The 57,671-nt window shown below is 37.9% G+C and carries 53 protein-coding genes and 1 pseudogene; 6 read left to right on the plus strand and 48 right to left on the minus strand.

Annotation, left to right across the window (positions count from 1 at the left end; genetic code table 11):
• Positions 1-80: 80 nt before the first annotated feature.
• From MKL32_RS03570 to MKL32_RS03615, 10 genes and pseudogenes are all read right to left on the minus strand, one after another.
• Entirely contained in the window at positions 81-773 is a 693-nt protein-coding gene (locus MKL32_RS03570; protein ID WP_227545350.1) for an Abi family protein, read from the minus strand.
• Positions 774-800: 27 nt separating this feature from the next.
• Positions 801-1,388 (minus strand): hypothetical protein, encoded by a 588-nt coding sequence (locus MKL32_RS03575; protein ID WP_017397379.1) that lies wholly within the window; start codon positions 1,386-1,388, stop codon positions 801-803.
• A 68-nt stretch (positions 1,389-1,456) separates the two neighbouring features.
• Positions 1,457-7,549: an SdrD B-like domain-containing protein gene (locus MKL32_RS03580; RefSeq protein WP_270900186.1), complete on the minus strand. Its 6,093-nt coding sequence runs from the start codon at positions 7,547-7,549 to the stop codon at positions 1,457-1,459.
• 130 nt (positions 7,550-7,679) lie between these two features.
• The gene (locus MKL32_RS03585) at positions 7,680-10,379 is read right to left on the minus strand and encodes a beta strand repeat-containing protein (RefSeq protein ID WP_270900187.1); all 2,700 of its coding nucleotides are present in this window, start codon (positions 10,377-10,379) and stop codon (positions 7,680-7,682) included.
• Positions 10,380-10,418: 39 nt separating this feature from the next.
• Positions 10,419-10,913, minus strand: coding sequence for a hypothetical protein (locus tag MKL32_RS03590; protein ID WP_270900188.1), 495 nt, complete (start codon positions 10,911-10,913; stop codon positions 10,419-10,421).
• Between the two features lie 226 nt (positions 10,914-11,139).
• Positions 11,140-15,165: a beta strand repeat-containing protein gene (locus tag MKL32_RS03595; RefSeq protein WP_270900189.1), complete on the minus strand. Its 4,026-nt coding sequence runs from the start codon at positions 15,163-15,165 to the stop codon at positions 11,140-11,142.
• Positions 15,152-17,839 carry a hypothetical protein gene (locus tag MKL32_RS03600; protein WP_270900190.1) on the minus strand — a complete coding sequence of 896 codons (2,688 nt, stop codon included), beginning with the start codon at positions 17,837-17,839 and terminating at the stop codon, positions 15,152-15,154. The genes MKL32_RS03595 and MKL32_RS03600 overlap by 14 nt, the downstream gene beginning before the upstream one ends.
• A 19-nt stretch (positions 17,840-17,858) precedes the next feature.
• Positions 17,859-20,519 carry a COG1470 family protein gene (locus MKL32_RS03605; protein ID WP_212387112.1) on the minus strand — a complete coding sequence of 887 codons (2,661 nt, stop codon included), beginning with the start codon at positions 20,517-20,519 and terminating at the stop codon, positions 17,859-17,861.
• 174 nt (positions 20,520-20,693) lie between these two features.
• Positions 20,694-20,865, minus strand: a pseudogene (locus MKL32_RS03610) (transposase); the annotation flags it as partial.
• A gap of 260 nt (positions 20,866-21,125) precedes the next feature.
• Positions 21,126-21,407, minus strand: a complete 282-nt coding sequence (locus tag MKL32_RS03615; RefSeq protein ID WP_227556757.1) for a transposase family protein — start codon at positions 21,405-21,407, stop codon at positions 21,126-21,128.
• Positions 21,408-22,203: 796 nt separating this feature from the next.
• On the opposite strand from MKL32_RS03615, the gene MKL32_RS03620 reads away from it, so the two are divergent.
• The 4 genes from MKL32_RS03620 to MKL32_RS03635 are packed head-to-tail and all read left to right on the plus strand — an operon-like array spanning position 22,204 to position 24,845.
• Entirely contained in the window at positions 22,204-22,689 is a 486-nt protein-coding gene (locus tag MKL32_RS03620; RefSeq protein WP_270900191.1) for a LexA family protein, read from the plus strand.
• Entirely contained in the window at positions 22,689-23,987 is a 1,299-nt protein-coding gene (locus tag MKL32_RS03625) for a Y-family DNA polymerase (protein ID WP_270900192.1), read from the plus strand. The genes MKL32_RS03620 and MKL32_RS03625 overlap by 1 nt, the downstream gene beginning before the upstream one ends.
• 44 nt (positions 23,988-24,031) lie before the next feature.
• Positions 24,032-24,574 (plus strand): transcriptional regulator, encoded by a 543-nt coding sequence (locus tag MKL32_RS03630; protein WP_270900193.1) that lies wholly within the window; start codon positions 24,032-24,034, stop codon positions 24,572-24,574.
• 55 nt (positions 24,575-24,629) lie between these two features.
• Entirely contained in the window at positions 24,630-24,845 is a 216-nt protein-coding gene (locus MKL32_RS03635; RefSeq protein WP_270900248.1) for a hypothetical protein, read from the plus strand.
• A 39-nt stretch (positions 24,846-24,884) separates the two neighbouring features.
• Here MKL32_RS03635 and MKL32_RS03640 read toward each other — a convergent pair whose 3' ends face one another.
• Entirely contained in the window at positions 24,885-25,139 is a 255-nt protein-coding gene (locus MKL32_RS03640; protein ID WP_270900194.1) for a hypothetical protein, read from the minus strand.
• A gap of 206 nt (positions 25,140-25,345) precedes the next feature.
• On the opposite strand from MKL32_RS03640, the gene MKL32_RS03645 reads away from it, so the two are divergent.
• Positions 25,346-25,579: a hypothetical protein gene (locus tag MKL32_RS03645; RefSeq protein WP_125299818.1), complete on the plus strand. Its 234-nt coding sequence runs from the start codon at positions 25,346-25,348 to the stop codon at positions 25,577-25,579.
• A 262-nt stretch (positions 25,580-25,841) separates the two neighbouring features.
• Here the strand turns inward: MKL32_RS03645 and MKL32_RS03650 are convergent, their stop codons facing one another.
• From MKL32_RS03650 to MKL32_RS03820, 35 genes are all read right to left on the minus strand, one after another.
• Complete coding sequence (locus MKL32_RS03650; RefSeq protein WP_270900195.1) at positions 25,842-26,384, minus strand: glycoside hydrolase family 108 protein; 543 nt, start codon at positions 26,382-26,384, stop codon at positions 25,842-25,844.
• 59 nt (positions 26,385-26,443) lie between these two features.
• Positions 26,444-26,818, minus strand: a complete 375-nt coding sequence (locus MKL32_RS03655) for a hypothetical protein (RefSeq protein WP_125299816.1) — start codon at positions 26,816-26,818, stop codon at positions 26,444-26,446.
• Between the two features lie 61 nt (positions 26,819-26,879).
• Positions 26,880-27,110: a hypothetical protein gene (locus MKL32_RS03660; RefSeq protein ID WP_270900196.1), complete on the minus strand. Its 231-nt coding sequence runs from the start codon at positions 27,108-27,110 to the stop codon at positions 26,880-26,882.
• On the minus strand, positions 27,103-29,004 hold the full coding sequence (locus tag MKL32_RS03665) for a hypothetical protein (RefSeq protein ID WP_270900197.1): 1,902 nt from the start codon (positions 29,002-29,004) through the stop codon (positions 27,103-27,105). Before MKL32_RS03665 ends, MKL32_RS03660 begins: the two co-directional genes overlap by 8 nt.
• Positions 29,001-29,888, minus strand: a complete 888-nt coding sequence (locus tag MKL32_RS03670) for a LamG domain-containing protein (protein WP_270900198.1) — start codon at positions 29,886-29,888, stop codon at positions 29,001-29,003. The genes MKL32_RS03665 and MKL32_RS03670 overlap by 4 nt, the downstream gene beginning before the upstream one ends.
• A 3-nt stretch (positions 29,889-29,891) precedes the next feature.
• Complete coding sequence (locus MKL32_RS03675; protein ID WP_270900199.1) at positions 29,892-30,287, minus strand: hypothetical protein; 396 nt, start codon at positions 30,285-30,287, stop codon at positions 29,892-29,894.
• Positions 30,284-30,553, minus strand: coding sequence for a hypothetical protein (locus MKL32_RS03680; protein ID WP_270900200.1), 270 nt, complete (start codon positions 30,551-30,553; stop codon positions 30,284-30,286). Before MKL32_RS03680 ends, MKL32_RS03675 begins: the two co-directional genes overlap by 4 nt.
• Positions 30,550-31,803 (minus strand): hypothetical protein, encoded by a 1,254-nt coding sequence (locus MKL32_RS03685; RefSeq protein WP_270900201.1) that lies wholly within the window; start codon positions 31,801-31,803, stop codon positions 30,550-30,552. Before MKL32_RS03685 ends, MKL32_RS03680 begins: the two co-directional genes overlap by 4 nt.
• A gap of 52 nt (positions 31,804-31,855) precedes the next feature.
• The gene (locus MKL32_RS03690; protein WP_270900202.1) at positions 31,856-33,469 is read right to left on the minus strand and encodes a hypothetical protein; all 1,614 of its coding nucleotides are present in this window, start codon (positions 33,467-33,469) and stop codon (positions 31,856-31,858) included.
• A 2-nt stretch (positions 33,470-33,471) separates the two neighbouring features.
• A complete protein-coding gene (locus tag MKL32_RS03695; protein ID WP_270900203.1) occupies positions 33,472-35,445 on the minus strand; it encodes a hypothetical protein in 1,974 nt (657 codons plus the stop codon).
• Entirely contained in the window at positions 35,435-35,854 is a 420-nt protein-coding gene (locus MKL32_RS03700; RefSeq protein ID WP_270900204.1) for a hypothetical protein, read from the minus strand. Before MKL32_RS03700 ends, MKL32_RS03695 begins: the two co-directional genes overlap by 11 nt.
• On the minus strand, positions 35,854-39,795 hold the full coding sequence (locus MKL32_RS03705; protein WP_270900205.1) for a tape measure protein: 3,942 nt from the start codon (positions 39,793-39,795) through the stop codon (positions 35,854-35,856). Before MKL32_RS03705 ends, MKL32_RS03700 begins: the two co-directional genes overlap by 1 nt.
• Positions 39,796-39,922: 127 nt before the next feature.
• On the minus strand, positions 39,923-40,411 hold the full coding sequence (locus MKL32_RS03710) for a Pmp3 family protein (protein WP_270900206.1): 489 nt from the start codon (positions 40,409-40,411) through the stop codon (positions 39,923-39,925).
• A 95-nt stretch (positions 40,412-40,506) separates the two neighbouring features.
• Positions 40,507-41,178, minus strand: coding sequence for a hypothetical protein (locus tag MKL32_RS03715; RefSeq protein ID WP_204378846.1), 672 nt, complete (start codon positions 41,176-41,178; stop codon positions 40,507-40,509).
• 49 nt (positions 41,179-41,227) lie between these two features.
• Positions 41,228-41,551, minus strand: coding sequence for a hypothetical protein (locus tag MKL32_RS03720; RefSeq protein ID WP_270900207.1), 324 nt, complete (start codon positions 41,549-41,551; stop codon positions 41,228-41,230).
• A 110-nt stretch (positions 41,552-41,661) separates the two neighbouring features.
• Positions 41,662-42,402, minus strand: a complete 741-nt coding sequence (locus MKL32_RS03725) for a KilA-N domain-containing protein (RefSeq protein ID WP_270900208.1) — start codon at positions 42,400-42,402, stop codon at positions 41,662-41,664.
• Positions 42,402-42,629 carry a helix-turn-helix transcriptional regulator gene (locus MKL32_RS03730; RefSeq protein WP_270900209.1) on the minus strand — a complete coding sequence of 76 codons (228 nt, stop codon included), beginning with the start codon at positions 42,627-42,629 and terminating at the stop codon, positions 42,402-42,404. Before MKL32_RS03730 ends, MKL32_RS03725 begins: the two co-directional genes overlap by 1 nt.
• An 861-nt stretch (positions 42,630-43,490) precedes the next feature.
• Positions 43,491-44,045: a hypothetical protein gene (locus MKL32_RS03735; RefSeq protein ID WP_270900210.1), complete on the minus strand. Its 555-nt coding sequence runs from the start codon at positions 44,043-44,045 to the stop codon at positions 43,491-43,493.
• Positions 44,046-44,111: 66 nt separating this feature from the next.
• Positions 44,112-44,864 (minus strand): hypothetical protein, encoded by a 753-nt coding sequence (locus MKL32_RS03740; protein WP_270900211.1) that lies wholly within the window; start codon positions 44,862-44,864, stop codon positions 44,112-44,114.
• The gene (locus tag MKL32_RS03745; RefSeq protein ID WP_270900212.1) at positions 44,857-45,060 is read right to left on the minus strand and encodes a hypothetical protein; all 204 of its coding nucleotides are present in this window, start codon (positions 45,058-45,060) and stop codon (positions 44,857-44,859) included. Before MKL32_RS03745 ends, MKL32_RS03740 begins: the two co-directional genes overlap by 8 nt.
• Positions 45,061-45,072: 12 nt before the next feature.
• On the minus strand, positions 45,073-45,492 hold the full coding sequence (locus MKL32_RS03750) for a phage tail terminator protein (protein ID WP_130575111.1): 420 nt from the start codon (positions 45,490-45,492) through the stop codon (positions 45,073-45,075).
• A complete protein-coding gene (locus tag MKL32_RS03755; protein WP_004953786.1) occupies positions 45,485-45,961 on the minus strand; it encodes a phage virion morphogenesis protein in 477 nt (158 codons plus the stop codon). Before MKL32_RS03755 ends, MKL32_RS03750 begins: the two co-directional genes overlap by 8 nt.
• Positions 45,962-45,968: 7 nt before the next feature.
• Positions 45,969-46,409 (minus strand): gp436 family protein, encoded by a 441-nt coding sequence (locus MKL32_RS03760; RefSeq protein ID WP_270900213.1) that lies wholly within the window; start codon positions 46,407-46,409, stop codon positions 45,969-45,971.
• 7 nt (positions 46,410-46,416) lie between these two features.
• Positions 46,417-46,788 (minus strand): hypothetical protein, encoded by a 372-nt coding sequence (locus MKL32_RS03765; protein WP_270900214.1) that lies wholly within the window; start codon positions 46,786-46,788, stop codon positions 46,417-46,419.
• Between the two features lie 11 nt (positions 46,789-46,799).
• The gene (locus MKL32_RS03770) at positions 46,800-47,876 is read right to left on the minus strand and encodes a major capsid protein (RefSeq protein ID WP_004953776.1); all 1,077 of its coding nucleotides are present in this window, start codon (positions 47,874-47,876) and stop codon (positions 46,800-46,802) included.
• 5 nt (positions 47,877-47,881) lie between these two features.
• The gene (locus MKL32_RS03775; RefSeq protein ID WP_151769292.1) at positions 47,882-48,256 is read right to left on the minus strand and encodes a hypothetical protein; all 375 of its coding nucleotides are present in this window, start codon (positions 48,254-48,256) and stop codon (positions 47,882-47,884) included.
• Positions 48,257-48,259: 3 nt separating this feature from the next.
• Positions 48,260-49,231: a hypothetical protein gene (locus MKL32_RS03780; protein ID WP_270900215.1), complete on the minus strand. Its 972-nt coding sequence runs from the start codon at positions 49,229-49,231 to the stop codon at positions 48,260-48,262.
• A gap of 55 nt (positions 49,232-49,286) precedes the next feature.
• Positions 49,287-50,492, minus strand: coding sequence for a phage head morphogenesis protein (locus MKL32_RS03785; RefSeq protein ID WP_270900216.1), 1,206 nt, complete (start codon positions 50,490-50,492; stop codon positions 49,287-49,289).
• Between the two features lie 35 nt (positions 50,493-50,527).
• Positions 50,528-51,127, minus strand: a complete 600-nt coding sequence (locus tag MKL32_RS03790; RefSeq protein WP_270900217.1) for a hypothetical protein — start codon at positions 51,125-51,127, stop codon at positions 50,528-50,530.
• A gap of 70 nt (positions 51,128-51,197) precedes the next feature.
• Complete coding sequence (locus MKL32_RS03795; protein ID WP_270900218.1) at positions 51,198-52,676, minus strand: phage portal protein family protein; 1,479 nt, start codon at positions 52,674-52,676, stop codon at positions 51,198-51,200.
• A 3-nt stretch (positions 52,677-52,679) separates the two neighbouring features.
• On the minus strand, positions 52,680-54,239 hold the full coding sequence (terL, locus tag MKL32_RS03800; protein WP_270900219.1) for a phage terminase large subunit: 1,560 nt from the start codon (positions 54,237-54,239) through the stop codon (positions 52,680-52,682).
• Positions 54,217-54,693 (minus strand): DUF2280 domain-containing protein, encoded by a 477-nt coding sequence (locus tag MKL32_RS03805; protein WP_270900220.1) that lies wholly within the window; start codon positions 54,691-54,693, stop codon positions 54,217-54,219. Before MKL32_RS03805 ends, terL begins: the two co-directional genes overlap by 23 nt.
• Before the next feature lie 58 nt (positions 54,694-54,751).
• A complete protein-coding gene (locus tag MKL32_RS03810; RefSeq protein ID WP_270900221.1) occupies positions 54,752-55,393 on the minus strand; it encodes a putative metallopeptidase in 642 nt (213 codons plus the stop codon).
• A complete protein-coding gene (locus tag MKL32_RS03815; protein WP_270900222.1) occupies positions 55,362-55,796 on the minus strand; it encodes a hypothetical protein in 435 nt (144 codons plus the stop codon). The genes MKL32_RS03810 and MKL32_RS03815 overlap by 32 nt, the downstream gene beginning before the upstream one ends.
• Positions 55,797-55,837: 41 nt before the next feature.
• Positions 55,838-56,047: a hypothetical protein gene (locus MKL32_RS03820; protein ID WP_270900223.1), complete on the minus strand. Its 210-nt coding sequence runs from the start codon at positions 56,045-56,047 to the stop codon at positions 55,838-55,840.
• A gap of 354 nt (positions 56,048-56,401) precedes the next feature.
• On the opposite strand from MKL32_RS03820, the gene MKL32_RS03825 reads away from it, so the two are divergent.
• The gene (locus MKL32_RS03825) at positions 56,402-56,578 is read left to right on the plus strand and encodes a hypothetical protein (RefSeq protein WP_234857198.1); all 177 of its coding nucleotides are present in this window, start codon (positions 56,402-56,404) and stop codon (positions 56,576-56,578) included.
• Between the two features lie 242 nt (positions 56,579-56,820).
• On the opposite strand, the gene MKL32_RS03830 is transcribed toward MKL32_RS03825, so the two are convergent.
• Both MKL32_RS03830 and MKL32_RS03835 read right to left on the minus strand, forming a co-directional pair.
• Positions 56,821-57,051 (minus strand): hypothetical protein, encoded by a 231-nt coding sequence (locus MKL32_RS03830; RefSeq protein WP_270900224.1) that lies wholly within the window; start codon positions 57,049-57,051, stop codon positions 56,821-56,823.
• 165 nt (positions 57,052-57,216) lie between these two features.
• Positions 57,217-57,534, minus strand: a complete 318-nt coding sequence (locus MKL32_RS03835; protein WP_270900225.1) for a hypothetical protein — start codon at positions 57,532-57,534, stop codon at positions 57,217-57,219.
• Between the last annotated feature and the right edge of the window lie 137 nt (positions 57,535-57,671).

The following is a 57,671-nucleotide window of genomic DNA, read 5'->3' on the forward strand; positions in this document are numbered from 1 at the left end:
GTCAGTAAATTTAGATGTTTTCATGCAGAATCTCCTGCTCGTATCTTAAGAGAAAATTCTACTTTTAGATCCTATTATTTTTAGGGGGGATTACCCTTCAAGAACAAAAATAATATACATATATAATTATAGAGCTGATGATGTGCTTTCAGAGGAGCGTTCTTCCCCTTTTTAGGAGGAAAGGCAAATGTTCTATTAAATAAGCGGCCCTGATGAGCACAGACATTTCGTAAATATGTAAGAGCATGTAACCATGACTCTAATATTTCTGGTGACAAGTCAAACTGTTTTGCAATTTGTTTACGATCTTTACTATGAACTAGATGTTGAAATAACCTAGACCATGTTCCCAAAGGTAAAACTTCCGCAATCATCCAACATGGCGGGTATTCTGGCGTATCATATTCTTGATAATAATGATGTATAAATGTTTCTCTTAGCTTTTCCTTTTCACTACCAGCATCTGCTTTTTTCGAAGTAAATTGCTTAATTCTACTAAGAAAATCCCGATGCTTGAATTGATCAGAACATTGAAACAATGTTTCATTTAAAAACCAATGAGAGCTATTGTACTTAATTGATAATTCATGATTTATAACATTTCTTACTTCCACTTCAATACGGTCTATCGCTGCTAAAATAAGACTACGTAGTTCAGAGTCAATTAAACTAATGTCTATTAAAGTATCAAACTCAACATTGGAATGAAAAGTCTGTAACCTTTTACTGTTGTCACTTGAATTTAGCTCAATTAGGGTAGCATTGTCTTTCAAACCTTTGTGCAACAAAGCCAATAGCTATTAAAAGATTACAGACTTACACGCAGACGCTTTGAGATTTGATTGATCAATTAAACTTTGAGCAGATAAAAATAATTCTCTTGAGTGTCGCCATCCAAGTTCACAATGTTCTGCTGCTGCCCAAACCAATATTACTTCCGCTTGAGCGATCTCAGCCTGAGCACATGAAAAACTTTCATTTTGTTTTAATAATTCAGCATTTGCCCAAAGATCTCTGCGCATGACACTTGATTCAGAAAGAATAGCAGTTGTCAGCGTAAATTTTTCAATTTGTCCTTGTTCTAGTGCCTCAATAATATATTTTGCTTGTTGAAGTGCTTCAGTTCTCGCAGAACTTGGACTCTTTTCACTTCCTTCGTGAGCAGCGTAACTTAACCATGTTAAGGCTTTTATCGCTTGATAATATGCAATATTTTCAGATGGTTTTAAATAAGGTATCAGACGTGTTTGTAATGCCGCAACTTGCTTATCTTTAGGATTATAAGGCTTCTGTTGATTGACATCTTGTACCAAAGAACTAGATTGCTCTCCAACAATAATTTGCTCAGATGCAGACTCAGCAAATACAGAAGTGCTTACTGCAAGCAAACTAGCAGAAACCCCTATATAAAAATAAGAACACATTTTATATAAATTATTGTGAAGATATTTCATGTTTATGGTTCTCTCGAAGCATTTATTCCAGCGTTATTACCAGCAAATAGATTCTCATCGAATTTGAATCTAAAACGAACATAAGCGCCCTGAATTGTTGTATCACTATCTACTAGATCATCATCTTTATAACCTGAGAAGTTATAGCCACCTGACAACCATAGATTTGCTGCAACGAGATACCCAACCTCACCACCCACGAGAACTCGACGCCCTGAACTCATATCAGACCATAATACACCTGTATGTATTCCTGCATCCCATCTTTCATTGATGTCATATATAGCTCTTGCACTAAACATGTGTGTCATACCTGTAGACTCTAAACCAGAGAATGTAGCCTGCACATTCTTCAACGCATATTGACCCGACAAGGTAAAATCACGTGTTGGATGATAATTTAAATGGTTCGAGAAAATATAAACATGTTTAAGATACGGATTGTTTAAATCAGTTTTATTATCATCATAACGATATTCAACTTTAGCTAGTGCATCAAAACGATTGTGTTCTGTATCACGATAAGCCAATCCTAATTGGAAGCGATCCACTAAACGATCACCGCTACTATCATTTTTGCTATCTGTTAGGCTAACAACATTTTTTGCCAATAATGTCACATCATCCGAATATTTATAAGCAACGCCTAAATTGTTCAATATCGTATCTGATTGATCTGTCCAACGTGCTTCAATGCGAGCAACAGCTTTCCAGTTAGGGTTCTTTAAATATTCAATACCTAAAGATGCTGCTGTGCTATCAGAATTTGAGTTATTGGCATTTGATAATGATTTAGTTTGCTCAAAACTCGTATTGGCATAAAAACCTTTTTCAAGTTCCCATCGATTACGTAAACCAATTGCTGCCTCAGCCTCTCTCGCACTAATACCATCCCGAACACGATATTCACTGAAGGCTGTTCCATTATTGTTATATTTACTATCAAGACCGAATACTGTTACATTGCGGCGTTGATTACTATTCAGATCATAAAGACCACCAATGCTTGAAACTAATTCGTGACGACCATAAGCACGGAGTTTGGAATTAATTTGATAATTTGCGCCCAACGCGAAAATACGACGACCCGCTTCAGAAATGTCTTGTTCATATTCAGCAAAGACATTCGAACCTTGCCAAGGTAGTTGACTGATTAATTTAGAGCGAACTGTGACACCATGATATGGTGCAACTTGTGTTGTATTCAGTGTTGCTGAATTAGATGACTCATCATAATACTTTAAACCAAGTTCTACAGCCAAAATACGGTTAATTGCCCGTTCAATACTTGCTGATACACCTTGATTTACGCCACTTAACTGATCTTCTGTGCGAATCGCTTCAAGCTTAGCTAAGCCGATTTTATTTAATTGTACACGTCCCTTAATGCCACTCTCTTTACGACCAGCAGTAATAGGTGCCGCTGTATTATAAAATTCTCTATCAGCTTGGTTATGATAAACTTTCATTTCCAAGTCTTTATAAGAATAGTTTAATTCAACTCGTGCAGCATCACCCGATAACTTACCAGTTACATCTGGTTTCACATTTCCTGACGTCGATGAATTTAAGTCATCATTAATATTCTCTGAACGAGCAAACTCAGCAATGAATTTACCTTTATCATTGGCAAATTTAACGACAGTATTCACACTTGCTAACTGATCTTGAGTTAGTGGGTTATTACTCTTCACATAAGAACCACCCACTTTAACTTTATCGGTGACTTTTACAGAACCAGACACACCACCAACCGTATATTCTTCACCACCTTGATCAGATTCAACTGTAATTCGTAAATATACTGGGTTTAAGTCAGCATCAACACTTGGAACTGGATCTTTCAAATAAATACTATTACTGAAAGTATCAATCTCATAATCAGTAAAACGAGTCAAACTTGTACGTGCAATAATTAAACCCGAATTATTACGATCACGCGTAATAACTTCTACTTTTTCACTGTTTTCACGCACGTCTTGCGCATTAACACCATTACCTAAACTATAAGGACCTGAAATGCCCATAGCACGTTGTTCATTCACAACTTGTTGTGTATTTGTCTGTGCAGCAAACGCAGTAACTTTATATTTATCAGCTTCTACTGTACTACGAACACCTGTCAATGAACGGTTATATTGACCTAAAGATAAGCCGTCATCATTTTCAGTACGTGTTACGTAGTCACCATACATTGCATATGAACGTCCTTTATCGACACGAACATACAATTTACTAGTAGATTGAGCATCAAAGCCTTTGGCAGCAGAGTCACCATAAACTGGGTAATATTCATCTGGACGAATATCACGGAATAATCTTTGGTTTTTATCTTTATCTGAATCATATGCAAGTGTAAGCAGGTATTCACCTTTTACCTTACCTTTCAAAAATAATGCAGCACGACCCGTTATATTGCGCTTACCGTCTTTTGAAGCTGAAATCTCATTTAATTCTTCTTCAAAACCATCATTTGAATTAATACCACTCAATTCTTTAGGGTCAAACTTTTTGAAATTAAAAGAACCTTCAACCATACCTACAGCGATAATCGGTCTTAAATCAGGTAAGAAACGAATAGGTGTGCTTGAGTGGAAGATACCACTTTCAACTGATAATGTTCCTTCACCGGCTTCAATTGGCGCTTGAATTGGAACAAGTAAAGTTCCACCTTCAACGAATACTTGAATACCTGACTGTTTTGGATCTAAGTCTACTAAGTCAATCTTACCGATTGAACTATCTAATGTGATAGGTGTACGGTTTGATACAAGCGTACCATGTCGATCGACAATTTTTAAATTAACATAAAAACGATCGCGTCCATTTGCCTGTGGAATCGTTTTACTCGGCTCAAGTTGCAACTTATCTAACTGATCAGGTGCAATAACATTAATACGTTTAATGTCTCGAGTATTGCCCATCATATCTACTTGACGTACTTCTATCGTGTTGTGACCCGTACTTAAATCAACACCAATAAAGTCTAAACCTGCAACCTGCATGTTCGGCAATACAGCACGTTTACCAATGCGTTTTTCAGGAACACGCGTTCCATTTACCCAAAGCTCAAGCTGAGTGCCTGCTGCACCTTTAACTTGAATGGAGGTCTGAGGATAAGGCAATACTTGCCCATCTTTAAGATTTAAAATTTCTAGTTGATTATTCACAGCTGTTTCTAAAGCTGCTTCAAGATTAATCATTTTGGCAGAATTAACAGTATCTACAGACTCTTCATTTGGCATAGCAAGAGTTGAAGAACTTGGTAAAGCGCTAGATGCTTGAACACCAGACTTTTCGGGTTCAAATTGTATTTGCTTGATTTCTTTAATTTGTTCTTTTGAAAAATCAAGATTACAATTCGCCTGAACTCCAACGGCTGAAATACAGCCACTCGATGGCTGTCCACGAACATCCGTAACTTTAGAAAAAATTGGATCAATCGTTAAATCAGAACGTAATATTTGCTCTAAATTTGTATTCTCTTGTTCAATGCGTTTTTTACGCTCTAGCACCCGTTCAATTAAAGATTCTGAACATTGACCAACACCTTCAGCTATCGCAAAATCGGCACGATGCAATTCACCACGTTTTAAATCGACAAAACGGCTATTTGGATCACCTGCTTGGCGATTATTTATTAATACTAATTCAGAACCAATCGGTAGAGTTGTACGATCAACTTTTAAAACATGCGTTTTTGCACTAATTCCATAAAAATCATACTTACCTTCGCTATCAGTAATAACATAACTACCATCTTCAAGATAAATACGAACACCGGGAACACCTATTTCACCAGCATCTTGGACGCTATTCCGATTACAGTCGGTGAAGATTTTACCAACAATAAAACCGTCAGAAATCATCATACCAGGCGTAACTTCTACTTTTGCTGATGCTTCATTAGACTCAACACCTTTCGCATCTTTGGCACGAACACGGTTAATACCATCACCATTGAGAGCATTTGGTCCAATATAAACGCGATACTGTACTTTAACTTCTTTATTTGGAGTGAGTGTACCTAGTCCAAGTGTCAAATAAGGTCCCTTACCACCTAATGGATCTTCTACCTTTTTACCATCAACACGCATTGAGCCTTGAACATAAATAAAGCCTCGAGGAAGTGTATCTGTAATCGAAACATTTGTTGAATCTGCCGTTCCACGATTTGCAACATTCACCGTATATTCTTCGAATTCACCAATTTCAGCAGTTTTATTTGAAGCAACTTTTTTTACAAATAAAGATGAATTCGTATTATCCACTTCAGGGTCAATTGGAATATCAATATTGAGTGCAGGGTCACCATTATTTAATGTGAACTGTCCAGCATAAGACCACTTTAAATCAACTGCTTTATCTGCTGGGAAACTTGAATATACCTTGCGATCACTAATAAAAGTATAACGTTTGTCACCCGGAATAGTGTTTGTGTCTACAATAAAACTATATGTACCTGCTTTCACCAGTGGATAGATAAATTCACCAGCACTATTAGTCACTTGTTTTGCAGGAATAGAAATCTTATCACCTGTTTGAGGATCAATTTCAAATGCTACATTATCACCAATTGGTTGACCATTTTGATCCAATAAAGTAACTGTAGCACCGGCTACAGGTAAACCCGTTTTAGCATCAAATACTGTACCATACGGATCGATTAACACACTTGTATTAATGTCGGTAATTGTTACTGTAGATTGGCCTTGCGCATCCAAACAGTCAGTTAAACTAATATCAACTTTATCACGTTTAAGTGTCTGCAAAACTGCATCATATCGAATGCCTTTATCTGAAAGAGTTGTTGGTAATGTATAGTGGAATACACCTGTATTTGGTCCAGTTTCAATACCAACAACTTCTTCTAAATCATCTGTTTTTGTAGATTTAATTCTAATTTTCACACGATCTGGAATATAACGATCAGCATTACAACTTGCATTTTTAGCTTCTATATTCAGTGGCTTATTTACACTACCAGTTGCCAAAATATTCTTAAAATCACTTGAATTATTTGTAATATCTGCTGAGCCGCTAACTAAAGTAGATGCAACGTTTGATAACACATCTTTCTGACTATCAGTGACAGCATACGAAACTTTATAAGTATTTTTTACTGTGGTTTTTGCAATATTGCGGTTCATACTAACAACAAGATCAACTTGCTCAGATGTATTTGCAGCAATTTGTGGAAAACCGACAACAAGCTGGTTGATCTGTGCAACATCACTTGGAGCAATAGTGCTATAACTATTATTGGCAAGCTTGTATAAAATTTTTGCTTGAGTATTTTTTACTAAAGCAGATTTAAATGTTGTATTAGGTGGTAAATCATCAACCAACAAAACCATTTTTTGTGTTTGACCATCCACCATGACATCAGTTGGTCTAGCTGGCTGCTTACCTTCGTTGCTAATATTGAGCGTGTAATTTAAGTCATAATTTGCACTTGCAGAAGGCTCAAAAGTTTTTTGTTGTACTTCTTTAGTTGCAACTAATTTTGCACCATAGCTAATTGCACTATCTGTAGCGATTGCAATTGCTGTTGTATCTTCAACAACTGTTGCTTTAATTGGTAAATTAAATTGCTGACCTTCTGTTAAATTTGAACTTGTGGTAGCAACAACCCATAAATTGACACTTTGACCAATCTGTAAAGCTACATTAGTCGTTAATTGTTGATCATTCGTATCAAATTGACCATCTTTGTTGGTATCTATGTAGATTTTAATATTGTTTAATTCATTAATTGTTAATGCTTCTAGCTGAACATTAACAGGAGCATTACTATTATTCGATAAAGTATTGGCCCATATTACTCGCACACTAGGTTCAACATCGAGTACTGGTGGTGTAGTTAAAGTAATCGCATACAAAGCTGAAACATTAACATCGACTGTGTTAGAAACTGATTGTTGTTCTTTACCATTTGCTGCTGTAAAAGTTGCGTAGGCAACGTTTTGGATTGTACTACCAACTTTAGGAATATTTGCGGCGTGACCATACTGCGCAGACAGTATCGATACTGTCAACGTTGATAACATGAAAGACATGTTTCTACTTGCACGAATTTGCTTCTGTTGTAGCACAGCGCTCGACCCTTCAACTAAATAGTCTAAATAAAAAACTTTAAGAATTATTGTTGTGGACACCTGCTTTGCGCAAATGCCCACATCTTTAATCAATTCATTTTGAGCAATCGAAATTGCTTAATGAATATTAATTATTTACTTTGATTACAAACTCTAATACCGCACTTGTATTAGGTACAAGAGGTGTTTTCTCAGCAGCGATAGTACCTGTCGAACCATCAGTTAATGCAGCAGTTGAAGTACTCAATGTCGCATTTGTAGCTACTGGAGATGCACTTGCAATCACTTTCAACGTTGTATATGCAGGTGTAGCATCGCTAATCACAACATTAGTTACGTCAGCATTACCTTCATTCGTTGCAGTAATTCTATACTTCACACATTCGCCTGGTTTAGCATAAACTACATTTTGAGTATAAGTACCAGCAACACCTGTTAAACAATTTGCTAAAGATTGCTCTTTCACTAAACGTACTTGACCACTTGTAACAGTCGTTAAGTCAGTATTCACTAAATCAGCAACAGACTGACCACCAACATCTGTTGGTTTGATCGTCAATACAACTGCATTTGGTGTTCCAGCAGTTGCATTTGTTGGAGCTTGAACTTTGATGAGTAAGTTAACAGATGCACCACTAGCAATACTTCCAGTTTTCACTGCAAGATCACTACCTGTAACTAATTCATCGGCATCAGCTATACCATCGTTATCCGAATCCACATATAAGGTTGTTACCCAACCATTTACAGCTTGGTCGTTGGTTAATGTGAAAGGTAATGTATTCGCTGCAGCACCTTCAACAATGTTACCGTTGTTGGTTAAGGTATGCTTGTAAACAACCGTACCACCTGGTGCAACTTGACCAGTACGGTCATTTTGCAAGCTAAGGATACGATTAGTTTCGACTCTTACACGATCAGACATTACATCTGTTAAGCCAGTAGCAGGCGAAGCCACTTTAAAGATAACTTCTTGATCACCAGCTGGAGCATTTGCAGGAGGTGTTACAACTGCAACAAGTTGAACACTACCGCCACTTGGTATATTACCTGTATTCGTGATTGGAGCACCTGTTGGATTACCTGCACCGTCAGCTAAGTAATATTGAACTGTCCAACCCGCAGGTAATGTAGGTGATGTAGATAAATTATAGTTATCTCCAGTTGCACCTTTATTATCAATTGTTAATGGGAAGTTAGTTGCTTGACCAGGTTTAGTTGACTTGGTGTCAATATATTGACCTGTATCTTGACCAGATGCGCCAGCAACTGCACCCGAGCTATTCGTTGCATCACCATTGTGTAAGTCAACTGTTGATGCTGTTACTTCACTAATACTTAAAGTAATCCTATCTGGTGTTGCAGTTGGGTTAGTTACTGGAGTAGCAGTTAAAATTGCGTTAATTGGTGTGACAGGCGCTGGTGTAGGTGTAAAATAGCTAGAAGGTAGCGTTACTTTTGAAATAATCTGATAAGTTGCACCACTTGCAATAGGTCCAGTATCAACAACACCATCACCATTCGTATCAGTTAATGGTGTTACACCATCAGCTTTGAATAATTCAACAATACTGCCCGCTGGCAAAGCGTTTTTATTTACAGTGATATTAAATGCTTCCGTAACATTACCCGTGTTATGGATTACAATTGGTTCACCACCACCTGCCGTAACACCAAAGTTGACTGGGGTACCTTGAGTTGTCGACTTAGTAATGACATCAGGTGTTGGAGTTGTTGTTGATTGTCCATCAGCAAAAGCATCGGTCGCACTATCGTTAATTGTACCTTTTTTAACACCTAAAACTGTTACATCATTCGGGTTAGATGGTGTTTTACCTTCTGTACCTGGACCATCTGGATCCACTTCAGCGATGTTTGTAATGATACCAGCTGGAGTATTTTGGTTTACTCGAACTTTGAATTTCAATACACCACTGCTGTTTGCAACAACTGTAGGAATAACTAATGTCGCTGTTCCTGAAGTGAAGTTATATCCATCAGTATCAGCTGCATCACTTACAGCTGTACCATTTACTGTAGCAGAACCAGCAACATAAGTTAAGCCAGATGGAAGTACGTCGGTGATCGTAACGTTAGTTGCGGTCGTGTTACCCGTATTTTGATAAGCTAAAGTATATTCAACTTCACGTGCTGCAGGGCTTGATGAAGTAGCATCTACATTACTAACGCTAGCAGATTTTAATAAACTAATTACAGCGCCATTGGTAATCTTAACTGTATCTACGTTTTTAGCAGTTACACTTGTATCAAAACCACTGATTGCTGAAACCGTTAACTTACCAAGATCACCAGCAGTAACGTTGTTGCTTGCTGTTGTTGCTTGTACGATTAAGTTAACAGATTGGCCTGCTGTTAAAGTTACGCTTGTTATAGGAGTTTGGCTATCTGGAACACCATCTTTGTTGGCATCAAGATAAACGTTTAAACCGCTGAAATCGAAATTATCAGTTGTGTTATCACGTGTATCATTATTGACAACAGCTACGTTAAAAGTATCGGTGCCATTACCAGTATTTGTTAATGTGTGAGATAAAGATACTTGACCATTCGCGTTAGCAGTTTGAGTTTGATCAGCGATCAACGTGAAACTTGCTACTTGCAATACAGTCGTAGTAACGACGTTTGATGTCACAGTTTTATTAGAACCATTGCTATCAGTATAGCTTGCAGATGCAATGTTACTAATGTTTGTGCCCGCACTAGGAGCTGCTGCGTGTGCTGAAGGAAGGAAAGCTGCACCACCTGCAACAAATGCAATCGAAGCTGCTAATTGCGTTAGCTTTAAACGTTGAGTTTGATTTGACATTCGGAACTTACCCCTGTTGAATATTCAATGTCAGTTTGTTTAATTTTTGGTTTTGTCACTGTTAATACGCGTTTGGGCTGATACCGTTACAGATTTCCCAGCAGGAAGTTCTGCGATCGTCCAACGTAATGCACGATAATCTTTCAGTGGAACATTCACCATTTGATTACCCTCTTTGCGTTTTAAAGGCATCGGAGCAAAATTTGTACCGTCCGTACTTGCTTGCGCGTTTCCTGGCTCAGATTTCGCTAAAAATAAAGTTTCTACGGGTATTGGTAACGTCGCAGCTAAGTTTTTAATTTTTCCTGATGTATTATTTGTATACGTTGCACGATACTCAATTACATCATTTGGCTTCACTTTATTGACTAACTTAGCTACTGGCTTCCCATCTGTGCTTACACTAATGAGGTAAGTTTTTAATTCCACAGATACAGGATCTTTTGCAACTTTAGTTTCAGCAGATACACTAACCGCCAAAATCAAACTAGCTGCACCAAGTAAACCTTTTTTCCAATTATCTTTTATATGCATTTGATCTATTCCAAACCGTGTTACATAGACTTAAATTCAGTTTAATCTAGCAAGCAAATTACTTCTATTCGGTGTAAAATACAACAATTTATGTATTTTTGTTGCTGAAAATCACATTTTTTGTAAAATTCACCTAGTAATTCAAATAAAAGTAACTTCCATACCAACTTCTTGTACAAAGCATGCCAAATCAATAATATTTTCGGCATGCTGTATCTATTATTTACTATTGGGACACACAAAATCTCAGAGTACCTGAAACTGATGGATTTAATAACCCAGTCAAGCTCCATTCAAGATAATCACCAGAACGGTTTGTATTACAAGTATTTCCACTTGGTGTAAGTCTACAACTCATACTGCCAAAATTAGTACCAATTGGTAAACTATCTTTCACTTTTACGTTCTGTAATTTCTTGGTACTGTTATTTTTATAGGTGATTTCATACTCTAAATTATCTTGCTTAGCAGCCTGATTAGTCGTTACAAATGCGTTTGTATCGGAAGATGTTGAAGGACAACTTGCAACTGCACGAACTTTTTTTGTCAGTGTTAAACCAGCACTACCAATAAGTGTCACATCCTGACGTTTAAGCGTTTGCCCTAAAATCGTTTGTGCCGGATTTGTCAGAGCAAATTGGTAACTTGCTTGAAGAGTTCCAATATGTTGTGCGCCAGCAGTAACATTAGTTGGTACATGAACTCGCTGTACTAAACAAATATCAACACTTGGCTGTAATAGAACAGTACTTGCAGCAGTTGGGTTAAATACAACTTCACCCATATCTACCTGACCATTACAGTTCGTATCTCGATAAACCAACGCTTGCCATGGCTGATCAGCACTTGAATTCGGTTGCTGTGTTTGCGTCTGCAATAGTTGAGTCAGTTGAACTGGAATTTGTGTACTTAAGCGGTGAGGATAGTCCGTGACATCTCCAGCAATAGCTGTATGTTGGCCATCTTCATGCAACACAACATTAACAATCACATCACCAAAATTATTTGCTGTATAGCTTGTTGCACTTGTCTTGGTTAAAGCAATGGTATCTGTTGAACGAGTGTAGCCCGTTGTGCCACTGACAGAAATATATTCAGGTAAATTCTGCTGAACAATACAAAATGATGATGGCAACAAGCTTTGTTCAATTGAGAAAGCATAATCACCATTTGCACTTGTCACTGTTGAAGCTAACTGTGTAGTACTACAGTTATTCAAACGAATTGTACTATTTGCAATCCCAACTTCACCTGCATCTTGTATGCCATTGTATGCTTTACTCACATCTAATGTTGTTCCGCTATTATCAACAAATACTCGCCCAGTAATATCAACGTAAATAAGCTTAGTATTTGTAAAAGTACAGGTAATATTGGCACCTTCTTTTATGCGAACAGCGGGAATCGTCACAATATTATTTACAAGCGTCCAAAAAGTACCTGTATTACCTGTTACACCGCTATTTGCATCTACACAGCTAACACCTGATAAGACATATCCAGCTAAAGCACTTTCTGTAAAAGAAACATCTGTATTCAATGTTTGCGCCCAAAGCTGTTGTGCAGAGGTTGCTGTGGTTCCTGCTGTAACTGTAGTTACAGAATCGGTGGTAACTGCTGTTGTACTATTTACAAGATTGCTAAGATTAATATAGTTAAACGTACCCGTCCCATTCACAGAGTTTTTAGCAATCTTAATTTTTGCACCATCTATAATATTGATACTGACAGGAACACCTGTACCTGTGACTGTGTCATAGTTTGCAGTCGAACAATTCCCACTTAAAGACAAACCAATTGCGCCATACCCCCCCGGAGGTAGCTCACTTCCGGCAGAATAGGTGTTACGGTTAACAATACGATAGCTAATACGGTGATAACCAGCACTAAGGGTAGTTGCTGTTGATATTACGCCTCCAGGTACATAACCATTTACAAGCGTTACAGCAACACCATCAACCATGATATAAGCACCATCATCCACACCAACGCTTGTATTCCCAACACAAAAAGTGACTGCTTGTGACGTTGGAATGTATACGCCCGTTGTAAACTCCCATGCTCTACGGTTATCCCCAATGTCAGGAACACTAATGTTATTTAGTTGAACTGTTGCATTTGCATCTGAACTCATGTTGGTAATAATTCTTTGAATCATTGCAGAAGCAGTTGTACTTGATGCTCCATAAGTTGAATCACTCGTACCATTATTACCAGAAACTAAGTATCCACCAGTTGGGCTGGCTTGGTTCAATGGCCATGCACTCAAGATTGGTGTGTCTTGATCAGCAAAATCACCGACTTTTGCAGTTCCCCCAGTTCCTTCATAACCCACCCAAAATGCACCATTAGGTCTGTATTCATTTTGTTGGTTGCTTCCCCACACTTTATAGAGTGTCTCTCCTACACCGCTACCTGGGTTAAACTCATCACTATAAGCTTTAACTGTTGCCTGTTGTGCAGTTCCTAGTACCGCATTACTCATCGTGGCGTAAGTAACCAATAATTGCTTCGTTGCACCATTTGCCATACTACTACCAAGGTCACAATTCCAGTTATTGCCACTTTGTAGACAAGCTGAACCACCTATCACACTTACAGAACTGACGTTAACTCCTGTTTGTGGTGCTGCAACATAGGTTGCTTTTGGATTGGTTGCACTATCTGGCCCTTCATTTTTAATATTGATGATTTGTGTACCAACTCGTCCTCGTACAATCGTGGGTAAATCAGGAGTAATTGTAAAACGAGCTTCTTTGATAACTGGGTCTGGTGTAATTGCTGTTGGGTTAACGATCACGGCATTAACAGAATTAATCACTGGCGTATTTGATGTGGTTGACTCTATTGTTGCTGTATTGGTTAACGTACCTGCTGCGGTTGCTGTACCCTGAATCGTGATTATACAGGTTGCTGTTGTTGCACCTGTAAACAGTCCCGAAACTTTCCAGCCTGCGGTATTATCGCCTGTTAATGTGGGAGTACAGGAGGTAGTAACAGGGCTTGAACCTCCTGTACCTTGTGTCGTAGCTGGTGTTCCGACAATAGAAACATTTTTTAAACTGACTGGGAGTGTGTCATTAAAAGGTAAATTTACAACTGTCCCACCCAATGTTGCACCTGATGGCGTATTGTTGGTAATTTCCAATTGATATTGCATTAATGAACCGAGAGGCACATTGTTCAACTGAGTTGATACAAATGTGCCTGTGTTGCCTACACGTTGACTTTTGACAAGGGCAATTGCACTATCAGCATCCATACTTGAGATACCGAAGAAAAATACATCACCGCCATTATTCGACCATGTGCCCTGACCATCACCTCGTATATACACATCAAAAACTAAAGTTGTAATTCCTTTACCTTTAATATAAATACTACCGCTTGCTCCACCTTCATCACTTGTTGCACCCTTTGTAGATGCATTATTCGTAATATCATTACCAATCACTGATAATTCTTTACTACCAGCTAAGCGACTAAGCACTGGTAGTGAACTTAAATTACTGCTAACCAATGTAAATTCTGCACTAAAACCTAAACCACCTGAACTCCTGCCCCCCATCCCTGCTGCCTGCAATATAGGATTAGTTATAGGTCTATTAAAATTAACCTGAACCCTACCAACATAAACTCTGTTTGTAGTCGATATATTCAATGCTGCAAAACCTGTAGTCTTGATAAACATTGCTACGCCATAATTGGCAGTAGTATCAGATGAACTGCTGCCTGCTCTAATACCACCATTGGTACTATAACACCCAGAGCCATCTGTACATCCAGTTGGAGCGTTTTGTAATGAGGCAGCGAACATATTATCTTGCCCACTGCCAATCGATACTAAGGGGGCAATTACATTGCTTGCTTGTACTGTTGCAGTTGTGCCCGTACCACCTATCGTTAAATTAGGTCTATTAGTATCAGTAGATCCTTGATAAGACGACAAATTAAAAGCGGAATTGGTTATCGTATATGTAGCAGTAGTAAGCGGCGCATAATCGACATAATTGTTATCACTTGGATTGTTGGCATTTAACTTAAATGTTGTTACAACTGGCCCTGCTGTTGGACCCTGCCCAGACCCTGAGCCAGAATAAATCTCAATCGTTGGTGGAGCAGCCAATACAGCTTGGCTACACATCAAACAAGTTAAGATAAACAAAACCAAAGTATATATATAACTAACTTTATGATTCATCATGCTGTAATTAGAGATATTCTTTTTCATTATTTGCTTACTGACCCACATAGCGCACCCCGAAATTAAATTCATAACTTTGGTTTGCAGCTACACTATTTAATGTTCCTGAAACCGCACCAGCATTACCGACTGTGGGAGCCGTCATACCACTACATGATGTGCAGATAGGCGATTGAGATAAAACTGTATAGGCAGGCGTCATGTCTCTAAAGGTAAATGCAGTACTCATAGCAGTAGCACTTGTATTGGTTAAAATCACCTTATACAAAACACATTGACCTTGGCCATTTGCTTGTTTACCGATATTGAGACTATTTGTTGTATAGGACTCATCAGCTGTGCCATTACAATCAAAATCACGTGCTTGCAACTTACTCAACTTCAATTGTCTCTGATTCACTGTAGTTACATCAGTAATTGATGCCAAAACTTGACCATTAGCATTATTCGTTAAATTAATCGTGGTGGTATTCGCTTGGGAAATATTATTTGCTACAAGATTTTTAACCTGAAGCAATAATTTGACTTGTGTATGTGCTGCTAATTTTCCACCCGGCAAGTCAGCTAAACTTCTCATCACCAAATCCCCAGCATCAAAAACACCATTTCCATTTACGTCATAGAAAAGAGTGCTGTTAAACTCAACCTGATCGTTATTCGAAAGAAAACTATAGTTCCCTGTATAATCAACATCAGTATTATTGATTAAAAGATGACTATAAATGACGGTGCCTAATGGCGAGACTTGTCCACGAAAATTTGGCGTGAATTCTACTTTAGCTACAGAATTGACACTTTGAATAGTAATCGCATCCATAATAATATCTTGGCTCGGATTACTACTATTATTACCACTTACAAAACTTGTAGAAAGAGCGCGGAAATAGATCGGTGTAGTTACACTACTGTTCAATTGATCCACTTCAACAACAGCACAGATTAACTGACTCTCACCATTATTCAGATAGATGGTTTTACCTGTTTCGCTACCCATGACATTACAGTTTGAACCATTTCCAGAAACATAAAAACGAACACGGTTCACGCCATTAGGCAAAGTTAAGCTTGTAAAATTACTCGTCGAGTTCGCACTAAGTAAATATTCAGTTCCAATACCAGTATGGCTCACTTTTAATGGAAATATTGCTTGCCCACCCGCAACAGGATTGGTACTTGTTGCGGCAATCACGGTTTTCCACGGATTACCAGCATTATCAACATTCCCATTACCCAAACCATTGTTTTCAGGACTATTTGTCAAATCAACTAAACGTGCTACCGTTGTGGCAAGTAAATTACCCTGATCTTTAATCAAACTCGTTTTGCCAATATCACCTAAAGACTGAGCTTGAGGTGAAACTTCGAATGTCGTATCAGTCGTTACAGCATAACTACTAGGTAAACGTACTTTAACAACGATTGGTAAATTTACGCCTGCGGATAATAAACCTGTATCAGGAATACCATCTCCATTGCTATCTAATAAAGGGGTTACGCCATCTGCACGATAAAATTCAATTTGGCTACCTATCGGAAATGTACTACCTGTCATTGTTACATTAAATACATCAGTATTATTACCCGTATTCCAAACATAGTTATTAAAGCTAAGCTCCCCACCTTGAGCCGCAGCAGAAGCAATAACCGTAGCACTATTGTTTACATCAGTTGCACTACCATTAATTTTGACAGCATAAATTGAAGCAACATTAAGTACAGCTATGTTACTGAGATCAGATATATTTGCTGTTGCTGTATTATTATCATGATCATACCCAAAATTAACGCTATTATTAATTGGTCCAGCAGTTGTTTTATTTACTTTAACTTTAAATTCAATATAGCCAGTTGCATTTGCTGGTATTGAGCTAATGACTGCAGTTACAGTATTTGATGTCACACTGTAATTGATTCCTGCTGGATCGTTACTCCCAGTACTTGGATCTACAGTTGTACCGTTCCAATTCTCACCAGCATTTAGTTGATAAACCAAACTTGAATTGAGTGTATCTGTTAAAGTTACAGAGCCTGTCGCTGTACTACCTAAATTTTGATAATCTAAACGAACGGTAACAACGTCTCCATTTGCCACGCTTGTTTGAGAAAACTTTTTACGAACAACTAAAGCAGACTGATTCGTAACAGTTGCTGTATCGACATTGGTCTTTGTTCCAGATGCACTATTTAAAGAATTTACAGTTAATGTTAATGATCCATTTTGACTAACCGTTGCACCACTCGGTACATTTGCCGCCACAATAAGACCAACTGACTCGCCCGCACTTAAAGAATAAGAAGTAATCGCTGCGCCATCAGGCACGCCATCATTATCTTTATCTAAAAATACAGATAGATTACTGTAGTCATAGCTATCCCCAGTATTATTTGTCACTGCAAAGGTATACTGGTCGACTTCATTACCCGTGTTAGTCAAAGTATGGTTAAAATATACAGTCTGACCCGCTACGACATTTTTAGTATTATTTGCCGTCAAATTAACAGAATAAACTGGAAGAATCGTTGTTTGAACTAAATTCGAACGGCTGACTTGAACAACGGTTGAACCTTCTTCAGTGTACTCACCGATCGCCATATTACTAATGATTTGGCGTGTAGGAACAGCAGCAGAGCTAGACTGATGCACTCCCAACAAAGTAACCAACAAAATCCCTAAAGTGATCTTGCTGTTGCGGATATTTTCTAATGTATTGATTATATTCATCTTCTAGCATCCGCCTAACTTAAGGTGTAACCTGAATAGAAAAATACAACGCTGCTTGCTCCTGTGGTGCAAGTGCTCCAATATTTCCAGATATTTGATCTCCACTCACAGCTACAGAACCCTTACTCACTGACGGCGGCAATGCATTTCGCAAAATACTATAAGCAGGTACCACATCATTAATCACAACATTCGCTGCTGGTGTTGAACCATCATTTTTAATTGTTAAACGATAGGTAACGCATTGATTTGGTTTAATCGTCAAAGGGTTACTTGCATAGGTCGCAGTGGCAACATTCATAAGTGCACATGCTTCATCTTTAGACTGTTCTTTGATCAGACGAAGTTGCGTAGGATCAACTGTTGTTAAATCTGTATTTTGAATTGTTGTAAGTGTTAAACCTTGGATTGTATTCGTGGCAGAGACGACGATATTCGCTGCACTAGAAATACCATTTACTGCAGTTAATGGAGCTTGAACTTTTAAAATTAGCTGAACTGAACTTTGTGGGTTTAATCCACCAGTTATAGACAAATCAGTAGCTATTGGGTCTGTGGTATCTAATACACCATTATTATTGGCATCGTAATACAATGTATAAGTGAAACCATCATTAATGTTTTGAGGGACTACGTTAAGACTTACTTTTCCGCTTGTATCACCTTCAACAAATGTACCCATATTTTTTAATGTATGCAGATATACAACTGTACCGCCGACATTAATCCGCCCTTGTTGATCATTTGCTAAAGTCAACTTGCGTACAGCCACATCAACTTGATCTTTAATACTATCACCTTGAGCATTCATCGGTGATTTCATAGCGAACCAAATTGGTAAACTTGTCAAAGTCGTATTCGCAGGAACAGTGACAACGGCACAATACTGTTTAGTTGTTCCAGCCGCCATGTTGCCAGTACTGGTAATTTCACCTTGTAAGGTCTGACATGTTGCATCACCATTATAAAACTTCACTACCCAATCTGTTGGTAATGTCGTATTGATACTATTAATGTCAATCTCTGTACTCGATGCATACAAATTATAATTATTTGAGGTCGTGCTGTTATTTCGAATAACAAGTGGGAAAACAGCTGTTGCACCTTTTACAGCATTTTTCACCAATAAGGCTTGCCCACCTGAACTAGTAACATTCCCAACCCCCACACCTGAATTGTTGCTGTTATACAAATCGCTTTCGCCCACAGCAACTGTATTGACTAATCGATCACGCGTACTATTTTTTACACTAGTATCTGTTACGGAAGTTGCGGTAATGTCGAAATCCATTGTACTTGTAGAAGTACAATTCGATGGGAAATAAACTCCTAATTTAATTCTTTTTGAAGTGCCGTAAGCCAATCCACCTGTATCAATGACACCATCGCCATTAGTATCTGTCAGCAATGTCCGACCATCTGCATGATATAAACGAACTACAGCACAACTTGGTACGTTACTTTTAACGAAGCTTAAATTATAAGTATCTGTCGCCTGCCCTGTATTCCAAACATAATTATCAAACTGGATTTCTTTTGCTACACCCCCGAAAGTATTGTTTTGGGTTTGTAAGTTATTCAAGCCACCGTTTGGCTCTCCGTCATCATTCGCGTTACTTGGACTATAGTTAAGTACAACACCTAAGGTTTGCTGAACATTAAAAATTACAGTATTCGTTAGCGTATTTTTCAGAATAGCATTTGATACATTGTATTGTTGATAGTCGGCAGTATTGGCAACTTTTTCGGCAGCATTCGCATTCACAGTGACTTTAAAACTTACTGTGCCTTTACTTAAAGCTGCCACACTTGCAAGCTCTACATCTACTTGCCCATTACTCACTTTATATTTTATTGGCGCATTTGCACCCGTCTCAACATCATCAGCATCAGTTAACGATCCTGAACCATTCCCCCAACTACCGCTACCCGATTTATATGTTACATCTGTAGCTAATATATCTCTCAATACGAGTTTTGCTGCCGCAGTACCCATATTTGTATAAGCTAACGTATAAGTAATTTCCGTGCCAGTTTTACCTGTGCTGATATTCTGTGATTTCGTCACTTGAATTACAGCATCATCCACAACTGTTGCTGTATCACTTACGGTCATAGCGATTGCATTATCATGCTGGCTTGTAGCTGTTAAAGTAAAATTAGCGACGTTATTTGCAGTTAGGTTGGTTGGAATACTTCCAACGACAACTAATGAGGCAAACTCGCCAGCTTCTAAGCGAAAACTTGTGGTTGAATTCAGTAAATTATTATTATCATCAGGCTCGCCATTCTGATCCCGATCGATGTAAACGGCTACATTATCTAGATTAAATTGATCATTCGTTAACTGAGTAAGGCTTAATTTATAGTCGTCTACAATGTTACCAGTGTTGGTTAAAACATGAGGGAAGTTAACTTTGCTTCCGATAGTTCCGATATTTTGCTGATTACTTTGTAAAGTTAAAGAGTAAATTGGTTGAACAGTTAAAATAACTGCATTTGAATTAATAACTTGCAGATTACCTTGTTCATCATAGAAGTCACCACTTGCAATATTGGTGATACTGCTTCCTGCTTTAGGTTGGGCAAATGCAATAGAACTATGAAATCCAACAAATAAGCCAAATAAAGCGATAAATGAAGTTTTTGAGACAGCACTTTTCTTGAATCGGCTTATCATGTTTCAGAACCCACAAAAAATTAATAAAGTCTTATTAGCATTTTGACAAAAGCATACTGTAAAAACACAAAATTGAACACAAAAAAATCAAATAAAGTGTTTTATATCTAAACACTTTATCTTACGATAAAATTCCATTCTATATCTGCATACTTACTAGACCTATTTCATAAATCATTTTTTACTCAACTCCAAGTTATAAATTCCAGCAATTAGATTGAATCTCAAAACCAAGTCTTTTAGCTCTATTACGATAACGCTCCGCAAGGATCTTGAAAGTTTTTAGACTGCCAAATACATGCTCAATTGCTATTCTTCTTTTATTGATTTCCTGATTATAGTTTTTTAGTTCAGGATCCAATTTACAGCGTCTTTTGGTTTTACGGCAACAGGCTATTGGGATACAAAGTATAAATCCCCTGATAACCCTTTATATGCAAGAACAAAGGCTCCTGAAGGAATATGGTTTAAATTTCGTTTGAACAACTCGAAATCATGCATTGCATCGCGACTGCTACATAAACTCAGAATTTGCTGAGTCTTGTAGTGAATCATGGCCTGTACTTTAAAGGTATGGGTCTTTTTCTTGCCGCTATAGCTTTTCTTCTATTTTTTAGGCATTTGGATTGGAATTTCCGTGGCATCTATGATCACAACATTCCAGTCGATGCCTTCGCCCTCGGGTAAATCTTTGGGTAAATTGAACAGATTGGACCAAATCAGGCAGTCTTCAACATGACGGACAATTCTTGAGGCTGTGGGGTCTGAAATCCCGTAACTCGCCGCAACGTGAAATAAGGTTCGGTATTCCCACCAATCGCTTAGACAGAGCAGAACCTGATCCTCCAGAATTAACTTGGGCGGTCTGCCTTTGGCAGAGACATGCATTTTCAATTGGTCAACCATTAAATAAAAGGTTGATCATGAGATGCCTGTGTATCGCTTAAACTGAGGATCAGAAAGCTTGTTTGAATCGATGTATTTCATCCGCAGATTATGCACGAATGTCAAGAAATCTGGAGTGTAAATATTAACCAAAAAGAAGATCGTTTTTTGATTTATGAAAGAGATCTACTGTTTAAATTAGGGGCTTAGGAAGTTAAGCATATCAAAAAGTATGGTAACTTCCTTATATGAAAGCAAAAAATAATTGCCGCGCTTCACTGGTTTTTGCATAAATCCACCTTGGTGTCGTAGCAGCACCAAACACAAAACCCAAGTGTAAACTTGGGGGCGTTTTGGTGCTAAAACGAAAATAATAAGGTGTTTTTGACGCAGATTTTGACGATTTTAAACCATCAAGCTGACCAATTTAGCATTAAAAACTCTTAAATTGCCTTAATTTTAGCTACTTAACTAATTGATAATTAAGTATAAAATTTTGGTAGGTATATCCAGACTCGAACTGGAGACCTCTACGATGTCAAAATAGTGCTCAATTAATAAAATCAATTATTTATGTCTAATTGGCGCCCTTCATTAGCCCTTTATTTTGTTACACTTTTTCAAAGGATATACAGCAAGCTCTTTCCCCCATTATGAATGGCATTGAGTTTCCGATCAAATGCAGACTAATTTGCGACACCAAATGTCGTGCTATTGTTTATCCACAACTTTTTGAATTTGAAATTCAACTCATCTCTAGAATATCATCTTGAATATGTAACAAATTCAAGTGATAGTCATGAGCAATTCTCAAATCATCGAAATCAAAAATCACCTAAGGCGTGAGTTATTCTCAGATGTTTATTCGATTTCACTCATAGAACCTTCTATAGATATGTCTATCGCTGTAGCTATCGAGAAAGTATCAGCTGGATTTCCATCACCTGCACAGGATTATATCGATAAAAAAATCGATATGAATGAGCACTTAATTAGCAACGAGTGCGCTACATTTATTGTCAAAGTCGGTTCACTATCTATGAAAAATGCTGGCATTGATATTGATGACGAGTTGATTGTAGATCGGAGTCTTGATGCTAAACACGACGATATTGTCGTCGCTCTAGTCGATAATGACTTCACTGTAAAAAGACTAAAAATAGAACAACAAAGAACTTGGCTAAAAGCTGAAAATCCTGATTATGATGACATTCATCTCAAAGATGGTCAGCAATTAATTATTTGGGGTGTTGTTACTTTCATACTTAAGAAAGCTAGAAAGTAATGAAACACGAGAACAAAGTATTTGCATTAGTTGATGTAAACAATTGCTATGTCAGCTGTGAACGTATGTTTAATCCTAGCCTGATTGATAAACCAGTTATTGTTTTGAGTAACAATGATGGTTGTGCTGTTGCTAGATCGAATGAAGCGAAAGCACTTGGAATTAAAATGGGCGTTCCCCTTTTCCAAATCAAAGATCTTGTTCAGAAACATAATGTTCAGGTACTTTCTAGTAATTATGCTTTATATGCTGAGATGTCACGGCGATTTCATAAGATTCTAGGTCAGTACGTCACTGAATCAGAACAAGAGATTTATTCAATTGATGAATGCTTCTTAGATTTGACCGCTTATTACATGCATTATGATTTAACTAAATATGGTCAAGACATGCGGCAGAAGATTTTGAAATGGATTGGGCTACCTGTATGCGTGGGGATTGGGAAGTCCAAAACTGAAGCGAAAATTGCTAATCACATTGCAAAGAAGAATCCAAGCTTTAATGGCGTTTGTGATCTAGTGAACATGGATCTGTGCAATAAAGAAGATTATCTCGCTCAGATAGAAGTTTCTGAAGTTTGGGGAGTTGGACGTAAGCATTCAAAAAAACTACAAACAATGAATATAAATACTGTGCTGGATCTCGCAAGTGCAGATCCACGTGAGATGCAAAAACTGTTTTCAATCGTGATGGCCAGAACTGTTGCTGAACTACAGGGAATTTCATGCATAGAAATTGAACATACACCACCAAGCAAAAAGCAGATTGTTGCCAGCCGTTCGTTTGGATCACGGGTAACTGAACTGACGGACTTAAAAGAAGCTATCTCTATGTATGCCCAAGATGCATGCTCTCGATTAAGAAGTGAAGACTTACTCTGCGGTACAATTATTGCTTTTGTGCAATCCAACCCTTTCGACCCTAATGTGCCTTTCTATAATAAAGCGGTTAGTTATACATTTCCTGAGCCTACAGACTTTGCACCTGAACTGGCTAAAGCAGCAACATTAATGCTAAATCATATCTACCAAGCAGGAATCAAATATAAAAAGTGCGGTGTAGTGTTGACTTGCCTTGAACCAAAGAGTGGCCATACTTATGACCTACTTACTGACTTTGACGAAATTGAAAAGAAAGAAAGACTGATGAATGCTATGGAATGTGTACATCAGAGATTTGGAAAGAAAAAAATTAGTGTCGGACCATGTTTTGTTCCTGGTCGGAACTGGTCAATGTCGCGGGATAAATTAAGCAAAAATCCTTTTATGTGGGATGAATTATTGACTATTAAAAACTAATTTAATTACTTAAAATTTAATAAATTACTGTTTGAGTCTATTTTATGAGTAATCAAATCCATATCGATGAAGAAATAATGAAAATGAATGCTTATATGGAAAATATGAGGCAAGATAGCGATAGAGGAGCTGTATTGAGTTTTGCTGCTGCACTAGAAGATCGATTAAAAGAAATAATTATGTTATTTCTTCGCGATAGTAAAAGTTCATCCGAACTTTTAAATGGGTTTAATGCGCCAATTGGTACCTTTTCTGCAAAGATATTAATGGCACATGCTCTAGGTTTAATAACTGATAAAGAGTTCAAAGAAATTCAGACACTTCGAAAAATAAGAAATCGATTCGCTCATGCATGGGAAAATATTGATTTCGAAACAAATGATATCAAAGCTATGTTATATACATTACCAGTTATTGGACTATCACCTGAAGAAAAATCAAAACCAAAAGCATATTTTTATAATTGGGCTACGGTGTTATTAGCACGACTTTTATGGAGAAATAATTATTCAAAGATAGAAAAAAGAAAAGAGGGAGAGTTTGATAATTTGTCAAAAGTAATAGATAACCACCCTCATTTACTGTGAATATTTTTTCTCATAATTACTGGTTTTTAATTACTTTAGAGCAAATTTCTTCTAAATTATAGAAAGCTTTACCTGTAGTGCTTTCAACCAGACACTTATTCCTAAGCGATTTGTTCCATCTACTCCACCAGAGCATGAGGGCAAAAATATGGTTTATGTATTTGATAGTGAAGATTCATTCAATCTAACATATGATGAGATAGTTGAAATTATCAGAAAAGCAAGACAAGCAGGCCCAAGGATGGTGCCTGTGATTGGAACAGTAAGCTAATTAGTTAAGATCAATATTCAAATAGCTCTTACATCAGAGCTATTTGATACTCGAATTAATAATCTCATCAAAATTTGGATAAAATTTCTCTAAATTATTTATAAGCTGTATTTTAGAACTCTCATCATAGAGTTTGAATTTTAATGATTTTATATATTCTTCTACAAAAATTAATCGACTAAAGTCTGAGTCTTTAAGTGATTTCTCATTTAAAAACATATGATAAGTCAAAAGAAATCTATTCATCCTATGATTAGTTCTGTTCCTTTCTCGAACATTCAATGCTTTATCCATAATTTTTTCCTCCTATTCTAGGACTGGAAAATAAATATTTTGAGAATAAAGTAAATAAATTGTCATATTTCATACTATAAAAAGTAATTCACATTTGTTACAGTTTTATGACATGAAATTTGTGATTTTTTTCTAATTTTCATATAGATAACACAGTTTAATTATATTATTCTTTCATAAATTCTTAAAAGTGATGCATCAAAAACATGAGCGATACAAGTCTTTTAAATGAATTGAACCTAATGATCGATCAATATGTTTCTAGAAATGGGCGACAACCTGATCGAATTATTTTAGGTTACAAAGCCTATGGGGATCTAATGAATGATTCTGTATTTTCAAAAGAAGTGACTAATTCAGCACTGAATCCTAATAAAAGAAAATACAAAAAATTAAAAATTAAGGTGACTAAAGATGATCATCAAATAGAACTGGAATAGATGAAAAGAAAAAGCCCTCGATTGAGGGCTTTTTCTTTTCATCTTAATAGTGAGCATAATTTTGCGCCAACTTATAACTATATATAGAATCTTGTGCATAAATTTTCTCAAAACTTACAACACTTCTTAAAGTGCTCTAACATGAATACCAACATTAACGTGAGTATTGATTGTTTTAGCTGTGCAGCTTGGCAATATACACATAATAAAAACGCTCAAAATCAATGAAGATAGTGAGCGTTTGCAATGATGAACTACTTTGTTATGCGATCCGATTGTTGATCCAGCCATAAAAGAACTGCTCCTGTGTTGGATTGCGTTCACAGATTTCGATATAACGTTGCCCTTGCATGATGTTCAGAACTCGCACTAAAACTTTTTCGCCTTCTCTGCCACGTTTGGCCATAAAAGTTTTAAGAGAATTTAATGTTGCAGATCCATACACACCATCGACTACTAAATCTGACCACCCGCCTTTACCTTGATTGTTCAAAAGATTCAAAGCACGTTGTAGCAACGGTTTAGCAAAACCTGTGCCGCAATTAACTCCTGTATCGAGTAGCTCTTCAGCAACAGCTGATGAAATAGAGTTCACCTGGTCAAACCGTGGAGCTGTCCAGTACTGTTTTTTATAAATTGCCTTAGCAGTTTCAAGGGGTAAATCTCGCATATGACCTTTAAAGCCACTCGCACGTGCTACAGCTTCAGTAATACCGTACTTTGTAGCACCGCCTCGATCTGCGGGATTGTTTACATAACCGCCTTCACGTTTAATCAATTCATCTAGGTATTGTTCGATGTTCATTTCACTTTCCTTTAGATGTAAAAAAACCGCCTTTAAGCGGTATAGGAATCAAATCAGCTTTATTTAAAAATTGAGCCAAATGTTTCTTTGACTTCTAGAATGATTTCAGCAAGTGACTTGCCTTTCATCAACTGTACAGCCTGATACAAGATACCAATGCAAAGCATCCCGAAAACAGCAAACATCAGCATGACAAAGCCTTGAGCCATGTGTGAGTAATGTTTTGATAATTCATAGTATTCAATAAAAGCTGAGCCACCGTACAAGCTAATAGCAACACTAAAGACAAACTTCATAATCACACTAACGTTGATTTTAATTCGCCCTTCTTTGTCTATATCTCCACTTAAGGTTAGTGCGAATATGGCCCCCACAACTGCGGCTAAAATCTTGATGAACCACGGCAAAGCTTTAATTGAAAGTTGTTCATGCATTTTTACTACTCCAGAAAATGAAAAACCGCCCATAATTGGCGGTCATATTTATGTTTTAAAGTTAAACTTCGATTTGATATACAACACCTATTGGTGCACTTCTCTTTATTTCATTTCCACTTATATAAACTTTATCTCCTGCAAAAAATTTTGTTGAACTAGTACAAAGCACAAGCCCTGTACCGTCAGCCACTAATACTTTGTAATTTGGATGATCTGCAATTTGAACCGTGCCAATAAATTCAGGAGTTTTAGGAAGCATCTCGAAAAAGCGATTGTAGATATTACTCACGATTCACCCTCTCAATTGATACAGTTTGATTCACAAGCTTATGAGTGAATGAACCACTGACACCGTCAACAATTCCCCACCAATCACCATTAAATGCAACCAACTCACCTGGTAAACATAAGCCTATTTCTTGGGTGATTGGCATCAATAAACTGTGATTCTCAACTAATCCAGCTTTGGCCAAAACTTCTCGTCCTTTGCTATGCATCACAGTGGTTGAGGTTAATAGTGGACTATTAATCGATTCTTGAAGCACATCACCTGCAGTGCCTATTCGTTTAACTTTACCTGTGTCACCAGTGCGATCGTTAGTAAGAAATACCCCGTTATAATCAGGATAAGGCTGATAATCAGTCGATTGATCTGTAACAATACTTTCTGAAATTACTCGATCATATTCATCAATCGCAATTGAATCCCACCATGTTTTTTTATAACGTGGCTTGATCGTCAATGTATTACTATTCGGCTCGCTGTATATAAAGCCACCTGCAGCTTCTACGATCAATTTTATCGCGGCTATTGGTGTTAGATTTGAATAGCTCAAGCTTTCAGGCGGTAAGATCCAACCTAGGGCATCAATTAGATCCCAGTTCAGCACAATGTCACTATTCACTCGATCTAACTCAGCTTGAACCAGTTGAACTGACGTTCTTTCATTCTCTTGAGTGAAAGATCGTGTCGGTGAATATGGCGCATCAAGTAATGCGGTAGGACTACGACCTGAGAGCTTGTAAACATCTTTGCCGAACTGTCTTGAGCGTGAAATGTTTTCAAGCAACATGCGATGCTCATTGCCATTGATCATGATTTTTAGAATTACAGGCTGGCCATTAATCGGCTCAGTTTTAGACTTTTCATAAAACGGGATCGATAGATTATATGACCAGCTCCAACTGCTTCGGTCAGTGCTGTAATCGCCACTGTAAATTTGGATCTCTTGCCCGTTGTCTAACCGGGTTACTTTGATTTCATTCACGATATACCACCAATCAACGGGTGCAATGTTTGGCAAACACTCATCAGCACCAAAATTTAAAATAACGTTGTGCGAATCAATGTCATGACATAAACAAATAAAATTTAGATCAGGTGTACCGACATACTCTGGCTTTGGCTTCGGCTCTATTGGATCAACTTTAGATTTGCGGTAATAAACCGCTTTAGCCACATCCCATGGGATAGAATCCGTTGTGATTAGCTCCAAGCCACTGTCATGCTTGAACATGAACCGCTTTTCAAAGACCCCAGCCACTTCATGACTAAACGTAATTTTCTTACGCTTACGAATCATTTCCTCCCAATTAGCTTGGCAGTTAATCAGTAACTTTTCAGATTCGGCAAATACTAAAGTGCGAGATACGAAGCGCTTGTCATTCTCTTGCCATACAAGATTTAGATCACTAACCAAACCTGTTGTTTTTTCAAAAAATGAATGTATTGATTGTTGAAGATAATTAGATTGAGCAAAACCACAATTAATTGCATTTGAAATAGTAAAACCGCGCTCAAAAATAAAGGCGCTGTTATGCGCCTTGAATATTGCTTTGCCATATTGAACGGTTTGATCAATTAAAACTGGTAACGTTTTCTGATATCTAAAATCGCTGAGATGGTTTAAACCTAATATGAAATTAATATCAAATTTAGCACCCACATTTGATAAAAAAACAACATTAATAAAAGCATTAATCTGCCCTACAACATCCTCTGAACTACGATTACTACCAGTGATGTACGCTGTAAATCCACAATTTACAAGTGTATCAACATAACTTATTGCATAATTTGAGTCATAAATTGCAATCAAATTAAATGGCGGGCTTAAAATGCTGGGCTCTGGACTGCTAAGATACACAGCTTTAAGTAAATAAGGCTTACGATCAATGCTCATGCTGTAGCGACTCCTGCATTATAGTGAGCAAGCACACGTTCTGCTGTCAGCGCGTAATCATATAAAGCTACGTGACCGAGATAACCTTTTAAATACTCATTATTATAGAAACTACCAGAATAACCGATTGCACTATTGGCAACAGATCCTATGCCATACCACCCGCCGCCACCGCTCAAAGAGGTATCTAGTACACCGTTTATATATATACTTAAACTTGTTTGTGTGCATGTAAAAACAATGTGATATAGCGTGTCATTAGTTAAGGATGATGAAGATAGTTTATTTGCTTGGTTAAAAATCATATTTGCAGTAGATGACAATTGCATTCTTAAACCAGTGTTATAGCCTATCTGAAGTGTGTTACCGCTATAGTTACCATCTATTATTTTTACCCAGCATTCCATGCTTGCTTGGTTTAATAAAAATTTAGATGGCGATCCAAGTTCAATTCGACTACTTGACCCATTAAAATAATAACAACTACCTAATGCATTCGACAGAACTGCTTGACCTAACAAACAATTGTAAATAGTACCATTTGCAGGACTACTCATAATATCAGCAGCAAAATTTCCGGCTAGTTCGTTTAGTGGATAATATGCAATCGGATTATCTGAAATGATTAATGACATATACTCTGATGCAAGCACTTTAATTTCACTGCTTAATTTACTAGTGCCATCATGCCAAACTCTTGCTTTGTAGTAATATGTTTCACCAAACTCTACATTTGTATCTACATAATACATAGTAGATAAACCAGCTATGATTGGATTTGGTAGATCAATTTCTGCAATTCCCGTCATACTTGAATCAGAGCGGATAATATCAAAAGAGTCAAAATCACCAAATTGAGCGAACTCAAGACGTATACCAGCCATACATTACCCCAAAGGTTTTAAAATGATTGAATCTAAAGTTAAGGACGATCCAAGCACTAAGTCATTATTATTAAGAAGAATATCTGTACCCACTGCAAAATCAGCAACAATCACACCATTTCCGTTATACAGTCTTGCCCAAATCGCAGTCCCTGTTTTTATGATTGTTGCTGCGTCAGATGGAAATAATTCAATTCCATCGGAGAGAAGTTGCTTAAAACACGGCTTTTGTAGTACCAAAGTCACAAGCTTTGCAGAATTATTTGCTGCTACTGTTGTGTCTATTGGCTTACTATCATCATAAAAAATAAAAGTAGCATAATTGCTACCTGAATCTAAGAATTCTGCCAATGCTTGCAATTGAGCCAAGCCAGCGGCTAAAGAAGGAATCACACTCATTTTGGCACCACGTTATCTTGAATCACGGCATTTAACTGATGATTTGGATCGGTTGATAGGAGCAAGTAATTTCTATCATAAGAAACGTAAGTCTTGAATTTACCAAATTTGTTTGTTCTGACCGTTCTTAATGTATACCCTGTTTCCCTGCAACAAATCCTGACGAGTCTGTTGGCAACAGGCACACCAAGCACTTGTACAGTTCCAGCAACTATATTCTGTCTACTTGATGAAAAACCTGTATCAACAATTTCTAAGGTTGTCATAATTGCTCCAAATTTAAACAATAATCCATTCTGCCGTAGCTTTGCGCATCAATTGAAATACTTAAGACTATCCCACTTTCAGTAATTGTTTCACCAGTAGCTGAACTGTTGAGTTTTAGTCTAGCAAATGGCAGAATACCTCTAAAATTCAGTAGATTATCTATAATCGGGTACTGCATATAAAACCCAATGGTAGGGTTACCAATAGAAAGAGCAGATGGTGAATTATTTAAAAACCCGAGCCCAACAGCTTGTGATAAATTCTGCTGATTGGTTATTCCTATATTGTTGTACCACAACTTTGCTCGCTGGTTTACTCCCTCACCATATGCCGCACTAGTTGAACAACCAACAGCCAATCCCCCGCGTGGCACAGCATAAGTATTCCTTGATTGCTCTATTTTTCCTGTTATACCATTTGCTGCCAGCATTAAATTTTTTCCTTGAATTTTATAATCATAAAACTCAGCAACACCGTACAACGATGTACAAAAACTTCCAGAATCTATAGTTAATAGGATCGATACTCCATCTGAGACAATATAAAAGCCTCTGTTTCCATCGCTTGGGGAAGTCGCATCACTTCTCTGATCATATCCATATGAATATTCAGGTGTTGCATAATACCATTTTGCCCAGCCATGATATGTTCCATCCCACCCCCAATTCGCATTTACATTATTTGGATCAAAAGGCATTTGAACACCAACAATACTGTCGATATCTGACATTCCAGACACTACACCCACTTTTGCAAACTTTGCCCCATTTGCTGCTGCACCTGACACACAGAAGTCATGGACTAATAAAATTAATCTAAGCGAATCTGGGTCGGTTGAGCGATATGCCCGTTTAGGCTCGCTGCTTCCAACAGCAGTAGAGTAAACCAACTCAAAATCCAAAGGTGCTGTTGAGCATGACGCTGTTCCACTTATCGAAATGGGATGCTCAGAAGTACATTCAATAATGATATTATTTGTATTTGCACTTAAAACTTTAAAATCGCCATTCCAACCATTTGTTGAATCTGTAATTCTAATTACTTGCCGATCAATAAATCCGTGTCCAGTACCAAGATTAATAGTCGCGGTAATCGCATCTGTTGATGACTTTGATAAACTTGTAATTGTATTAAAATTAAAACCTGTAACTAGCACAGCATCTAACAGTGTAATCATGCTACCCCAGTTATTAGATAGCTGCGGAATACCTTTCATTGTGTTTCGAAAATGCTTTACTAAACCTGACATAATATTTACTCAATAAAAAAGGCTGCAATTGCAGCCACTTGGGTTTAATAATTTAAATAACTCTATCAATATCACCGCGATACATAATTTGAAAGTTATCACTCAATACGGTTGGTGCTGACTGCTTCACAGTTCTAATACACCAGATTGGATACATGGAAGCGATGGTGTTAAATCGAAGAACATTTCCTGAAGCCCAACCACCGCCCCAGCCCTCTTTTTTAATCAAAAAATACGGTGCGTTTGTAATAGGATTAATTGGCAAACAATCTGCATTTACATTACCAATTCCGATCTGTCCTGACTCTTCACCAATGATTCTGAAGTTTGTTGCATCCGTAAAAATCAATGCCCAACGTTCCTGAATTGAACCTTTATTGGTAACTTCAATCTGATACAAAGCATCGTTATAGTTTGCTGAAATACTTGCTCCACTTGCTGTATCTGCCCAGACATTATTCCACGTACCTTGCACAAACTTTGACGTATAACGACTAAACATATCCCCGATGACTAAAGCTGATCCAACAATGGTATTTGCTGCATCATAGTTATGGGTTAATGCCTTAGTAAATGAAATTTGTCCATTAATCTGTACATCATTGATCAAACCTAAGTCTTGATAGCGGTAAGCAACTGTCAACGGAGCAACTAAAGCATTCAATGCAAAGTCACCGCTTAGCGTCACTTTCCCATAATCATAATCAACCACGTACATATCATAAGGAACTTTAGTACCTTCGCTATCTTCAAGCTCACACCAGGATATGCGTTGGTCATCTAAGTCATAGGTCTGCCCTGCAATATTGGATGGTAAAACCTGAGTCTTTGAGGCTGCCACGACACCAATATCACCGACTCTAAAAATTGGTACACGTCCGTCAATCGGTAAACGAGTGGCACTTAAACCCAGAATATCCTTATCAAGTGGAATGTAGGTATAAGCTACGGCGTTATAACGAATCGAATCTGCTGCAATCCAATTCGGTGCATCGATATAAACCAAACTTGCTTCAGTGTATTCAAGCTCTTGGAGATACCAAGGTTCAGCCTCAATTTCAGCGCGATTTGCAGATGTGATTTCAGTTTTTGTATAGAAATACACGTCTACAAAGCCTGTGTCATAGTTGACTTTGCCGCGCGCCTGACTTGTTTCAATTTGCCCTTGCTCATTAGCTGTCAAAGTTAATTGACCACCATTCAAAAATGATGCAACGACAGTCAAAGAACCTGGTCGAATCGGGATGACTGGCGTTCTAAAGCTAATATGATTCACTGGCTGCAAATCGGTCATCGTTGTTAAAGACTGCAAAGTGATTTGATTATCAACATTCGGTGTCCAGCTGCTTAACTCAACTATGCCAGTTCCGTATTGAATAGATCCTGATGCGGTACCGCTACCATTTGCTGGATCAATATTTCTATATAGCGTACTAGTACGGTCAATGTATGTATCATTACCAAGCTTAAAACGAACTGATCCAGTTAATATCTGTTCATTAAAACCATTGGTGATATCTAATTTAAGTGAATCTGCTGTGATTTGTTTCACACCTGAATTTAAGCCACTTGTGTCTCGATACTTGACTTCAATATCAGTATTTGTGAAAGCTTTAAGCTGTTTTGTTGATCGAGAAACATTAGAAATTTGCGGATAAAAGCTCATAATCACCCCGAAACATAGACAACAGATAGATAAGACTGGCTGTAAACAATTTGCTCAAGCACAGGTGTCACTACACAGGCACCACTTGCATAAGTGATTGTCCCCTGCACATTTCCTAAGCGATCAATCAAATTCCCAGTAGCTGCATTTATTGGGACATCAAATAATGTCACTAATTGAAAGTTATCAGGTGAAGAAGTTGGGTACTCATACACAGGTATTTTCAATTCAACACTATTTGGTTCAATTGCAGCACCTGTCCCAATATTAAAACTTAATTGTTGAGATCCATTAGGGCTGACATTTGAAACAGTCTGTGATTTTGGATCGCCGAAGCTGTAGTTGATCGTGAAAACTGTTGCTTTTTGCGGCAATTTATTCGGAATTATTCGCCCAACACCTGTTGCATAATTAACGGTACCTGTAGCATCACCAGTGAATTGCCCTTGTGAATTAGATGTTGCAGATTTTGCAATACCTTCTAACATCCAATTCACTGCTACTGAACTTGCAGCAATCCCTAATTGATTGAGATCAAACTCGATTGCAGCAGGCAAAACTGCTAGATCAGCTCTCTCAAAAGTTGATATTGGCGTTCCCCATAACAACAGAATTGGAGTATCAACATCAGGTAATGCACCTAATGTGACTAACCATGAACCAGTCACATAGTTGATTGTTCCAGCTCCATATGAATCACTCGATCCTTTTAATTGCCCATTTCCATTATCTTTAAGTGTATAAAACTTACCTTGAGCCATATAAGACACTGACAAAGAACCTGGTGCAGGAATTGGTACCAAAACACCAGTCCAGTTAAGAGACTGATTATTCTGAGTGACAGGAACTGCATAGGTATGCATCGGCTGTGTTGGTGCAGCAGCTGGCTTAAATGTGATACTTAAACTTGTTGAACCTGAGCCAGCAGAAGCAGTCCATTGAATCAATCCACGCTGATAGTCAATAGTTCCGACTTGAGTACCATCCGACTTTTTAAGCAGTCCACCCTGATCTGCAATCGCATTACCAAACAATATAAAAGAAACACTAGAAGGAATAACACTAGAACCGATATACAAGTTTTGTGATGTTCCAATCGTTGTTGAATAAGCAACTGTGATCGTATTTGCGTTGCCTGATACCAATGCAATACTTTCACTTGAAGCATTCAAGTCAACTAAAGGAGTTTCAATTTGAGCTGATGGAACCAGTTGGCTAAAGATGCTTGCTGCTTGAACAGTGAACTGACCAACATTAGCATTTTCAACTAAATCAGTACTTGCGTAGTACTTCCCCGTGTCAGCAACTAATGTGTCTCGAATAATCGTTGTAGATTTAGTTCCTTGATACCATTGGCTTGCTGATAACCCAACAAAATCAATCTCAAGCGGATCATTCAAATCGTAAGTAGCAACTTTGTATTCAACTTCTTTACCGTCCACGATCATGATTGCAATACGTGTCTCAACTTTAGTGATTCTTACGTATTGCTCATATTCGTTGCTTTTGCCTTCATGCGAAATTAATACAATCGTGTCACCGACATTTGCCTCAATTTCATTTTTAAACATTGCAACTTGGATGATCTTCATGCCTTGCCACAAAGTATCTAACGGCGTTCCCGCAATCTGCCCACCTTTAGCAAGATAATTTTCAACTCGATTTTGAGCAGAATCACGGGTATCTACATGTGAATCTGTGCTGAACAAAAGTGCTGAGACGTTCGGATCATCAGGATTCTTAGAAACAAAGACGGTTGAACCCATTAACGCATCAGTATCTATACTATTTACACCAGCATAGATCTTACGCATTGATACACGGCCCATGGTTCGATCTAGTTCGGAGACATCAGGGAAAAGGTTATTGCTTTCCCCATCCACTACAACTTGGCCAGAATATTTACCACCTCCGTCTGTTGTATCTGTAAGGCGCTCAGACTTATATAAAACTAAATTATTGGTCTCAATTGGCATTTGGCACCTCTAAAAATCTAAGGGTAACTTTGTAGTAATCTTCTTCTGAAACTGTTGGAAAGCCTTTGACTGGATCAGCTTCAATTGCGCCTTGTGCATGATTAAAAATCACGTTGAATTGGCGTGTGTCATGCGGATATTCAAAAACCAATGTGAATTGTTCATCTTGCAAAGCTGACCAGTCTTGAATGACTGATAAAACTGAGCGCTTAATCCATCCCTGATTGTCAGTTTTAGATAACAGTGTGATTGGTCTACCTGACTTCTTCTTTCCTTCTTGAACTATCAGAGTGCCATCAACGGCGTACTCTTGATTTTGTTCAATCGGCTTCCAAGCAAATTCGTCAGACCATAAAAAACCGTCCTCAAGTGGGACGGTTTCATTTGTTGCATTTCGTTTGAGTCTCATTACATTCTCTTCTTAGCCTGTTCAAGCTCTCTAAAGAATTTTTCAGTAAAATCGGCTTCTTGCTCGTCACCATATACAGTGGTTGAGTTATTGCCATTTACCAGTTCAATTCGCACATTTTTAGGACTACCTATATCGATATTAGGCATCTTGAATTGTTGAATAGAAGGAGCTTCAATATTTGGTGCAGAGATCTTCGGTGATGAACTTCCGATAGAGCCTTTACTATCTAAGCCATCAAGAATTTCTTGCATCCACGCTTGAGATTCATTACGACCAATCTTCGCATCAAATGCACCACTTGCAGATCCTCCATTTAATGCAGTTCGCAATTGATTGTTCATTCGCGTTATTGACTCATTCTTAAGTTCTTCAGCACGACCTTTTTCCATGCCACCAGCAATCAACTGATCATAGAAGTTCTGAGCCATTTGATTTTGACCGTCAGCCAATTGACCTAAACCTTTAGCCGTTTCAGCTGCTTGAGCTTTGCGTTTAGCATCGACTTTGGCCATCGCATCAATCCACTCATCAGCAGTAGATTTAGCTTCTTCACGTGCAACTCGACCAAGTTCACGGAAGCCATTAGCAGCATCGAATCTTGCTGAATTCCCAATATCATTCATGGTTTTGACTGAAGTATTACCCAGGTCGTCGATTGATGATTTAAGATCATATGCCGACAACTTAGACTCATACCAAGCAACCTTAGCAGCATCACCACTATTGTAGATTTCATCAGTCATCTTTATCAGAGCTTGTTTAAGTTGACCTGATGTAGCTTGACCACTTCTCTCCATTTCGCTAAATGCATCCATATAACTTTTAGCAGCAATAGACGCTTCAGCTTTGGTTTGTAGTCCAAACTTTCCAAAAGCTTCAGCAACAGAGTTGATACCTGCTTGAGTTTTATCAGCTTCTTTTTGGATATTGATTAATTGCTGTTCGGCTTGTTGTAATAAGCCATCAGCAACTTTTTCACCAAGAGTAGAACGTAAGTTGATAATTTTCGCTTTAAGATCATCAATTTCTTTCTGATTTGTTGCGGTGCTAATAGCGTTACTAATACTTGCATCAAGAGCTCGGCCAACATCAACACCGCGGTCTTTTAAATCATCCATACCATTGATAATGGTTTTGACATCACTTAGCGCTGATTGAAATGCTTTCGTTGATTTACCTTCAAGCTCTTCATAACTCAATCCAGTACGGCGAATTGCTTCATCAAGAATCGCACCTTGAACGTCTGCAGCTGATCTTACTGAGTTAGCATATTGAACTTGCAATGCACTCGATTTGGCTTGTAGTTTATCAATATCAGTTTGATATTTACTTACCTCAACAGTCCACTGCTTATAGTTCATATCAGCATTGTTTTTCTTCCAATCATCCAACTCCTTTTGTTTGGCTTTGACTTTACTGTTGGCCTCTTCAATTTGCTTTTCTAAATTGACTGGGATAGCAGCAAGCTTTCCCTGAAACTCTGACAGGTCAATTCCCTTCAGTGAATCAGATATGGTTGCTCTAACCTGTTCACCTGTAATCTTTCCTTGGGTTTGGAGTGCTGTTAAAGCCGTGATGGCATTGTTTATTCCTGTGCTAGAGTCAAAGTTAAAAGACTTCGCTATGTTTTCAAGCACAACAGAAACTTGCTCACCTGCTTTAATCTGCTTATCAAACTCTGCAACTGTGGCTTTTGATACCTCGTTTAAACCAAGTGCTGCATTCTTCAACATTTCACTTTTAAGTGCAGCTTTTTCACGTGCTTCAGCAAGCTCTTGTTGCTTCTTCTTAGACTCCTCTTGTTGAGCAGCTAGGTCTTTTTCAGACTGCTCTAGTGATTTCTCACCAGTAATTTTCAACCATAATTTTGCAACATTTTCACCAATTGCCTCACCTGTTTTGACAAACATATCGGCTATCAAACTTCCGCTAGTAACCACAGCAGCAGCGGCTATACCATATGCACCAAAACGAGAAAGTAAAGTTGTCATCCCTCCCGCTGCTTTAGTAAATGTTGGGAATAGATTGCTGGCAGCAGACTGAACACCTGTATGTGCAGCAGCATTTGCCCTTGCTGCATTGGCATTAATGAGCTGAGCTTGAGTATTAGTGGTTAAGGCAACGGTTTCCTGCTGAATTGCAATACTTGCAGCTCTAACACTGTTTGCTTTCTCTAAAAAGATTGCAGCCATTCCTAAGGCTTTATATGCAACGAATGCTTGAGCAGCAAAAGTAAGAGTAGAAACAAGTTGATCAAGGTTATCGGCAATATATTTGATAGCTTTAGCTACGTTTTCGCTAATTCCATTAGATTTATCAAGCTCACCGATATACACCATCCATGAAGTTTTAAGGTTCTCAATAGCAGATCCAACAGTCATAGGAAGCTTTTTATATTCAGCCTCAATGATCTCTGATTGTTGTCTCAATGCCTTTATAACAACATCAGCAGATAATTGACCTGATTCACCAAGCTCTTTTAACTTCCCAATAGGCACATCTAAACCGTCTGCTAATGCTTGTGCAAGTCGAGGAGCTTGTTCAATGATTGAGTTCAGTTCATCTCCTCTGAGTACAGAAGAACCTATTGCTTGCGCAAACTGAACTATTGCTGCTTCACTAGCTTGTGCACTCGCACCACTTACTTTAATAGACTGATTAATAGTTTCGGTAAGTTGCAGAATTTGTGCCTGACTTAACTTGTAGTCAGTCACTACACCATCAGTTGTAGTTTTTAAGTCCTTGGTCGCTCTAGTGAGTGTTGCAAACAAATCACCTGTTGCAATCAAGTTTGAATTGGTTGCAAGGGCAACCTCGACTACCCCATCAAGTGCAGACTCAAAGTTACCTGCTTCTCCAACTGCAATCTTGATCCTACCCTCAAGATTCTTAAACTCATCAGATGTCTGTGCAAGTTCTGATGCAGTTACACCAATACCTAAACCAGCTAAAACTGTAGTTAATAGGCCATAGGTGTTTTGTAGATCCTGAAGCCCTTGAGCAGCTTTTTCAGAAAGTGTCCCTGTTTCCTTTAACTCTTGATTAGTACTATCTACAGAATCATCAAATTGATCTAGTATTGGCGTTGCTTGACTAACAGCACCTCTAAACTCATCCATTGATGTTTCAGTTAAACTTAATGCCCTCTCAAGTCCATCTACACGATTTTTTGCAGCTACCAACTCATCAAGATCAATCCCATTTGTATTAGATAGGTTTTCCCAAGCCTGTCTCGCGCTGTTTAATTCTCGTGTTAATGAATCTATTGCTGTGGATCCTAACTGCCCAATTCGTTCAACATCTTTTGTCGATACAACCGCGCCATCACCCATTGAATGAATAGCCCGAGTCGCATTTTGTGCTTCTGAAACAAATGCAGTTAAATCTACAGATGTGAATTTCTGAATCTCTGTAATGGTAATGCTGGTTGCGTTTGCAACACCAGTCATGGCATTTGCAGCTACAGTCTGATACGTACCAAAAGCAGTCTCAACATCACGGATTGCTCTTTTAATGTCTGTAATCTTGGCAATCGTCTCGCCTATGTATTGTGGTGATGCTTGCGCTTGGCTAAGTTGCAGATATTCCGCCTGTGCAGCAACAAGCTCATCTTTTAAAGATGATATAGCCTGCTGGCTTTGCTGGGACATTGATCGAATTTCATTAGCTGATATAGAGCTTTTATCACCCATAGCCACAATGACATTTGTTGCGGCATTTAACTCAGCAGTAAGGTCTTTAACTCGATCTTGGGCATCAGTTGAAATTATATTTTTTGTTGAGTCGGATGATTTCTTCGTTTTTTTCTCTAATTCTTCAACTGCTGTTCCAATCGCCTGAAACATCTGCTCTGCTGTTTGTTTAGACTTTTTTACAGATGTATCAAAGTTGTTTGTATCGCCTTGCATTACGACTTTGAAAACTAATTCTTTAGCCATACATTTACCTCATTACCAAATAAAAAAGGCAATTTAGATATGCGGTAATGGACATTTCTAAATTGCCAAACTGAAATTTAGGCATTAAAAAACCCGACACTTGGTCGGGCTTAAATTTTTAATTGGTTCACTTAGCTACATATTTTCCAGTAGTGTTATCTTTACAATCCAGTTGAATCTTATCCATCGTCAGTGTCTTACCATCAGCCAACATTGGGAACTGATTTAATGTTTGGTAATGTTTAAGACCATCGGCATAGCATCTTTCATATAACTTTTCTTGAGATGGATTAAAAGTGTTTCTATAAAACTCAGCACCGAGTCCTAGTAAATATAAAATTAAGAAAAGGCTCCCAATCAAACCACCGACGATTAATAAAATCCCAGAAATATCAAGCTGAAAACGTCTATCTTTAGGGTTGCACTGATTTGACGGAACAACAAGATTGCTACCACAATTAGAACAAATACCTAAGCCTGATCTACGCCATATTTCATAAATTACTGCTGGAACAAAAAAGAAAATAACTAAAACAATGGTAATTAGAAAATTACCTCTGTTCTTAGACCAGCCGATATGACCACAGTTATTGCAGCTTATACATTTGTTTGCCATTTAATTTTCTAATTTATAAATTTTGATTAGAAAATAAATCTAACAAACGGCTAAAATTGTGGCAATAAAAATAACCTCAAATTCTCTTTTTTATATCAATCTACCTTATTGAAGTTTTTTAAAACTTTGTAAGTGATATTTTGATTATTGGCTTCAATAATTTCCAACAAAGCCCCTTTATACCCAATCTGTTTTGATTCGTTTAGGTCGTATTCAACATCATTGTTAAATGCAGGGCGAGCCATGTTACTTGAAAACTCTCTATAGCCAATATTAATTTTATTGCCGACTTTACCACTATAAATTAGTGTTTGCTGAAATGAGTTTTCACTAGCTATGTTAGTTTTCTTAATAACAAAACTTTTATCGGCTTGACATGCTTTCAAATTGAAAACAGTAATAACGCAAAGTTTGCCATCTGGTGCAGTCATCAAAGCTTGTGCTGGATCAGCCATAAATGCTTTTTGCACCATTGCACCAGTAGTGCTTACTAAAGTGAAGTATTTGCCTTTCTCATTTTCACCCGTTTTAATAAATTGCCCTGCTGGAATTGTATATAAACTTATCTTTGTTTGCTGCTGCAACTCGAGAACATCATTTTGCCTCAAAGTACCCTGCACCAACATTTGATCACCAACACTCACAGTATTAATTGTATTAATAGGTGGTTTACTTATATTACTAACAGTCATGGTGGAGTTATAAACTGGTGTAGCACAACCAACTAAGAATAGGCTAAATGAGAAGGTTAAAAATATTTTTGACATAAAAAATCCCCGAATTTTCTACGAGGATATTTTGTTTTGAAGTTAAAAGCTAGTCACAAGTAATACCCAACTTCTGACTGTAATAATCACTCGTAATTTTAAGATCATTAAGAAGTTTTTCTTTAGTGTCTTGAGTTGATAGCTTCATCAGTGCAGGCATATATTCCTTTTCGTACACTTTTGGATAGTCTTCACAAAGCGCTTTCTTTTGAGCATCTTTGTCTGCATTCGGGTTATCTAACAGATCCAAATAATCTGAAATCTTTTGATCAGCAGCATCAAACTTCTCAGAAGCATTTTCATTTTGTACTTCCGGTTGTTTTTCACAACCAATGATCAATGTGGTTAAACAAATTAATATTAGTTTTTTCATATGTTTAGCTTTTTATATTGTAGATAATAAATTACCCTCGGGTGAGGGTATTTATAGCATATATTTAGGGAATTCAAAAAACCGCACTTGGCGGGTTTTTGTGTTTAGTTTTAACTTAAACAATAATTGTTTTGGGGTAAAATCAACCTTAATTGCCCTTTTGCTGCTGAAAAAGCCTGATAACATCGACTGATAAAATCGGCATAATCATTTGATGAGTTAGCAATTGCTTCAACTTTATTAATTTGGTCTGAAAGCAGCTTCTCACCTCCATTGGTCAGCCATTGATGCATCTTTTCACCATCACGTTTATGAGCACGCAATTCAATCAATACATCTTTTGGCATTATGACTCCGTATATCCATTTATTTGTGAGATCACCAAAAATAGCAGGTGTTCCACCAATATGACTATTAAACTCAGTGCCAGTAACTTTTGCTAAAGCTTTATAAAATGAGTCGGGGAAGCGTTTCTCCCAAACTGTAGCTTTTGGCAACAGCATTGAACGAATCATGTCTTGAAATTGCGGAGGTGCTTGGTTCGTTCTAATGAGATTATCAATTTGCTCATCACACCAAATTGCAAAATCAATATCGAGCCATTGTGCAAATCGCACAGCCAACTTTGGATGAAGCCATGTTCCTCCATTATTTCCACGCTTAGTTTTCAAATAAGGGATTTTCCCGTATTTGCGTTCAAGCGCCTCTAAATACTTTTGTGTTTCTGGTAACCGTACCCAGTCATGGACTGGTTTATTAAATTTCCTAGCAGCTTGCGTAGCGTTAAACCAACCATTATTGTTGAACGAATGTTCTTGATCTTCATACTTAATTTTTACGATAGCACTCATTAATTTGCCTCCTGTACAGCTTTATGTTCAGCAATACGGTTAGCAATCCATTGATTGATGTCTGACTCTATCCAAGCAACTCGACGTTCAGATAAGTTTAAGCATTGTGGGAATTCTCCACTTTTCATCATGACATAAATAGATGATGCACCCAATCCTGTTTTGGTTTGCACCTCTTTACGGCGGATTAAGCGTTGTTCAGTTTGTTGATTTTTAGATGTAGTCATCTTAACGTACCTCTATAGAGATTCGCTGAGACACAAAACAAAAAGAAAAGTTTAAAAATATAAACTAGTTAAAGCTAATTATTATCAGACAGATAAAGCTATTCGATAGGTTCAATAGCAAACAATAGTGTTTATCTGGAGAAACATTTTGTTTGCATCAGTTGATAACTATAGTTATAGTTTCATCTATAGGGTAAAGCTAGCTTTACCTATCGGAGTACCGATAAGACTTGTCTTTTAACTGTCTTACATTTCCAAAAGTTCCTAAAATTCTGTGCCCTGTCAGGCGGATTTAATTTAAGAGCTTCAACATTTGCATCACAGTTTTAAGACAAGACACATAGAACGCCAATTCCTTGTGTCATCCAAAGAGTTAAGAACGCCAATTCTTAGCTCTTTTTTATTGTCCGCTTTCTGCATAACAAAAGCTTAAACTCAACGATAGTTTAAATAGTTCAAGTTGCTGTAACAGTAGGTTGGGAGTAAGTCAGTATTTAATATTTCATTCATCAGTATATTCAATTTGCTTATTCGTCAGTTTGATCTATCAATTCAACTTTGCCCCAATCTATTAGGCTGTACTTTCAAACTTCGCTATCTATATTCATTGCCTGTACCTGAATTTGTTACAACTCAATGAATAAATTAATCTTAATTGAGTTTTACTTAAATGGCTACTTCTAAACTGCAGTTTGTAACATCAACTGCGTTAAATCTTGTCGTATAGCAGCACCAATTATCCATTTCATTCTCGTTCGTTCTATTTCATTACAGTTCATTACATTAAGTACAAAGTATTTTTCCATTAAAAAAAAATTACAAACATTCATTACTACTTCCCAACAAAACTCATCAGATTATCTAGCTATCCAACTGCTTCAAATATTTATCCCACCCTTGCTGTTTTGCATTATTAGCAACACGTGTAGCAATCGCATAGGATTTGATTTGCTGTCTTTCAATCGCTTGAGCAGCACTCAAATATTTTAAGAAAGCACCATAAGTCATATTTAAAATTTCATCAGGACGATGGCCATGATTGATCAGGTAAGAAAAAGCTTTGAACCAACTAGACCCTTTTTCGTTCTCGCTTTTAGGTTCTTTCTTAAAGACATCATTATTGACTTCAATAATCTTGAGCACCAAATCAGCTATAGCGACAGTATTCTCTAAATGCTCAGAAAAACAATTTGGATCTAATGACGTTGTCAGTGATACCACCCCCATAACCTGAAGCATGTTGGTTTGAATTAACGGCGTGATCGTTTCTACTGAATAACTTTCTAACTTTTTAATCAGACCAGAAAATTGAGCAAAACGATTCAAGTCTTTAACCAGAATTTGTTTAATCTCTATATTCTGATCAACAAAAACATAGGGCAATGATTCATTGTTCAAAAGAAAAAAGTCATTCATAGAAAAAATCCTAATGCACAGGCACAAAAAATGACGCTTTACGCGCCCCTGTGCCTGTGTGTTTAGTTAAGCAGCTGCTGGAATAATTACAATGTGGCCGTATACACCAAGGGCTGGATCAGATTCTTTCGAAACGTCTGAGAGCGCTTGGCCTTGGATCTGATATTGACCAAGATCATTATGAATCAACGGGAAAGTTGTTTCTGGTGACTTTTTGGTACGCCACAAGCGAACAGCCATATGCTTCTTAGTAGCTTTATTTATGCCTTTGAAGAACAACTCATACTCTTCCTCAAGATCAGTTGCGATCGTAGTCTGAGTGACAGCACCAGTGGTAAAGCTTGCTTTTAATGGCATCGTTAAGCCTGTTACATCATTAAAAATCACAGTACCGAACTTAGCATCTAGCGTATATTTTGATGGATCTACAGTTACAGGTGTAGCTGTTGAATCCTTAAATGAAACCGCTGACAAGTTATAACCATCTAACATGATTTCATCACCTGCAACCACGGTACCAATATTCAAGTCTGTCACAGTGGTTGATGCAATTTCATGGTTGGTACCAGAGAGAATATATTCCATATTCTCAGGATTAATTTCTTCAATCTGACCTGAAAACTCTACACTTGTGGTATTTACCATAGTGAAATCTGTTGTACTGTTACCAGAAGTGCTTTCGGTGTGCTCGATCAAATCAGCAGTAATTGCGATTTCAAATTCAGGAACGTTACCTATGAAACGCATCGCACCCGCCACACCATTTGCAATTTTGGAAAGGTAAAATTTACCCTGTAGGTAAATGTATTCTTTAGCCATTATCTTTAGCCTCTTTGTTAGTTGTTTTTACTGCTTTTACTTCTGTTAAAGGCTCAGCTTGTTTTTCAGGCTTTACCTCCTCAATTGCTTTATTAGCCAGCAATTGTGTAATTTGTTTATCACTGAGTCCCGCTACAAAGTCCCCAGCAAAAAAACGCCCCACAGGTTGTAGGGCTTTATATTGTTTATCTGCCATGAGTAGCAGCTCCTAAATTTTCCGTGATTCTAAAATCACTGTGTAATAAACAAAGGCAGGACCATAGCCATCTTTAACATCAATAATCTGAAGAGGCTCGATAGAACTTTCAGGTTCCCAACCTGCTAACAACTCAATCACTTGATCTAAAAGCTCTCCAGCTTCATCTGCTAAAGCTGAAATATTGTTAAGCTGCGCCTGAGCATTACGACATGCAACTGTCACTGACCATTGAAGCCCAAGTAAGTTGCTCTTACCTTTACCAGCATCATCGATCTTTCGTACTCGGACGAAATTAACGTGTGCTGATGGAGTGACTTGAGACATCTCAGTTACTGAAACAGAATTCAACGGCGTATAAATCTGCTTAAACTCTGAAATTTCTTTCAACTTTTCTGCAATCTCAGCACGAACTGCGAAGAAATTAGCCACTTATATGTCTCCCGATAATGTTGAGAATCGACTCATCATCTTCTGAGTTAATACCCAGAAATGTTCGAGGTTCAATTTCAACTTTTTTCACCTTGCGCCAATTGCCAGCTACTTGAAAAACCAAATAGTCAGCTGTTTTAGGGTAAATTTTCATTCCAAAGTGCATGGTTGCCGCGTATTCAACATTGGTTCCCCACTCCACACCGTTATTGAGAACATTGTGTGTGAGGCTGTTCATCAAGCGCCCTGTATCACGTAATGTTTGACCTTTCTGAAGCTCAGCCCTCCATGATTGCTTCCAAGGATTTCCATCTACATCTGATTGATCAACAAAACGCATTTGTGTTGAACTGACACCATATGCGCCAATGTCGTCAAACATGGCTTTCTTGTCATAGCCAACAAGATGCTCCATTATGGCCATGATGGGCGATTCACCATCTGCCTTGACTGTTATAGCAATTGGCATATGGACCTCACTTCAAGCTTGGCATTTGATTAAGAATGTCATCAGCAAACATCCCGCCTCTATACGTTGTACCAATTGGCATTGTCGCTGGTGACTGTGAAGGCAACTCACCAGTAGGCTTATCCTCCTCATCCAGAACAGGCAACACTGCTTTTTTATCGGCAATACGTTGCAGATACTTCACTTCCGATTCATATCGCTTTTCAACTTCCTCAGTTGGTTGCTGAAAATAAAGACGGTATCGTGCGATATTGCACGCTACACGTTTCAATGTGCTGGGTATTAAAGGAAGAGGTAATTCATAAGCAACAGCAACGTAGCTATCGATTTCTTCGGAAGCATCCTGAAGGGCCTCATTGACCGCATCAGGCTGTGTTTGCATTGCTTCCAGATTCGCTATTTCTGCCTCACCAAACCGTGCTACAAGATCATCTCTGGTCGCATACATAGTTCACCTACTTTGCTTCAGTGGAATCTTTATCTACGTTTTCATCCACAGTGGTTTTACTAGCCTTCTGGGACTTAACTGTTACCGCAGCCAAATCAGTTTCAAGTTTTGCGACCTTAGCCTTCAGATCTGCAACTTCACCTAAAGCCTTTTCCTTCTCTTCAGAAAGTTGAGTATTTGATGCCTTTAGATCTGCAACTTCACCTAAGAGCTTTTTCAAATCACTTGATGATTCTGTCGATGACGATTGCTCTGGTGGTTTATATTCTTCAACTGCGCCAGAAGCTAAAAGGGCTTGAATACGTTCTGCATTCAAGCCCTTGATTTCTTCACCAGGTAGGAAATTACCTACCGACTGCTTAGCAATAAACTTTGGCATATTCTTCCCCCTTAAACGATAAAGCCTGTACCGCCACACACACCATTCTTATTAGAAGGTACTGCAAGAGGTGCTGATTCAGTCATTAAGAAAATTCCGCTTGGATCTTCGTTGTACCATTGACGATCAAAGTACTTTGCCATAGAACCATTAGCCAACGTGTTTTTGATTTTACATTGAGCAACTGAACCTTGAGTATCAGAAATAGCACCAAAGTAATCATCCGGAATAAAGCGTTTTACACCAGATTTTAAGCGATATGTTGCGTCAAACACCCATAGCTCTTTTTCATCTAAATAGCCCTTAAATGAAGCTCCTTCCTGAACATTTAGGCTAGGTTTATACGGAACAGCTATACCAGCATAAGGTTTAACGAATCGCTCTTTAAACTCATCATTTGAGGAAAGTGCAGCCCAAACCTTACCCGACATCAAGTAAGCTTTAGAGCTTCCACCATTAGTATCAAGCAATCGCTTTTCCATAGTTTCGATGTCACTAACTGGTGTTGCACCAGCCTGATTCCATGGGGTTAGAGGTGTAAAAGTGAGCGAAGTATCACGCTCATAATCAACCATGTTGTATTCATAGTCGTCAGACTGTAGTAAATATTTGCCGTTTAATAACAATTCAGTCGCCATGAGCAGAATAGAATTATCAATTGCATCATGATTACGCTTCATCACTGAAATCTGTGCAATGATCATCTTTTCTTGATCTGATAGCTGCTGGCTTCCAGTTGAAATAATTCCCGCTTCCTTCAAACGTGTAATCAATGCTTCATCAAAAGAAGTAGTTGGTGTAACAATATTTTTGGGTTTGTAATAAGCAGGTTTCACAAACTCTACTTTTGCTGAACGTACTGTATCAAATGGTTTACCTGGTTGATGTGGTGATACTAATGGCGCTAAGTCATGAACCGTTGAAAGCTCTGCCAATGGCACTTCATCACGATCAAATGAAGGACGATTGGGAAAAAACTTATCCAAAAGCCAAGTGTCCATTGGCTTATAGTTGCTGTGAATTAAAGCCAATTCACCGACATCTAATAATTCGAGTGGAGCACCACTTAATGTAAATGTTTGAGGCATGATTATTACACCTTTGATAATTCGATTTTGTTTTTGGTTGCTTTAGCACGTGCTGCTGAATATTGATTTTCCAATAGTAACGTTCCGCTAATTGAAACCGCTTCAACGCTAAATACACCACCGTAATAAATCGGCAATTCCACACCATCAGCAGCCATTTGTGTTGCTTGAGCCGCAGTAATATCCTGCCCACAGATAACATCCCAAGTTGATGCATCTGCAGCATGAGTTAGTACATTGCCATTTGAGAGCGTCAACAGATCGCCAGTTTTATAGGCAGTAGCAGTAGTTGGTAATGCATTTGCACGGCGTAGCTTTTCTACGTCCAGAATTAATGGGCGGGTGCTACGGGTAATTGTTGGAATAATTGTTGATCCCATGGATTAATTCCCCTTGTTTTGAGCTGCAAATGCTTTAGCACCTGCAGAGAATTGATGTTCTTGATTGCCACTATTGCCTTGGCCCTGTGCACCACCATTTGCTTGATGAGTAAATAAATGTGCTAATGCTGGATTCGGCTGGTTCGCTGGTGCTGGTTGTTGTGCAGGTTGGCCACTTTGCCCACCAACTGAGAATTGACGAAGTTGCTTCGCTGCAAATGCAAATGTTGCATCATCCATAGTGGTATAGGCTGTTTTATCTTCAGCGCTGAATTGCGTTTTCAATTCAGTTTCAAGAGCTGAAATATCAGAGGTTCGTTTGTCAGCTTTGAACTTCTTCAGTTCATTTACTGCATTATCTCGCTCGGTTGTAAGCTTCTGATTATCAGCCTTCAGTTGTTCTAGTTCGGTCACATCTGTGCTCCCTACTGGTTGTTGATTTGAATTTGCTTTGCTTGAGAAAGCTTTTATTGATGTATTCCGATCAGCGCCTGTAGAACAGATCGTGAATTCACGAATACGGTTATTACGGAAAACTGCTATAGGACCAGTGAATGATTGACCATTCACAATGACTGTTTGTCCTGTGTTCACCTCTTCAACTGATCCTGGATCGATATACATCGACATTTGAAAAGGAAACTCATCGTCAGAGTCCTGAACAACTTCCTTTGCACGATCGTTTGTTAAAAAGTGCCCCTCAACATCGATCTTGCCGTTGGTATCAACCTTTTTGACTACTCCAATCCGGCTTGATCCAAAATGCTCTTCAAGCAATGCGGTTGGTGAATCAATCTCGATACCGTTTAGGTCAAAAACCACTCCAGTACGGCCCCAGTACCAATGCCCATCAACACGTCCACCACTGTATGCAGTACCTTTGAATGTCCGTTTTTTTCCTTCTTCGGCATGAGGCACTTCAATGGCCGGTGTGTTAAACAAGTACTTCAGCCGTTCTTCATTTAAGTCTGGCATTTTTACGCTCCATAAAAAAACCGTCCAAAATGGACGGCTTTTAAGATTTATAAATTTAATTTACTAGGGCTTTGAGTGTGTAAACTAGCTTTCCTTTCTCTGTTGTGATCGATACAACTTCAAATGAAAGACCTAATTCAAACAACACCCCTTGTCCAGCGTTAAGCTTTTCCAGATCAATGCCCAAACCTTTTGCATTCTCCACTTTAATGACAACATCTGTATTGGATGCGACCAACATTAACGGGGAATCCAGAGTAAGAGTTTGCCCAACCTGAAATGAAGCAACGTAATTTAAAGATGAGCCACCTGAAACAACTTTAGCCGTATTCGATGCTACAGCTTGAATCTGTGCCATATCCGTTTCTATCCAACGACGTAACACATCCTCAGCCAAACTAATTGGTTGATTACTCAGATATGACGTTAGTGCTTGATCATTACCCATCACATAATCAAGTAATGTCTTAATTGCGCTGGGCCTGATAGTCGGGTCCAGTGGAATTACTGTTTTAGTAATAGTTTCAAAAAGGTCACGACTTTTGTCATTCATTGGTGCCAGTAAACTTTTCAATTTGTCACTTGCTATCCATTCCGCTTGAATTACTTGCTTTTGATCAAGTAAGAATGATTTATCCAATATTGAATCAGCAATCTTTTGATCCACCAATTCAGATAAATCACCAAAATTAGCAGGATTAGTTGACCAACCTAAATCAACAGCAATCTGAGGTAAATCTTCGTCTGAAGTGATTCCGTACTTCAAAGCTTGTGCTTCGGTTAATGCTATAACGGTGCAACGACATCTAAATCCATTTGGTGGATACCAAATCAACCAGAAAGGATCATCAATATGACGAATGATCCGATTCATTTCCAAATGACTAGGCCTTACACGGCGGTCATCAATTGCAGAGTACATCAGATAAGGTCTTACAGCTTTATTTTGCTGTTGTTGCTGCCAACGTCCATGTGCATATGCTGACTGGATGTTGGTTCGAAAAACATTATCTAAATATGATTCAGGTAAAATGATTTCACTTTCAGCTACAAGTTTCTGAAAATCACTAAATATAGAACCATCAGCAATAGATTTATTTACTGCCTTCATCACAGTATTGATCTGCTCAAGGCTTGTTAAAAAACTAACTGTGCTTGCATATTGTCTGGTGCGTAGATCTAAAGAATAGAACTCATCAGGCAATACGATTTTTTTAAGCTTGGCGTATCTCAAAGCTTCAAGAAAAGTAACTGGTTGCATTTTTCTTTCCAAAAAAAAGCAGCCAGTTGGCTGCATTAATTAACTTTCTTTTTAACTAAAAGTTCGGGCAATTCATTATGTGACATATATAAGACGCCCATGAATATCATGAAGCCAAAAAACATAAATGGTATTAATAAAAAGAATGGACCTAAGATACTTTTGCTCACATAAAAACTGCCAGCAAGAAAATTAATCATCTTATGACCTAACAATAGGAAATATACTGTTATAAGGAACATTACAAATACTGAAAATCCAAGATATCTCTTTTCCTTTTTATATCCGTGCTGGTCCAATTCAATGTTAATTAATTTACTTTCTGAATCATATGATTTCTTAATTGATTCATCCCAGAACCAAACTGAAGGTGCAATTACTTCAAAATTTATGAATTCCTTATTCCTTATATAATAATCAACGACTTCATACGTTACTCTTGGGCTACCAGTTAACTTTTGTGCGGCTGAATCTAAAAGTGCTCTTCTAGCTTCCTCAGATAAATCATTATCCTCTTTTAAAGACTTCACTTTTTCAAAAAATTCGACCCTTCTTGCATATCTTTCATCTGCCTTTTTAAATTTATCTTTTCTATTCAGAAATATCTCAATCAATTTTATAAGAAAGTCACTCATTACTACCCCAAACAATTGTAATTATTAAAAAGTAGTAATGATTTTATAGACCTATTAGTAAAATTCAATATTATGAACTTGAACTGACATACCCAAGAACATCTCCTGCATACAACGCCCTTTCCAAATTTACTGTAAACTCAGATTTTGATGCGTCAGGAATTAACTTTTGCAAATTAAATGCAAGTTCCTCTGGTGATTCACTTAGTTGCACAAGTTCTGCTATTCGTTTTTGATCTAGCAATCGTAAAGGACCTTGACCATCAGTAAGCTCTTCAACTTCCTGTTGATCAGGACTAAGTTTTTTAACATCTGCAGCAAAGCTAAACGCTCGATTTGGCAAAGCTTTAAATTGAGGCAAAGGCAGCCCATTCTGAGATTCAGCCACATCACCATCTTGCAAGCCATACTCGCGTTTAAAGTACTGAGAAGTTAAATTTGCACCTGCATTTTTTAGCTTTTGATCTCTATCTGCTTTATCAGTGTTAAGTGATTTCTCGTCACCAATTACAATTAGATGTCGATCCCAGCCATTCATAAAACAAAGAGCATCAATCATGGCTTGGATTGTCGAGGTTATCATTCGAATATCAGCTTGAACTTTGTTGTTCTGCACTTCTAAATGAACTTCCCCTAAAGCCCTGCTACCTTGGCCATCGGTACTACTAGTAAGGGTTTGACCCAATATAACCTTTTGAATACTACGCTCGATCTTCTTATCGAATGACTCAAAGGCTGTTGAACCGTTTTGATTGCTCGTAATAGACTCAACCGACTCATCAGCATTTATTGACAGGACTGATTGAGCATGGGCATTCAGTAATGCTGTGAGCATTTCTTTAACACCCTTTGTAGATTTCCCAACTAACAATGGATTACCGAAGCGCTCTACATATTTAGCCCACATCTTGTATGTGCCATTCTTAAAGAAGTGCAACCAATATAGACGGCTAAATAGTGCTTCCCCATAAGGGTTCTCAAAAGTAGGTTTACACTGTGTTAAAAAGTACTTCAGTTTTTGATCACACTCTATGTCTCTATGCTGATCATTATAGTTTTGACCAAGAATCAAACGTCCATCATTTTTTGGCTCAAACCACTGCATTGGCTTAACACCCACCCAATTCCAACCAATATAAGGTGTTATCGTTTGACCTTCAAAATGTACGGCATTTTGGTTATAAACGGCCTCAATTACTGAATAGCCATACCAACGAGCATTTTGAGTACCTAAAGTAAGTTCTGACCACCATTTTCGTAATTCATCTGAAAGAATCTTTGAAGCAACTGTGTTATTTGGTTCTAAGCGAAATGGAGCACTTTCAAGTTTATCTTGACGCTTCTCTACACATTGATAGATCTCATCGTCATACATCAAAATGCTTAGTCGATTACGAGAAACACCAGCTTTTCTAAGTACTTCATCAATATCAGGCATCCTTGTAAGAAACTTGATAAACGCCTGTTCAGCTTGCTGTGTATACAAATAACCCCCAGCCGTTGCTGACTGAGGGTTATTAGTTTTCTTAGTTTTTTCTTTCTTAGCCATATCTTAACCACCCATTGGAGGCTCATAGTTCTGTTTAACGGTTGCCTCTTCGATTGCATCAATCAATGTGTCCACTTGGTCATCATGATCATGTGTCATATCCGCCGTGAATGCTTCACACTCTTCAATGAATGCTGCCACCCATGACTTACCAATCGGTAACATCACCAATCGATCATGAGGATTGTTTTCATAGTCATGTTCTAAATGGACTTGAACATCCATGAAGCGAGTGAGTTTGTCTGTACCACGTTGAATTGCGATACAAGGAACACCAGCATAGGTACCAAGGTTCTGAATCAACTGTGTACCATGTGCTTTATCTTCGACATTCATCCAGCGAATAGGCCTTGTTTCATATGTATAAGCCTTATGCTTATCAATGAATGCCTTGGCCTGCCTGTTCATCTCAGGTGCTTCCCATTTGCCACGTAACAAATCAATGATGTAGATCTTGCCATCCACACCTAAGCCAACCAGTAGAAATACAGTGTAATCATTATGAGTCTTAACCTTCTGTGCCGTGTCTACATAAATTGCTCGCCATTGCAATGGAGGTAGTTCTTTATATCTTCCGAACCACTCGGTTTTGATTAGATCACCACCAAGCTTTTTAGGGTTTTGCATGTACTGGCTTGCAAATGTATATCGAGATACTGTTGCACCATCTTTATCTTCACCACCCTTCTCAAGCTGTAATAAAGATTCTAGTGATTCTTTAAGTGGCCAATAACTTTGACGACCATATTGATCACGCTCTACATCTCGTGGAACTTTACAACGTATATGCTCAGGCAATTGATCTATATAATCATCGTCAATCAAAGCAGGAATGCTGATCTGTTCCCATTCACCAGGTACGTTGCCTGTCATCACAAAATTAGTTGGATCTTCAACGTGTAAGCGCTGCATTATCAAAATAATAGGTGTATCTGACTTGGCTTTACGTGAGTTGACCGTGTTCAGGATCTTACGATTGGCTTTCTTACGAGCCGATTTACTAAAAGCATCCTCAGGCTTTAGTGGGTCATCAAGAATGATAGCGCCTGTAAAGCCCTCATTCGCCAATGTACCTGCACGACGACCTGTAACTTGTCCACCCATTGAAGCAGAATAAACATGCCCAGCATCGTAACCATCAACGGTAGTTTTCCAACTAGATTTAGCATCTGTACTGGTTGATATTTTGACTGGCCACAGACTTTGGAAATCTACTGATTTGACAATGTTTCGCGCCGTGGCAGATACGTCCTCAACCAATGACTGTGAAAATGACAAATACAAAAACCGTGATCGAGCATTTCGTGCTAGTCCACGTGCAATTAAATTAGTCAGTAATTCAGTTTTCCCTGAACCTGGTGGAACGTTAATGACTAGGTTTTTAACTTTTCCAGATATGACTTGATCAATCTTGTCTGCAATATATTCATGATGCCAGTTGACCGAAAACTTAAAACCCATTCGCGGCAAGAAAAAACGCCGTGTAAAGAATAAATGCTCTTTCTCACAGCGTTCTTTCTCTAACTGCATATCAAGAAAGCTAGTATTTACTTTCGAGTTCATCCATTGCTTGCCTTATCTGTTCAGGTGTTGCTACAACATGTGTAACATGCTCAGGGTTAAGAGGCTCACCATTGGCACCAGTAAATTCAGTCTTATTGGTGTACTTTCCACCCATATCCTCTGCAGCTTGTTTAAGAATGCTTAGTGCTGCCACCCGATTTTTACTATGCTTTTGATATTGGTTTTCATAACGTTGTAGACGCACTGCTAAATTCGCAATTGGAATTGCCTCAGGCTTACCCAAAAACATTTCACGAGTCTTTTCAAAATCAATTCTTAGTTCTTCACTAAGATTCTCACCTGCTCGTTTCGTTGGGTCGTATTTTTCACATTGCTGCTTAGTTACTTTTACGCCGTATTCTTGGTTGACGAGTTCAGCAGTTTCAGTGGGTGTATTAAATACGGCAAGTGAGCGAACTATAAAGAGTTTTACCTCTTTTTTTAGTGCCGCCATATCCTCAATCCTGTCAACCTACGTCAACCTAAATAGCCAAAAAAAAGAGCCAACTGGCTCAACTTATTATGCATGTCCCGCAACATCGGGTGATGCTTAGATCAGATACAAACGGCGCTTGCTTTGCCACCTCTACGAGTCGCTTAACGTTTTCACTTGCCCCATGTCGTTTGACTACGCCTATGAATTCTTCTACGTCGTGGCCAGCTAAATAGTGTTTTGGTAACCCAGTATTATCACTATAGATAATCTCACCATCAGCATCACGCTCTACACCGATATGATAAAGCTCATGCTCGATCAAAGCACAAAACTCTCGATCTGAAGTTTGTTCGCAAAAGCTTGCATCGATGGTAATCAAGTAAACAGGTACAAATCCAAACCAGTCTCGCATCTGTTGTTCCTGTCGTGCCTTACGCCAACCACCGACATTGAACATGACCTTTTCACACTGACCTAACACCATTTGTTTTTTAACGGTACAAGCCTGTGATGCCCAAGCAAACGCTAGAAATTCTTCATTGTCGTGTAGCAACTCTGCGATATGGTCATGATCAGGATTGTATAGCTCAGCATCAACTGTTAGATAATTAGCAACTACCCATTCCTTTAAATCAGGTGCAGGTGCCAAGCGCAAAGCTTCTTCTTGTTCAGCCTGATCTATTAGTTCAGTCGGTGGAAATGGTCTTATTTGATTCATTTTCAATTCTCTCTAATAGACCTTTAATCCAATGAATTGCATAACCAGATAAAATAGAATCGGGATGTAAACGTTCAATTTTAAAGCCTAGATCCTCAACTTGGTCATATCTATCCAAGCTCCAAGCTTTGTTTGATAGCTTGCCACCACGCCCACCAGACCAAGGACCACCCTCAATCTCAATAAGTAAACGCAATTTCACGATATGGAAATCAAAACGCCAATGTTTAGTGTGAATCGGTTGGAATTTACTTTCAAAGCCGATCACTAGATCCTGTAATTCTTCTTTTAATGTTTCAAAAGCTTCTAAATAGTTTTGTTTGGCTTTTGGCAACGGCGTGTTTCGTGGCTTGTTTTTAAGTTCGCGCTTCTTAGTGAGTTCGAAATATTTAGCTAACTCCATAAATCTCACCCATTAAAAAACCCACCGAAGTGGGTCATGTTTTACTCTATATAATAGCTGTTGCCATCGGAACTATTGAAAACCAAATCTAATGTTGGGTAAATAAATTCACCTTTTACCAAAATATATTCAACTTTGGGACTTTGAACTCTTGCTGATTGATTGATTCTTGAAGTATTTACTTCTGTATATCTTGCCTGCGCTCGTCTTTCTTTACCTTGGAAATCAATAATTGTTATATCTTTTAGCATTAATATGCTCCAATTTAATCATTCATATTATGCTTATTAGTACATTAAAACTATCAATATTTTTTAGAGTGAAGATACGTGCATTTTTTTCATAAAATAAAATAAAAATTCTTTAAATTTAAAATATTTATGTGTGCTTTATGTACCCCCACTTGAAATTAGGACTGTTCACTTTAGGCATTAAAGGTATAGCACTCAAGATGTTATATATAATTGATTTTATTTACGAAACAATTCATCGAAAAAAACTCAATTATCAGGACATATCAACACATATACATCTTAAAACTACCGTAGTGTAACGGTCATAAAAGCGTACTATGAGATCTCCAAAGTGAAGTTAAGAAGATAAAAATGTCAGGTTTCAAAAGTTTTTCAAAAAATATAACAACTCAAGCCAATATTATTAAAGCTCAAATCAATGAACACTCGGAAGTAGCAATTCCAAAAGATACACAACCTTCACAAGCTTCAGGAACAGCACAGGATCTGCCTGAAATTAATGACCTACCAGATCCTAATAACAAATAATTTCTTATTAACAGCGCCTTAGATTCAGTTTTAAGGTTCTGTTACTCTAAAGAATAAATTAGTGCACTAATTTATTATTCTACTAACTACCTTTATCAATTTAATTTGTTTAGTTATTTAAGAAATTGCAGCCATTCATACCAGAAAATTGATATAACTAGTCTCTCAGATATGAGGGGCTTTTTTAATTGGTATTTCAACATTGCCGTCTTATCGAAAGACTTTTATTATCAATTACAAAATCAAGAAAGATATTCGTATTTCTGAGCCAAGTAATTATTGGCTATTTTTGTAGTCACCGCATACGATAATTCAGCACAAAGCCAAAACCGATAAGTATTTTCACCAATAATATAGCTTTGGCGATTGTATGTAGAATTTTTGCATGAATCTATTGTGCTTGCTTCAAAGTATGTCCCTTCACGACCAGTGACTACTTCACCATCCAAATCACCGCCAATACAAATGAACATCTTAACAACCCCAAAATTTATGTATCACACCTTAACACATAAAATAAAAGCCCCGCCAATAACATGTGTTTCAGCAGAGCTTCATACGCTGTAATCAGTTAGGAAAGTTTAGTATCAACAATTTTTAGAGAGGCACAGCAAAACCTTCTATTTTAATTTTTTGCTCTAATTATTAATTTGCGTTTCTAACCATTTGAGATAATTTTCTTTATCGCGAAAATTTGGAGCATTTGAGGAATCTAGATCAACTCTCTTTCCCAACATTTCGATTGAATATCGCTTATGTGTATGCAAGATTCCACTTATGGGCCTTGGAAGATAATTACCCCAAAAATAGAAATTATATTCCCAGTTGCCTGCCTTTCTATTTTCTTCATCTAATTTAGGATTTTGTAGTACTTGTTCAGCATTTTTTTCAATATCGCTGAATTTTTCATGTGCTAAGAAACTTTCATAAAGTTCTTCTAACTTTTCATAATTCATTCTGATTCCTTTTATGATTAATATGGTTAATTAATATACCCGAAATCGCAAGTATGGACATAGAGATATGACGCGATGTAGATCAATAAAAAAGCCCGCAAATGCGAGCTTTAAACTTTGGTGATTGACCATAACTT

The organism is Acinetobacter sp. AOR34_HL (assembly GCF_027854795.1).
GTDB lineage: Bacteria > Pseudomonadota > Gammaproteobacteria > Pseudomonadales > Moraxellaceae > Acinetobacter > Acinetobacter junii.

Bases quoted from the DNA above. Each gene is read 5' to 3' on its own strand.
- MKL32_RS03585 (WP_270900187.1), bottom strand. From the start codon at position 10,379: ATGTCAAATCAAACTCAACGTTTAAAGCTAACGCAATTAGCAGCTTCG.
- MKL32_RS03590 (WP_270900188.1), bottom strand. From the start codon at position 10,913: ATGCATATAAAAGATAATTGGAAAAAAGGTTTACTTGGTGCAGCTAGT.
- MKL32_RS03595 (WP_270900189.1), bottom strand. From the start codon at position 15,165: ATGTGGGTCAGTAAGCAAATAATGAAAAAGAATATCTCTAATTACAGC.
- MKL32_RS03600 (WP_270900190.1), bottom strand. From the start codon at position 17,839: ATGAATATAATCAATACATTAGAAAATATCCGCAACAGCAAGATCACT.
- MKL32_RS03605 (WP_212387112.1), bottom strand. From the start codon at position 20,519: ATGATAAGCCGATTCAAGAAAAGTGCTGTCTCAAAAACTTCATTTATC.
- MKL32_RS03615 (WP_227556757.1), bottom strand. From the start codon at position 21,407: ATGCATGTCTCTGCCAAAGGCAGACCGCCCAAGTTAATTCTGGAGGAT.
- MKL32_RS03620 (WP_270900191.1), top strand. From the start codon at position 22,204: ATGAGCAATTCTCAAATCATCGAAATCAAAAATCACCTAAGGCGTGAG.
- MKL32_RS03625 (WP_270900192.1), top strand. From the start codon at position 22,689: ATGAAACACGAGAACAAAGTATTTGCATTAGTTGATGTAAACAATTGC.
- MKL32_RS03630 (WP_270900193.1), top strand. From the start codon at position 24,032: ATGAGTAATCAAATCCATATCGATGAAGAAATAATGAAAATGAATGCT.
- MKL32_RS03640 (WP_270900194.1), bottom strand. From the start codon at position 25,139: ATGGATAAAGCATTGAATGTTCGAGAAAGGAACAGAACTAATCATAGG.
- MKL32_RS03645 (WP_125299818.1), top strand. From the start codon at position 25,346: ATGAGCGATACAAGTCTTTTAAATGAATTGAACCTAATGATCGATCAA.
- MKL32_RS03650 (WP_270900195.1), bottom strand. From the start codon at position 26,384: ATGAACATCGAACAATACCTAGATGAATTGATTAAACGTGAAGGCGGT.
- MKL32_RS03655 (WP_125299816.1), bottom strand. From the start codon at position 26,818: ATGCATGAACAACTTTCAATTAAAGCTTTGCCGTGGTTCATCAAGATT.
- MKL32_RS03665 (WP_270900197.1), bottom strand. From the start codon at position 29,004: ATGAGCATTGATCGTAAGCCTTATTTACTTAAAGCTGTGTATCTTAGC.
- MKL32_RS03670 (WP_270900198.1), bottom strand. From the start codon at position 29,888: ATGGCTGGTATACGTCTTGAGTTCGCTCAATTTGGTGATTTTGACTCT.
- MKL32_RS03675 (WP_270900199.1), bottom strand. From the start codon at position 30,287: ATGAGTGTGATTCCTTCTTTAGCCGCTGGCTTGGCTCAATTGCAAGCA.
- MKL32_RS03680 (WP_270900200.1), bottom strand. From the start codon at position 30,553: ATGACAACCTTAGAAATTGTTGATACAGGTTTTTCATCAAGTAGACAG.
- MKL32_RS03685 (WP_270900201.1), bottom strand. From the start codon at position 31,803: ATGTCAGGTTTAGTAAAGCATTTTCGAAACACAATGAAAGGTATTCCG.
- MKL32_RS03690 (WP_270900202.1), bottom strand. From the start codon at position 33,469: ATGAGCTTTTATCCGCAAATTTCTAATGTTTCTCGATCAACAAAACAG.
- MKL32_RS03695 (WP_270900203.1), bottom strand. From the start codon at position 35,445: ATGCCAATTGAGACCAATAATTTAGTTTTATATAAGTCTGAGCGCCTT.
- MKL32_RS03700 (WP_270900204.1), bottom strand. From the start codon at position 35,854: ATGAGACTCAAACGAAATGCAACAAATGAAACCGTCCCACTTGAGGAC.
- MKL32_RS03705 (WP_270900205.1), bottom strand. From the start codon at position 39,795: ATGGCTAAAGAATTAGTTTTCAAAGTCGTAATGCAAGGCGATACAAAC.
- MKL32_RS03710 (WP_270900206.1), bottom strand. From the start codon at position 40,411: ATGGCAAACAAATGTATAAGCTGCAATAACTGTGGTCATATCGGCTGG.
- MKL32_RS03715 (WP_204378846.1), bottom strand. From the start codon at position 41,178: ATGTCAAAAATATTTTTAACCTTCTCATTTAGCCTATTCTTAGTTGGT.
- MKL32_RS03720 (WP_270900207.1), bottom strand. From the start codon at position 41,551: ATGAAAAAACTAATATTAATTTGTTTAACCACATTGATCATTGGTTGT.
- MKL32_RS03725 (WP_270900208.1), bottom strand. From the start codon at position 42,402: ATGAGTGCTATCGTAAAAATTAAGTATGAAGATCAAGAACATTCGTTC.
- MKL32_RS03730 (WP_270900209.1), bottom strand. From the start codon at position 42,629: ATGACTACATCTAAAAATCAACAAACTGAACAACGCTTAATCCGCCGT.
- MKL32_RS03735 (WP_270900210.1), bottom strand. From the start codon at position 44,045: ATGAATGACTTTTTTCTTTTGAACAATGAATCATTGCCCTATGTTTTT.
- MKL32_RS03740 (WP_270900211.1), bottom strand. From the start codon at position 44,864: ATGGCTAAAGAATACATTTACCTACAGGGTAAATTTTACCTTTCCAAA.
- MKL32_RS03745 (WP_270900212.1), bottom strand. From the start codon at position 45,060: ATGGCAGATAAACAATATAAAGCCCTACAACCTGTGGGGCGTTTTTTT.
- MKL32_RS03755 (WP_004953786.1), bottom strand. From the start codon at position 45,961: ATGCCAATTGCTATAACAGTCAAGGCAGATGGTGAATCGCCCATCATG.
- MKL32_RS03760 (WP_270900213.1), bottom strand. From the start codon at position 46,409: ATGTATGCGACCAGAGATGATCTTGTAGCACGGTTTGGTGAGGCAGAA.
- MKL32_RS03765 (WP_270900214.1), bottom strand. From the start codon at position 46,788: ATGCCAAAGTTTATTGCTAAGCAGTCGGTAGGTAATTTCCTACCTGGT.
- MKL32_RS03770 (WP_004953776.1), bottom strand. From the start codon at position 47,876: ATGCCTCAAACATTTACATTAAGTGGTGCTCCACTCGAATTATTAGAT.
- MKL32_RS03775 (WP_151769292.1), bottom strand. From the start codon at position 48,256: ATGGGATCAACAATTATTCCAACAATTACCCGTAGCACCCGCCCATTA.
- MKL32_RS03780 (WP_270900215.1), bottom strand. From the start codon at position 49,231: ATGCCAGACTTAAATGAAGAACGGCTGAAGTACTTGTTTAACACACCG.
- MKL32_RS03785 (WP_270900216.1), bottom strand. From the start codon at position 50,492: ATGCAACCAGTTACTTTTCTTGAAGCTTTGAGATACGCCAAGCTTAAA.
- MKL32_RS03790 (WP_270900217.1), bottom strand. From the start codon at position 51,127: ATGAGTGACTTTCTTATAAAATTGATTGAGATATTTCTGAATAGAAAA.
- MKL32_RS03795 (WP_270900218.1), bottom strand. From the start codon at position 52,676: ATGGCTAAGAAAGAAAAAACTAAGAAAACTAATAACCCTCAGTCAGCA.
- terL (WP_270900219.1), bottom strand. From the start codon at position 54,239: ATGAACTCGAAAGTAAATACTAGCTTTCTTGATATGCAGTTAGAGAAA.
- MKL32_RS03805 (WP_270900220.1), bottom strand. From the start codon at position 54,693: ATGGCGGCACTAAAAAAAGAGGTAAAACTCTTTATAGTTCGCTCACTT.
- MKL32_RS03810 (WP_270900221.1), bottom strand. From the start codon at position 55,393: ATGAATCAAATAAGACCATTTCCACCGACTGAACTAATAGATCAGGCT.
- MKL32_RS03815 (WP_270900222.1), bottom strand. From the start codon at position 55,796: ATGGAGTTAGCTAAATATTTCGAACTCACTAAGAAGCGCGAACTTAAA.
- MKL32_RS03820 (WP_270900223.1), bottom strand. From the start codon at position 56,047: ATGCTAAAAGATATAACAATTATTGATTTCCAAGGTAAAGAAAGACGA.
- MKL32_RS03825 (WP_234857198.1), top strand. From the start codon at position 56,402: ATGTCAGGTTTCAAAAGTTTTTCAAAAAATATAACAACTCAAGCCAAT.
- MKL32_RS03830 (WP_270900224.1), bottom strand. From the start codon at position 57,051: ATGTTCATTTGTATTGGCGGTGATTTGGATGGTGAAGTAGTCACTGGT.
- MKL32_RS03835 (WP_270900225.1), bottom strand. From the start codon at position 57,534: ATGAATTATGAAAAGTTAGAAGAACTTTATGAAAGTTTCTTAGCACAT.